The sequence below is a fragment of the Sphingobacterium hotanense genome, assembly GCF_008274825.1.
GTDB classification, from domain to species: domain Bacteria; phylum Bacteroidota; class Bacteroidia; order Sphingobacteriales; family Sphingobacteriaceae; genus Sphingobacterium; species Sphingobacterium hotanense.
The window spans coordinates 2,016,434-2,074,104 of sequence record NZ_CP030848.1 but is presented as its reverse complement, the minus strand read 5'-3'; the positions used below and the strand labels follow the sequence as shown (position 1 = coordinate 2,074,104).

45 protein-coding genes and 3 tRNA genes (2 of these 48 running past the window's edge) are annotated in these 57,671 nt (G+C 40.3%); 25 read left to right on the top strand and 23 right to left on the bottom strand.

The window, feature by feature from the left end; all coding sequences use genetic code 11:
* Positions 1 to 476: the 5' end (the start) of a RagB/SusD family nutrient uptake outer membrane protein gene (locus DSM08_RS08545; RefSeq protein ID WP_149525767.1), read on the bottom strand. Its footprint begins 1,288 nt before the window's first position; 476 of the gene's 1,764 nt are visible here — the first part of the coding sequence; its start codon is at positions 474 to 476; its stop codon lies beyond the left edge, outside the window.
* A 16-nt stretch (positions 477 to 492) separates the two neighbouring features.
* Positions 493 to 3,669 carry a SusC/RagA family TonB-linked outer membrane protein gene (locus DSM08_RS08540; protein WP_149525766.1) on the bottom strand — a complete coding sequence of 1,059 codons (3,177 nt, stop codon included), beginning with the start codon at positions 3,667 to 3,669 and terminating at the stop codon, positions 493 to 495.
* Positions 3,670 to 3,848: 179 nt separating this feature from the next.
* On the opposite strand from DSM08_RS08540, the gene DSM08_RS08535 reads away from it, so the two are divergent.
* From DSM08_RS08535 to DSM08_RS08485, 11 genes are all read left to right on the top strand, one after another.
* Positions 3,849 to 4,853, top strand: a complete 1,005-nt coding sequence (locus tag DSM08_RS08535; RefSeq protein ID WP_149525765.1) for an alpha/beta hydrolase family protein — start codon at positions 3,849 to 3,851, stop codon at positions 4,851 to 4,853.
* A gap of 81 nt (positions 4,854 to 4,934) precedes the next feature.
* Positions 4,935 to 6,233 (top strand): acetylxylan esterase, encoded by a 1,299-nt coding sequence (locus tag DSM08_RS08530; RefSeq protein WP_149525764.1) that lies wholly within the window; start codon positions 4,935 to 4,937, stop codon positions 6,231 to 6,233.
* Between the two features lie 361 nt (positions 6,234 to 6,594).
* Entirely contained in the window at positions 6,595 to 7,188 is a 594-nt protein-coding gene (locus DSM08_RS08525) for an RNA polymerase sigma factor (RefSeq protein ID WP_149525763.1), read from the top strand.
* An 80-nt stretch (positions 7,189 to 7,268) separates the two neighbouring features.
* Positions 7,269 to 8,507, top strand: a complete 1,239-nt coding sequence (locus DSM08_RS08520) for a FecR family protein (RefSeq protein WP_149525762.1) — start codon at positions 7,269 to 7,271, stop codon at positions 8,505 to 8,507.
* A gap of 141 nt (positions 8,508 to 8,648) precedes the next feature.
* Positions 8,649 to 12,320 carry a SusC/RagA family TonB-linked outer membrane protein gene (locus DSM08_RS08515; protein ID WP_149525761.1) on the top strand — a complete coding sequence of 1,224 codons (3,672 nt, stop codon included), beginning with the start codon at positions 8,649 to 8,651 and terminating at the stop codon, positions 12,318 to 12,320.
* A 14-nt stretch (positions 12,321 to 12,334) separates the two neighbouring features.
* Positions 12,335 to 13,780, top strand: a complete 1,446-nt coding sequence (locus tag DSM08_RS08510; RefSeq protein WP_149525760.1) for a RagB/SusD family nutrient uptake outer membrane protein — start codon at positions 12,335 to 12,337, stop codon at positions 13,778 to 13,780.
* A 31-nt stretch (positions 13,781 to 13,811) separates the two neighbouring features.
* Complete coding sequence (locus DSM08_RS08505; protein ID WP_187774017.1) at positions 13,812 to 14,699, top strand: substrate import-associated zinc metallohydrolase lipoprotein; 888 nt, start codon at positions 13,812 to 13,814, stop codon at positions 14,697 to 14,699.
* Between the two features lie 11 nt (positions 14,700 to 14,710).
* Complete coding sequence (locus tag DSM08_RS08500) at positions 14,711 to 16,168, top strand: DUF4302 domain-containing protein (protein WP_149525758.1); 1,458 nt, start codon at positions 14,711 to 14,713, stop codon at positions 16,166 to 16,168.
* An 18-nt stretch (positions 16,169 to 16,186) separates the two neighbouring features.
* Positions 16,187 to 17,743, top strand: a complete 1,557-nt coding sequence (locus DSM08_RS08495; RefSeq protein WP_149525757.1) for a hypothetical protein — start codon at positions 16,187 to 16,189, stop codon at positions 17,741 to 17,743.
* A gap of 149 nt (positions 17,744 to 17,892) precedes the next feature.
* The gene (locus DSM08_RS08490) at positions 17,893 to 18,555 is read left to right on the top strand and encodes a YceH family protein (protein WP_149525756.1); all 663 of its coding nucleotides are present in this window, start codon (positions 17,893 to 17,895) and stop codon (positions 18,553 to 18,555) included.
* A 4-nt stretch (positions 18,556 to 18,559) separates the two neighbouring features.
* On the top strand, positions 18,560 to 19,573 hold the full coding sequence (locus DSM08_RS08485) for a YCF48-related protein (RefSeq protein WP_246172535.1): 1,014 nt from the start codon (positions 18,560 to 18,562) through the stop codon (positions 19,571 to 19,573).
* Between the two features lie 509 nt (positions 19,574 to 20,082).
* Here the strand turns inward: DSM08_RS08485 and DSM08_RS08480 are convergent.
* Entirely contained in the window at positions 20,083 to 20,355 is a 273-nt protein-coding gene (locus DSM08_RS08480; RefSeq protein ID WP_149525755.1) for a hypothetical protein, read from the bottom strand.
* A 518-nt stretch (positions 20,356 to 20,873) separates the two neighbouring features.
* Positions 20,874 to 22,226 carry a Gfo/Idh/MocA family protein gene (locus DSM08_RS08475; RefSeq protein ID WP_149525754.1) on the bottom strand — a complete coding sequence of 451 codons (1,353 nt, stop codon included), beginning with the start codon at positions 22,224 to 22,226 and terminating at the stop codon, positions 20,874 to 20,876.
* A 72-nt stretch (positions 22,227 to 22,298) separates the two neighbouring features.
* On the opposite strand from DSM08_RS08475, the gene DSM08_RS08470 reads away from it, so the two are divergent.
* The 4 genes from DSM08_RS08470 to DSM08_RS08455 all read left to right on the top strand — a co-directional run bounded on the left by DSM08_RS08470 (position 22,299) and on the right by DSM08_RS08455 (position 28,820).
* Complete coding sequence (locus DSM08_RS08470; protein WP_149525753.1) at positions 22,299 to 22,838, top strand: sigma-70 family RNA polymerase sigma factor; 540 nt, start codon at positions 22,299 to 22,301, stop codon at positions 22,836 to 22,838.
* 72 nt (positions 22,839 to 22,910) lie between these two features.
* Positions 22,911 to 23,933: a FecR family protein gene (locus DSM08_RS08465; RefSeq protein WP_149525752.1), complete on the top strand. Its 1,023-nt coding sequence runs from the start codon at positions 22,911 to 22,913 to the stop codon at positions 23,931 to 23,933.
* A gap of 23 nt (positions 23,934 to 23,956) precedes the next feature.
* The gene (locus DSM08_RS08460; protein ID WP_149525751.1) at positions 23,957 to 27,307 is read left to right on the top strand and encodes a SusC/RagA family TonB-linked outer membrane protein; all 3,351 of its coding nucleotides are present in this window, start codon (positions 23,957 to 23,959) and stop codon (positions 27,305 to 27,307) included.
* Between the two features lie 13 nt (positions 27,308 to 27,320).
* Positions 27,321 to 28,820, top strand: coding sequence for a SusD/RagB family nutrient-binding outer membrane lipoprotein (locus DSM08_RS08455; protein WP_149525750.1), 1,500 nt, complete (start codon positions 27,321 to 27,323; stop codon positions 28,818 to 28,820).
* 64 nt (positions 28,821 to 28,884) lie between these two features.
* Here DSM08_RS08455 and DSM08_RS08450 read toward each other — a convergent pair whose 3' ends face one another.
* Positions 28,885 to 30,792, bottom strand: a complete 1,908-nt coding sequence (locus DSM08_RS08450; RefSeq protein WP_149525749.1) for an FG-GAP-like repeat-containing protein — start codon at positions 30,790 to 30,792, stop codon at positions 28,885 to 28,887.
* Between the two features lie 207 nt (positions 30,793 to 30,999).
* On the opposite strand from DSM08_RS08450, the gene DSM08_RS08445 reads away from it, so the two are divergent.
* Entirely contained in the window at positions 31,000 to 31,449 is a 450-nt protein-coding gene (locus DSM08_RS08445) for a hypothetical protein (protein ID WP_149525748.1), read from the top strand.
* Positions 31,450 to 32,027: 578 nt separating this feature from the next.
* On the opposite strand, the gene DSM08_RS08440 is transcribed toward DSM08_RS08445, so the two are convergent.
* From DSM08_RS08440 to DSM08_RS08410, 7 genes are all read right to left on the bottom strand, one after another.
* Positions 32,028 to 33,137: a TlpA disulfide reductase family protein gene (locus DSM08_RS08440; protein ID WP_149525747.1), complete on the bottom strand. Its 1,110-nt coding sequence runs from the start codon at positions 33,135 to 33,137 to the stop codon at positions 32,028 to 32,030.
* Positions 33,138 to 33,398: 261 nt separating this feature from the next.
* The gene (locus DSM08_RS08435; protein WP_149525746.1) at positions 33,399 to 33,749 is read right to left on the bottom strand and encodes a DUF4870 domain-containing protein; all 351 of its coding nucleotides are present in this window, start codon (positions 33,747 to 33,749) and stop codon (positions 33,399 to 33,401) included.
* A 122-nt stretch (positions 33,750 to 33,871) separates the two neighbouring features.
* Positions 33,872 to 35,155 carry a M16 family metallopeptidase gene (locus tag DSM08_RS08430; RefSeq protein ID WP_149525745.1) on the bottom strand — a complete coding sequence of 428 codons (1,284 nt, stop codon included), beginning with the start codon at positions 35,153 to 35,155 and terminating at the stop codon, positions 33,872 to 33,874.
* A gap of 1 nt (position 35,156) precedes the next feature.
* Positions 35,157 to 36,401, bottom strand: coding sequence for a M16 family metallopeptidase (locus DSM08_RS08425; protein ID WP_149525744.1), 1,245 nt, complete (start codon positions 36,399 to 36,401; stop codon positions 35,157 to 35,159).
* A gap of 17 nt (positions 36,402 to 36,418) precedes the next feature.
* Positions 36,419 to 37,318: an oxygen-dependent coproporphyrinogen oxidase gene (gene hemF, locus DSM08_RS08420; RefSeq protein WP_149525743.1), complete on the bottom strand. Its 900-nt coding sequence runs from the start codon at positions 37,316 to 37,318 to the stop codon at positions 36,419 to 36,421.
* Positions 37,319 to 38,326 (bottom strand): NAD(P)H-dependent glycerol-3-phosphate dehydrogenase, encoded by a 1,008-nt coding sequence (locus DSM08_RS08415; RefSeq protein ID WP_149525742.1) that lies wholly within the window; start codon positions 38,324 to 38,326, stop codon positions 37,319 to 37,321.
* Positions 38,327 to 38,406: 80 nt separating this feature from the next.
* Positions 38,407 to 38,943 (bottom strand): YfiT family bacillithiol transferase, encoded by a 537-nt coding sequence (locus DSM08_RS08410; protein WP_149525741.1) that lies wholly within the window; start codon positions 38,941 to 38,943, stop codon positions 38,407 to 38,409.
* A 216-nt stretch (positions 38,944 to 39,159) separates the two neighbouring features.
* On the opposite strand from DSM08_RS08410, the gene DSM08_RS08405 reads away from it, so the two are divergent.
* Positions 39,160 to 39,813 (top strand): hypothetical protein, encoded by a 654-nt coding sequence (locus DSM08_RS08405; protein WP_149525740.1) that lies wholly within the window; start codon positions 39,160 to 39,162, stop codon positions 39,811 to 39,813.
* Positions 39,814 to 39,901: 88 nt separating this feature from the next.
* Positions 39,902 to 41,266 carry a coiled-coil domain-containing protein gene (locus tag DSM08_RS08400; RefSeq protein ID WP_149525739.1) on the top strand — a complete coding sequence of 455 codons (1,365 nt, stop codon included), beginning with the start codon at positions 39,902 to 39,904 and terminating at the stop codon, positions 41,264 to 41,266.
* Positions 41,267 to 41,279: 13 nt separating this feature from the next.
* On the opposite strand, the gene DSM08_RS08395 is transcribed toward DSM08_RS08400, so the two are convergent.
* Together DSM08_RS08395 and DSM08_RS08390 are read right to left on the bottom strand one after the other, a co-directional pair.
* The gene (locus tag DSM08_RS08395) at positions 41,280 to 42,296 is read right to left on the bottom strand and encodes a hypothetical protein (RefSeq protein WP_149525738.1); all 1,017 of its coding nucleotides are present in this window, start codon (positions 42,294 to 42,296) and stop codon (positions 41,280 to 41,282) included.
* Positions 42,297 to 42,458: 162 nt separating this feature from the next.
* Entirely contained in the window at positions 42,459 to 42,872 is a 414-nt protein-coding gene (locus DSM08_RS08390; RefSeq protein WP_223110885.1) for a hypothetical protein, read from the bottom strand.
* A gap of 377 nt (positions 42,873 to 43,249) precedes the next feature.
* Here DSM08_RS08390 and DSM08_RS08385 point away from each other — a divergent pair, with 377 nt between their 5' ends.
* On the top strand, positions 43,250 to 43,711 hold the full coding sequence (locus DSM08_RS08385) for a hypothetical protein (protein ID WP_149525736.1): 462 nt from the start codon (positions 43,250 to 43,252) through the stop codon (positions 43,709 to 43,711).
* Positions 43,712 to 44,388: 677 nt separating this feature from the next.
* Entirely contained in the window at positions 44,389 to 45,180 is a 792-nt protein-coding gene (locus tag DSM08_RS08380; protein ID WP_149525735.1) for a hypothetical protein, read from the top strand.
* A gap of 113 nt (positions 45,181 to 45,293) precedes the next feature.
* On the opposite strand, the gene DSM08_RS08375 is transcribed toward DSM08_RS08380, so the two are convergent.
* Positions 45,294 to 45,367: transfer RNA gene (locus tag DSM08_RS08375), tRNA-Arg, on the bottom strand.
* Between the two features lie 334 nt (positions 45,368 to 45,701).
* Between DSM08_RS08375 and DSM08_RS08370 the strand changes: the two genes are divergently transcribed.
* Positions 45,702 to 45,786 (top strand) — tRNA-Ser (locus tag DSM08_RS08370).
* A 276-nt stretch (positions 45,787 to 46,062) separates the two neighbouring features.
* Here the strand turns inward: DSM08_RS08370 and DSM08_RS08365 are convergent.
* Together DSM08_RS08365 and DSM08_RS08360 are read right to left on the bottom strand one after the other, a co-directional pair.
* The gene (locus DSM08_RS08365; protein ID WP_187774015.1) at positions 46,063 to 46,308 is read right to left on the bottom strand and encodes a hypothetical protein; all 246 of its coding nucleotides are present in this window, start codon (positions 46,306 to 46,308) and stop codon (positions 46,063 to 46,065) included.
* Positions 46,309 to 46,481: 173 nt separating this feature from the next.
* Positions 46,482 to 46,922, bottom strand: coding sequence for a hypothetical protein (locus DSM08_RS08360; protein WP_149525733.1), 441 nt, complete (start codon positions 46,920 to 46,922; stop codon positions 46,482 to 46,484).
* A gap of 301 nt (positions 46,923 to 47,223) precedes the next feature.
* Between DSM08_RS08360 and DSM08_RS08355 the strand changes: the two genes are divergently transcribed.
* Together DSM08_RS08355 and DSM08_RS08350 are read left to right on the top strand one after the other, a co-directional pair.
* On the top strand, positions 47,224 to 47,589 hold the full coding sequence (locus DSM08_RS08355; protein ID WP_149525732.1) for a winged helix-turn-helix transcriptional regulator: 366 nt from the start codon (positions 47,224 to 47,226) through the stop codon (positions 47,587 to 47,589).
* Between the two features lie 238 nt (positions 47,590 to 47,827).
* Positions 47,828 to 48,274: a nuclear transport factor 2 family protein gene (locus DSM08_RS08350; protein ID WP_149525731.1), complete on the top strand. Its 447-nt coding sequence runs from the start codon at positions 47,828 to 47,830 to the stop codon at positions 48,272 to 48,274.
* Between the two features lie 64 nt (positions 48,275 to 48,338).
* On the opposite strand, the gene DSM08_RS08345 is transcribed toward DSM08_RS08350, so the two are convergent.
* The 4 genes from DSM08_RS08345 to rpe all read right to left on the bottom strand — a co-directional run bounded on the left by DSM08_RS08345 (position 48,339) and on the right by rpe (position 53,915).
* On the bottom strand, positions 48,339 to 48,812 hold the full coding sequence (locus tag DSM08_RS08345) for a DinB family protein (protein ID WP_149525730.1): 474 nt from the start codon (positions 48,810 to 48,812) through the stop codon (positions 48,339 to 48,341).
* Positions 48,813 to 48,885: 73 nt separating this feature from the next.
* On the bottom strand, positions 48,886 to 50,613 hold the full coding sequence (locus DSM08_RS08340) for a M14 family zinc carboxypeptidase (RefSeq protein ID WP_149525729.1): 1,728 nt from the start codon (positions 50,611 to 50,613) through the stop codon (positions 48,886 to 48,888).
* Positions 50,614 to 50,817: 204 nt separating this feature from the next.
* The gene (locus DSM08_RS08335) at positions 50,818 to 53,085 is read right to left on the bottom strand and encodes an aconitate hydratase (protein WP_149525728.1); all 2,268 of its coding nucleotides are present in this window, start codon (positions 53,083 to 53,085) and stop codon (positions 50,818 to 50,820) included.
* 149 nt (positions 53,086 to 53,234) lie between these two features.
* On the bottom strand, positions 53,235 to 53,915 hold the full coding sequence (gene rpe, locus DSM08_RS08330) for a ribulose-phosphate 3-epimerase (RefSeq protein WP_149525727.1): 681 nt from the start codon (positions 53,913 to 53,915) through the stop codon (positions 53,235 to 53,237).
* Positions 53,916 to 54,041: 126 nt separating this feature from the next.
* On the opposite strand from rpe, the gene DSM08_RS08325 reads away from it, so the two are divergent.
* A complete protein-coding gene (locus DSM08_RS08325; RefSeq protein ID WP_149527679.1) occupies positions 54,042 to 56,171 on the top strand; it encodes an HD family phosphohydrolase in 2,130 nt (709 codons plus the stop codon).
* 114 nt (positions 56,172 to 56,285) lie between these two features.
* Positions 56,286 to 56,372, top strand: a tRNA-Ser gene (locus tag DSM08_RS08320).
* 75 nt (positions 56,373 to 56,447) lie between these two features.
* Here the strand turns inward: DSM08_RS08320 and DSM08_RS08315 are convergent.
* Both DSM08_RS08315 and DSM08_RS08310 read right to left on the bottom strand, forming a co-directional pair.
* Positions 56,448 to 57,383 (bottom strand): ISAon1 family transposase, encoded by a 936-nt coding sequence (locus DSM08_RS08315; protein WP_223110920.1) that lies wholly within the window; start codon positions 57,381 to 57,383, stop codon positions 56,448 to 56,450.
* A gap of 28 nt (positions 57,384 to 57,411) precedes the next feature.
* A protein-coding gene (locus DSM08_RS08310; RefSeq protein WP_149525245.1) for an ISAon1 family transposase N-terminal region protein crosses the window boundary here: on the bottom strand, positions 57,412 to 57,671 show its 3' portion. Its footprint extends 106 nt past the window's final position; the window shows 260 of its 366 coding nt (coding positions 107-366); the start codon falls outside the window, past its right edge; the stop codon is at positions 57,412 to 57,414.

The following is a 57,671-nucleotide window of genomic DNA, read 5'->3' as shown; positions in this document are numbered from 1 at the left end:
GGGACATCGCCATAACTATGAACCAGACGATAGTACCAATAAGAACGATAGAAAAGTCCCTGTGCAAGCATCGCGTTCTTTTCATTATCGTCTTTAAATTGAACCGTCTCGCATTTTGAAATCAAAACATTACAATTCTTCACATTTTCAAACATTAAGACAAACATTTTCAGGAAGTTGTAATACACATCATTGTTCGGAGTCAATTTGTAAAAATCAAGTTGTGACCAAGGGGATCCCAAATCAGAAGCAGCGAACTCCATAATTAGATTATGTAATCCTTTGTTCATATTGTGCGTCTCTTGCTTCAAATCCCTCTTCAACGTGACAGCGAGAGAAGCTAAGCCTTGTGGATCCTGATAAACATTTTCGGGCGTGTAAAACGAAAGCGGCTCTGGATCTAGCCAGGATTTGCTACAAGAGAGCGTTATGATCGTCAGAAAGAATCCCGCTATGATTATATTTAGTTTTTTCATGATATTTCAGTTTAAATTATAGTGAGAAATTTACGCCGGCAGAAAATGTACGTGGCATAGGCATCGCATTCAACGCATTGGTATATGTGGTCGTCGGATCTGCCCCTGGATAGGCTGTTTCTGGATCCCAGCCCGGCCATTTGTCTATCGTAAAGACGTTTCGCGCCGCTAGGAAAATTCGTAAGTTCTTAACTTTAAGACGTTCCAACGTGTTTGAAGGAACGGTATAAGAGAAAGATAAATCTTGCAAGCGCAAGAAAGCTGCAGACTTATATGTACGTATACCGCCACCAAAAACCGTTGTTAGAGCATTCAGTCTTGGATAATCATTATTTCTGTTTTCTGCTGTCCAATATGGGAGATCATAGGTACTGCGTTTGTCATACGTATCGGTACCTCCTGCGCGCTGCGCTTCCTGCAGATTGCCCAGATGACCTAGTTCCGCTCTTAAAAAGAAAGTAACGTTAAAGTTTTTCAAGAAATCGATCGAGTTTCTTAAACCTAGTCGATGACGAGGACGTTCATATCCAATAAACTGCTTGTCAATTAACGCATCATATTTGAAGTTTCCATCGAGATCTTGCACTTTAAAATCTCCTGGTTTCAAGCCATATTTCGCTGCTTCTTCGGCTTCTTCGGCTTGCCATATTCCATTTATCTTATAGGTCCAGATTGCGTCGATTGATTGACCAGGAAACCATTCGTTGGTATAGTCTGGCAATTCTTGATAACCCGTTACTCCACTAATGGTCGTTTCGCCGAAGTCGCCAAACAGTTCTTCAATTTTGTTTCTATTTCCTGAATAAACGAAACTGCTATTCCATCTTAAATTTTCTCTATCGATGTTAACCGTATTGATTGAAAGTTCCCAACCCTTATTGCTCAGTTTACCGAGATTGGATACAATACTGGTATAACCAGTAATCTCAGGCAGTTTTCTGTTCATCAACAAATCGACTGTCGTCATGTCGTAAACATCAGCCGTAATACTCAATCTATTCTTGAACATGGCTAGGTCAATTCCCAAATTGTAAGATTCAGTTTGCTCCCATTTTAAGTCATAGTTCGAAAGCGTATTATTGAAAACCCCAATTTGTGTCGTCACTCCATTATAATAACGGTTTGAATTGACCGTTGCTAAAGCTGCATATTCTCCGATAGAGCGGTTACCGTTTCTACCCCACGAAGCACGTATTTTTAAATCATTGATTTGATCGACATTGAAGAAAGGTTCTTGAGATAGTCTCCATGCGAAGGCAAAAGCTGGAAATACCGCTCTTGGATTCTTTTTCCCAAATGCCGAATAACCGTCGCGACGGACAGATGCTGTGAATAAGTATTTATCGTTTAGCGTATAATTCAAACGTGCCATTGCTGCATCGCCAGTGGCTCTTTTATCTTCTGATGCTACTTTATGATCCGATCCAAATTGAATCCCGTGATAGCCTAACCACTGGTTTGGACTAAAGCTCTGATTCGTTAAGATCGAATGCCAACTATCGATCTTCTCCGCACTGTATAACAACGTCACGTCAAGCTGATGCATTCCAAACTTTTTGTTCCAATGCACCAAATGATCTAGCATCCATTCAAAGCTCGATTCCTCTTCGCGCTTTGCATACCCATCTTTATAGGTAGATCCTCCTGTAACAGTAGTTGAAGGATAGAAATCATAGAGTTTTGCAAACTCATATCGTGGCTGGAAGGAAACTTTATAATTGATATCAAACGGTAGTTTAATATTCATATAGACAGATGAAAATAAGCTGTTGATCTTATTTTTCTGGTCCTGACCACCGAGGTTATTGATCAATGGCGTAGCCACAGCAAAACTGTTAGGATACCAAACCAAATTTCCATCTTCATCATACATACTTCCGTAAGGACTCATGTTGAACATGGCATTGATACTCGGGATAATCTGGGTTTGATTTTTATCTGCAAACTGCGCGTTGATACCTGCAGATAACCAGTTTGTGATGGTAAAATCGGTATTGATACGGCTTCGAATCGTATTAAAATCATCACCTAGCATGATCCCTTCATTATCTTGATAACCGAGTGACCAATAGTATTTTACCTTCTCCGCACCCCCTGATATATTTAAGTTATAATTCTGTTTAAGACCTTGTCTGAAAACCTCATCCAGCCAATAAATCTCTTTTCCAGCCATATAATTATCCACTTCGATATCATAGAAATTCAATCGGCTTAACCATTCGCGGGTATTATCTGCTTGCGGATTATTACTAGCCGTTCTCCATTGCTCGAGCGTTACACCGTCAGGCAGGTTGTTTGGATTATTATAGTAGAAATTAGGCTTAGTTGGATTGTAGCCGCGCATAACGTCGGTTCTGAATTGAATGTATCCTGGTCCGTCATACGGCTTGAATGCGTGCATTAAATTCGCCACACCAAAATTAGCCTCCATCGTAATTCGCGGAGTTCCTGTAACGCCTTTTTTAGTCGTTACTTGAATAACACCAGCTGCAGCTCGCGCACCATAAACCGCCGTTGAACTCGCATCTTTCAAGATATCCATCGTTTCAATGTCTGAAGGATTGATATCCGCAATACTACCATTGAAGATAACACCATCCAATACGATCATTGGGCTAGTGGATGCATTCAATGATTTCGGCCCGCGCACTTCCATATCGCTTTCGCCGGAAGCGCGAGTACTCTGGTTGGAAATAAAACCCGCAACTGTACCATTTAGCATCTCTGTCAACTGTGTTGTCGGTTGATTTTTAAATTGGTTTGCATCCACGCGAGTTATTGAACCCGTCAGATCGCTCTTCTTCGCCGTACCGTATCCAATGACCACAACTTCATCTAGGTCAGCAGTAGTACTTTGAAGCTTAATTTGTAAATTGCTTTCAGCTCGTGTGACGGTATATTCATAAGTACTGAAGTTCAACATATTGAAGTATAGTTTATCCCCTTGTTTCACTTCGATTGTGAAATTACCTTGATCATCAGTTGCTGTCTTTTTTGTAGAGCCTGCCACAGATATGGTTACACCTGCCAGTGGTTCGTTGCTTTCCGAGGATACAACTTGCCCACGAACCTCGAAGGTTTGCGCCTGTTGAAGTTTAAACTCATGGTACGTTTTGATCGGAATCTTTGCGTGCAGAAGCGTTGGGCTGAGTGCCGCGGATACTGCCAAGAAAAACAAGTAGTCTTTTCTCATAATTCAGTTTTTTGTAAAGGTTATAGGATCGAATATAGCTATTGTGTCCGTACACAATGATAAAAAGAAACTTCTTTCAATAATTGAATTATCACAGAAATATTACCGACAGCGTTTCCGACGATTTTTAAAATAAATCATCGGAAAATGAAGTAACTTGTGTTAAAACAGCCTCTATTATGAAAAAAACTTATACCAATTTCTTAAAGGTCGGCATGCTGATGGTTTGCTTTGCAATAAAACTACCCGTAGTATGTTTAAATGCACAAAGCAAGGTCAATTGGGATGATAGGGCTAGCGGAACCTGGCCTATTGAAACACGACAAATTGGAATTAAATCAACAAAGGACGCTAGTATTCAGCAATCTTATCTATACCAAAGTAAGAGCAAGGAAAAACGACCATTGATTATCAGTTTGCATACCTGGGGCGGCAACTTCACTCAAAGAGATCCATTACTGAAATACTGTATGCAGGCCGACGTCAATTATTTACATCCGGATTTTCGTGGTCCTAATAAAAGACCGGAGGCTGCAGGTAGCGAGCTGGTAATACAGGACATTGACGATGCAATTCAATGGGCTTTAGATTCTCTTCAAGTTGATCGTCACAATATTCATGTAGTAGGCGTCAGCGGAGGCGGCTTCGCATGTGGATTAACGTATATGCGCAGCAAACATCCGATAAAGTCCTTCCATGCTTTCGTGGGGATATACAACTTGGAGGATTGGTATTATGAATCGCTGGGTCGCAAAAATGGATATGCAAAGGATATTGTTCGCATTACGGGAGGCCGGAACGATAAGCCAAATTTCGAAGAGGCCAGAAAGCGTTCGGTCCTCTTGATGCCAACTCCAGTAAAACAACGAAAAGACGCGACATTACACATTTATGCGGGGATCAACGATGGTTATACCGGTTCGGTTCCTATTTCGCATAGTCTGGAATTATATAACAAAGTCGTAAAGGATTTCGATAAAGACGCAGGCAAACGACTTATCCCTGTGGAGGATAGCTATACCTTATTGAAACGACGGACTAGTCCAAACTTCCAAGTGGAATCGAAAGCCTTTATGGGAAAAGACATTATCTATAGAAAACAATATGAGAATAAAGTCGAGGTCATCATATTCGACGGTGGCCATGAGATGCCGGATGAAAACCTTTTAGAACGCATATTCTAATCTTAGTTTATTTGAATTTTCATTAAATTGCAGCAACATTTATAAAACCTTAAACTCTAAACCATGTACATTAATTCAGGAATGAGATTTCTACTATCCTTGCTTGTGCTTGTGTCCCTTTGGAACTTCAGTTTTGCACAATCGAGAAGCAACCAGCTAATTCAGGTATTAGTAACGCCCAACAAGGCGGATTGGACCTATGCCAACAATGAAGAAATAAGCTTTAAAGTATCGATTGTCAAACATCAGGTGCCGATTCAAGATGCTGATGTAAGTTATACCATCGGCTGGGAAAAGATGGAACCTTTACAATCCGGGAATCTAAAAGTCAACGGATCGGAGGTTCAAGTCGGAAAACCATTAAAAGGCGAAAAGCCCGGCTTTATTCGCTGCGAGGTAAAATACAAATACGATGGTCAAGAATATAGAGGAATTGCAACTGCTGCAATCAGCCCCGATAAAATACAGCCAACGCAGACTCTTCCAAATGATTTTACGTCGTTCTGGAATAAAGAAATCGATGCATTAAAGAATATTGCTCTAGATCCGAAGATGACATTGCTTCCTGAGCTTTCAACAGCAACGGTTGATGTTTATCATGTTAATTTTTCGAACATCAATAACAGCCGCGTTTATGGCATCTTATCCAAGCCAAAGAAAGCTGGTAAATACCCAGCAGTACTACAAGTGCCTGGAGCCGGCATTCGTCCTTATGCGGGTATGGTATCTGTTGCGGAGAAAGGCTTAGTCACACTTCAGATCGGTATCCACGGTATTCCTGTAACGCATGAAACAGAACTATACAATTCCCTGTCTGCCGGAGCTTTAAGAAGCTATCCTTTCTTCAATTTAGACGATAAAGATCAGTATTATTATAAGCGAGTTTACTTAGGTTGTATTCGCGCTGTCGATTTCTTAACGCAATTAGAAGAGGTGGATAAAAACAACCTAACTGTATGGGGCGGTAGTCAAGGTGGTGCCTTATCGATTACTACGGCAGGTTTGGACAAGCGTGTCAAACATCTGGTAGCCCTATATCCGGCACTAAGTGATGTAACGGGCTATTTGCACAATCGCGCCGGTGGATGGCCACATATGTTCAATAAACAAAATGCGCCATTTATGGCTACAGATGTAAAAATTAAAAACTCTGCTTATTATGATGTGGTAAACTTCGCTAGGCAAGTCAAAGTCCCTGGATTCTACACCTGGGGATATAATGATGAAACCTGCCCTCCAACCTCCTACTACGCAGCGTATAACTTAATCAACGCACCGAGAGACCTTTATCTGGTACAAGAAACCGGACACTGGACATTCCAAGAACAGCAGGATAAAATATTGAATTGGGTTCTGGAAAAAGCGAAAGTGAAGAAATAAGAAAATCCAAAAGTAATTCTGCTTTAGGCAGATATTCCTATCAAAAAGCTTGTCCCTAAGAAAATAAATAACATACTTTCCTAGAGACAAGTTTTTCTTTTTTGTCTCCTAATTAAAATCCGCATATCTTCCGACAATCCTCAACAATCTCAGGCAGATTTTTATTTTCATGAACTACATGTTGTTCTAGGCATACGATACAATTTAAAATAACAGTATAAATTTTTACGCTCCTTTGTGGTTCAAAAAGAAGGATTTATCAAAAGTTTGCTTGACAATTTGAATATTTTCAACTTTCTTGTATGTTCTCATAGAAAATTTATATAATTTCAACTTCATTTCAAAAGCACTAAATACAAAAATGCCATCCGATTTAAGGCCGTTGGATCTAACGATAAAAGGGATAGTCGAAGGAGATGTAAAAGCGTTTGAAGCCGTTTATTTAAAATATTCAAAACCACTTTACCGCTACATCCAATCGATCACTAAAAATGAGGAACAATCATTTGATATTCTTCAGATGACCTTTATTAAGGTTTGGAATGGTCGTGAGCAAATCAATTTGGAAAAATCCTTTCAATCCTACCTATACCAGATCGCTAATAATTTATCAATCGATTATCTGCGTCAAGTCGCAAAAAATCTAAAGAAGCAAGAAGAAATCTGGAACAACAGCATGGTTTATGGCCTTTCTGTAGAAGAGGAATATCTAATAAAAGAGAAAAATAAGATTATAGATCAAGTTATCGAGCAACTCCCCTTGCAACAGCAACGTGTATTCAGACTTTGCAAATTAGAAGGCTATTCCTATGCCGAAGCGGCCCCTATATTGCAGGTATCCGCATCAACGGTGTCCAATCACCTAACGGCTGCTGTTAAATCAGTTCGCGAATTATTAATGAACAACAAGAATCATTTGTATTTTATATTATTCATTATCAATGAATTGATTTAATTTCTGTTTTTTTTTCATTTTCCACTAGTGTCTTTTTGATTTGGTTAACGTAATAACATTAAATAACCGATCACTAGATTATGTCAAGTTCTCCAGTTTTTGCAGAATTACTTAAAAAATATGTCAACAATAGCCTCAGTAAGGACGAGTTTCAGCAGTTCTTTTTGTTGGTCAACGAATTGTCTACTTCTGAATTAGAAGCTGTATTCGCTGAACTCGACCTTCGCCCTTTTGATTTATATGTAGATGCCAAGTTGGGCCATTCAAACGGTCGAGATTTAGATTCGGAGATCACAAGAATTTGGGGAGATATAGCTAAGGAATGTGCGAATGAGAATGATGCGAACGTAATTCCGCTTCTAACTGAAAAACGTTCAATCAATCCGTGGAAATGGATTGCTGCGGCGGTAGTTCTATTCCTTGGACTCGGTATAATATGGAAGCTCCAAACGGATAAGCAAGTTGCTCAGCACACTTTAGCCGTTCAACAATCTATTGTTCCTGCAGAAAACGAGTCTATCATCACTTTGCCGAATGGGAAAGAGATCATCATACGGGAGGATGCTTCAGGTGTATTATTTGAAGACGATGCATACAAGGTCGTTAAGAATGATCGTAATGAGCTATTATTCGAAACCAATTCAGATGCTGAATTACCGAAAACAAAAGTTGCATTTAACACGGTCCAAACTTCAACCGGCGGATTCACTTCTTTCCTCCTCCCCGATGGTTCTAAAGTTTATCTCAGCAGCCGGTCTTCCTTAAAGTTCCCAGTAAATTTCGCGGAAGATAGCCGCCAAGTTACCTTAAGCGGTGAAGCGTATTTTGAAGTCCAAAAAAGACCGAATGCACCTTTTCAAGTAATAACCGATAAGCAAGTTGTCGAAGTACTCGGCACACATTTTAATATCCGCGTTTACCCTGATGAAAGTCAACAACTGACAACCTTAATTGAGGGTAAGGTAAAAGTCACAGATGCTAAAGCATCCGGTAATGAGCAGGGTCTGATACTAAATCCAGGAGAACAGGCTTATCTATCAAACAATGAGCTCATTAAGCGTAAGGTAGAAACTGATGTGATAACCGGTTGGAAATCCAATCGCTTCATCTATAAAAACACCAATATTTACACGGTTTTAAAAGATATAGAACGTTGGTATGGAGTCGAATTTGTTTTCGGTATGACAAGCATGCAAAATCAGTTTATCTATGGAAATGTCTCAAGAAATGTTCCTTTAAACGAATTATTAGAAGTGTTATCGAAGAATACGACTTTAAAATTTACAAGTAAAGAAAGGAGAGTTTATGTGAATCCTTAATCTTTACAAGAACCAGCTCGATAATTAACCAATAGAGCCCTACAAATTACCGAAATAACGCTAACTGATAACCAATATAGCTACTAGAACGTCGTATCTCTACTGCGTTGTGCTAAGAGCTATCTAGCCAAATTTAAAACTATGATGCCAACAAGAATTGATTCTGATCAATTTGCATGTCAGGCTTCTCATCATTCCAAAAAGAAAGGAATAGTGAGATTTCTACGCCTGAAGTTCATTTTGCTGTCGCTGATATTAAGCAACTTGCAAGCATTTGCATTGACCTATGCGCAAGAAATTACCCTGTCGGTTCGAAACGCCAGCTTAAAGTCGGTATTGGACGAGATCCAAAAACAATCCGACTGCAATATCTTGGCCAACGAATCCTTTTTTAGAATTGCTAAAACCGTTACGGTGGACCTTCGTAATGTAAGTCTTTCAAAAGCATTGAACGAAGTTTTCAAAAACCAACCGCTAGCTTATTCTATCGAAAACAACATCATTACGCTAAGTCATCTAAAAACGAATAGTAACGACCGTAGTGCAGCACAGGCCACTGCGACCGGAACAGTTCGTGGTAGCGGTAATGCCGGATTAGAGGGCGTAACTGTTCGCGAAAAAGGAACGAACAACGTGACTTCGACAAATGCTAATGGGCAATTTAGCTTACGTTTGCAATCTTCTACTGCGGTATTGCAATTCAGAATCATCGGCTATGAATCACGTGAGGTTGCTTATCGTGGTACGCCATTAAATGTTAGTTTAACGAGTACCGATCAAAATATTGATGCTGTCGTCGTTACAGGATATCAGACGATCCGGAAGCGAAGCTTCACCGGGGCATCTACAACATTGAAAGCCGAAGATATCCGTCGCGATGGAGTGGCCGATGTAAGTAGAATGTTGGAAGGACAAGTAGCGGGGGTTACTGTTCAAAACGTGTCGGGCACATTCGGCGCGGCGCCAAAGATTCGCGTTCGCGGAGCGACTTCTATTACCGGCGAGAATAAACCATTATGGGTTGTTGATGGAATTGTTTTAGAAGATGTTGTCAATGTATCGAACGAACAGTTATCTACGGGCGACCCTAGTACACTATTAGGCTCTGCCGTTGCTGGTATCAATCCTGACGATATAGAAACCTTCGAAATTTTGAAAGATGCTGCCGCAACGTCCTTATACGGTGCGCGCGCAATGAACGGTGTAGTCGTGATTACAACTAAAAAAGGTAAAGCTGGAAAATTAATCACCTCCTACACGGGTAATTTTACGACATCGTTAAAACCTAGCTACTCTTCCTTTGATATTTTGGACTCATACAACCAGATGAAAATCTTTAACGAGATGGAAATGAAGGGATGGTTGACTTATACGAATGTTCTACAGCAATCAAGATATGGCGTATATGGTACGATGGCTAAAGAGCTTGGTTATAATCCTGCTACAGGCGGCTTCAACGTAGTCAATGATCCTGAAGCAAAAGCCCAATACCTAGATCGTTTTGCTCGAATCAACACCAACTGGTTTGATGCCTTATTCAACAACTCCTTACGTCAGGAGCATGCGCTGTCGCTAAGTGGTGGTAGTGAAAAGATACAGACCTACGCTTCGGCAAGTATGTTGCAGGATCAGGGATGGGCAAAAGGAAATGAAGCACGTCGATTAACGGCAAATCTTCGCACCACTTTTACTCCCAATGATAAATTAAGTTACGGCTTTTTGGCAAACGCCTATATCCGCGATCAGAATGCCCCGGGCACCCTGCAGAGATCCACAAGCAACCAAGGTGGTTTCAACAGAGAATTCGATATCAACCCATTCAACTACGCGTTGAATACCAGCCGTTCTACGCCTATCTACAACGAGGATGGCAGTTACTTCTATGTAAGAAATAACTTTGCTCCTTTCAATATTTTAGAAGAGCTCGATAACAACTATCTCGATATCAAGTCTACAGATTTTAAGTTGCAGGGAGAACTGAAATATAAAATTCTTCCAGAACTGACTTATTCCTTAGATGCCGCTTATCGCTATGTAAAAACATCACAGGATCATATGATCCAGGAGAATTCGAATATGCCGAAAGCATTTCGCGCGGGAACTATCTACGATGTAGACGGCGAAAACTCTACTATTGCTGCCATCAACCCTTATTTGCTTAGAATCTATAACAATGCCGAGGCGCAGCCAGTCTCTGTCTTACCTTATGGCGGTTTCAGAAATCGAGGCACAGTAGATATGGATAATTACACGTTCCGTAATTCCCTAAACTACAACAAGAAATTTGGTGAAGACCATCGCCTCGACTTATTCACCTTCCAAGAACTACGTTATATCGAACGGAATAACACGGAGTACAAGGGCGTCGGCTATCAATATGATCGCGGAGGTGTGCCTAACATCGATCCAAATATATTCTTGTACTATGCCATGCGTGGTGAGGCGTATTATGACGTTCAACCTACGCGCGAGCGCTATTTAGCCTTTGCCGGAACCGGAACATACTCTTTCAGAGATAAAATCAACATCGGTGGAACAATTCGCTACGATGGTACGAACGCAATGGGTAAAAGTAAGATTGGCCGTTGGTTACCGACTTGGAACGTCTCTGCATCTTGGAACGTCGATGGTGAGCCTTGGTTTGATAACCAAGAAGTACTTTCCAGCATGAAACTGCGCTCAAGTTATGGTCTAGTAGCGAGTATAGGTATTGCAAAGAACTCAGGATTGGTACTTCGCAACTCCCTATCCCCTCGTCCGGATATTGTTGAGAACGAACCTATCATGAATATCGAGCGCCTAGCAAATACTGAGCTGACCTGGGAGAAAATGTATAAGTGGAACCTGGGAACTGATATGGCATTCCTTAATGGTCGCTACACCTTGACGGTGGATTATTACGACCACAAGAGTTTTGACCTTATTGGCGACCTTCGCACTTCTTCAATCGGTGGAGAAACCATTAAAACAGCAAACTACGCTAACTTAACGGCAAAGGGCCTAGAAGTAACCGTAGGTGCAACCATCGTGAAAAATGACGATTGGAGATACCATACTTCCTTAAACTTTGGATATAACCAATCGGATATCAAGGATCTACGTGGTAATCCAACGATCAACACCTTGTCATCGCCGAACGGTGGGCCATTGCAAGGCTTCCCACAGCGCGGATTATTCTCAGTGAAATACGTTGGTCTTAACCCTGTGAATGGTGCACCATTGTTCGTCAACCAAGACGGTATTGTGGGCAACAATGTATATATGAATTCGCCATTCGTCAACAATCTCATATATGACGGCCCAATCGACCCGACTCTTTCAGGTGGTTTCAACCATATCCTATCGTATAAGAATCTACAGCTTAACCTGTTGATTACCGGATCTATGGGCAACAAAATACGGATGAACCCCGCATTCTTTGATACTTACACAGATTTGAATGCACTATCCTGGGATTTCGTGAACCGTTGGGTACTCAATTCGGATAATGAAGTTCCTTCTATTCTAGGTAAGCGAGAAGCGCAATTATTGTCAGGACAATATCCAAACAGTGCCTATAACTTCTCGGATCCTCGCGTTGCAGATGGTGGCTTTATTCGCTTGAAGCAAGTTAGATTAAGCTATAATCTTCCGAAGAAATGGGTCAGTGGAATCAAGTTCCAATCGGCGTCGGTGAGCTTAGTGGGAAATAATATTTGGCTTATCTATGCGGATGATCGCTTGAACGGACAAGACCCTGAGTTTTTCGCGTCGGGTGGTGTTGCCCTTCCGCTCTCTAGAGATTATACATTTTCATTAAAATTAGGATTCTAAAATCAATCGACAACATGAAATTTAAGAACATATATAAACTTGGCTTTATTTCGCTATTCTTCCTGGCAAGCTGTGATAAATATCTTGAGGTAGATCCGGATAATCGCGCTCAACTGAATTCGGCAAATGCCGCTCGTGAATTGCTTGCGACGGCCTATCCTCAAGCTTCCTATGTTATCATGTCGGAGAGCTTAAGTGATAACTTTTCAGACAAGGGACCTTTCGGTGGCTCCTTAGTCATACCTGCTAACCGCGATGTATATTTATTTATCGAAAATGTCTTGAGCAATGGTCCCGATACACCGGAATTCTATTGGGCAGCCTGCTACAAAGCAATTGCAGCCGCAAATCAGACCTTGGCGTATATCGAAAGTGAAGGAAATAAAGCACAACTGCTTACCTACAAAGGCGAAGCACTATTATGTAGAGCCTATGCGCACTTTATGTTGAGTGTATTCTTTGCTCGCTCCTATCAAGATCCGAGTCCTGAAACAAATCCTGGAATTCCTTATGTTAAGGAAGTGGAAGATGTCGTGGTTAAGAAATATAGTCGTGGTACGGTAAAATCAATGTACGACAATATTCAGGCGGATATTGAAGAAGGTATTAAACTGATTGGCGATCAGAACAGCGCGAATTCGGAAGCAAATGCTTATCACTTCAATAAACGTTCGGCCTATGCTTTTGCGACACGTTTTTACTTATTCAAAAAAGATTTCGAAAGCGTCATCAAATATGCAAAGCTTGCTTTTCCCAATGATGTATTGATTAGTTCAAGTATCCGCGACGTGATCTCTTACAAGCCTTTACCTTACTTTGTCTTAGCCGAAACCTGGTCTTCAAGAACACAACCTACCAACTTGCTAATGGCTACAGCACCTTCGCAGGTACATAACTATGCTATGATGCGCTACAGTGCCAATGGCGTGTTCGCAACGGCCTTCATGTGGAAAACCCCTCCTATCGCGGGTAGTTATGCATGGAATTTATACGGTCAAGAGAACGTATATAACATCCCTAAGTTTCGACCTTACGACTACCAATTGCAAACATATAACATCGCGATATTACTGACAGCAGATGAGGTTTTATTCAATTGGGCCGAAGCGAGTATCGAAATAGGCGATTATGATCGCGCATTACAACTTTTTCAGATTTACCTGGATAAAAAAGTAATTGGCGGCGGTAAGATATCGGATCTATTAATGCAGCGTAATTTCTCTACGCTTACTAACCCGAACAAGCGGGATTATTATATCACTGGACTGTTAGATTTCAAACGCCGTGAGTTTGCATTTGAAGGCATGCGCTGGCTAGACATGATTCGACACCGCATTCCGGTTCATCACAATGTAGTGGAAAATCCTGAAGGAATTACGGTTGGAGCAAATGATCCACGAAGGATTCTTCAGATTCCTTTAGAAGTTCAGATGAGTGGAATTGAAAGAAATCCGAGATAAATAGAAAAGTGAAGACATTATGAAAAAGACTATGATAAACAAGATAGACATTCGTAGAACCGGTTGGAGTTTATTTATCCTTTGCCTCTTATTCGTAGGAATACAATCGTGCAAGGAAAATGATTCGGTATCATCAGATTCCATACCAAACCTAGGAGGCTACAAGCCCGCAGGAAACCCAACAATAGACGCTTGGATCAAGAAGAATCTGACCGAGCCATTTAACGTGGCTGTCAAATATCAATACGATCCATTAGAAGTTGACTTCATGAAAAACACGACTCCCGCGAAAGAAGAATATGTTATTCCTACGATGGAATTAGTGAAGCAATGTATGGTTCACCCCTACTTAAAAAATAGCGACAGTGCATTTGTGAAGAGAATCATCCCTAAGCTTTGGGTGTTGATCGGCAGCGGGCAATATAATGACAATGGAACCGTGGTATTGGGGCAGGCTGAAGGCGCGAACAAGATCACCTTAATGGATGTCAATAAATACGATAAATCCAGACAGTTTGTACAGTCGTCTAACTACACCGTTCAGCACGAAACCGCTCATATCCTTCATCAGACCCGGATATTCTCACCACAGTTTAAATACGTGAATCCTGAATACTACACCACCACTTGGCACAACTATCCGGATAAAGAAGCCTTTGACTTAGGATTTGTAAGAAACTATGCAATGGCATCGGCGGAAGAAGATTTTGTAGAAACTATTGCCTATTTGCTGGTTTTTGGTCAGAAAGCATACGATGATCTCGCGAACAAGTCTACCCCTGCCGGTAAAAATAGACTGAAGATCAAAGAACAACTTGTCGTGGAATATTTCAAAGACAAATGGAATATGGATTTCCGCCAATTACAAGTCGATGTTCAACAAGGAATTAACGGCTATATCGCAGGTAACCAAAGCTAATCCATACAGTTATGAAAAAGAAACCAATATTTACAAGATATATTATTGCATTGCTTTCCGCCGCGCTATTTACCTGGGGCTGCGAAAAAGAAAGCACCCTTAGAAACTACGCGACGGAGAAGATCGACGCTAATTTTTCTAATTACGACTCATTGCTGACCAGTAGCCCGAACGGGTGGAAATTCTTAGCTTATCCGAATATTAAGGATTACCCATCCAACAAAGGCGGATTTTCATTTTTCATGAAATTCAATGAAAAAGATCAGCGCGTGACGATGGTCAGCGACTTTAATTCAGAAATGGGAACAAAAACTAGCGAGAGCAAATATAGTATCAAGTTTACTTCGCTTTCGACACTTTCGTTCGCGACCTATTCTTATATACACTTTCTTGCCGACCCGAATACGATGATGAACGGTGGTGAAAAAATCGGTTGGGGACATCGCTTAGACTTTGAGTATTCCATCCTCAAATCAAGCCCTAATCAAGATACCATCTATTTAAAAGGGAATCTGCAAAAAACCGACGCCATCATGGTGCGCGCAACGGCAGATGAAAGTAAAGCTTTTATGACCGATTTTAAATATGAGGATACTAAAGCTCGCTTCGCACAGGCAATTGCCGGAAAAGTAGGCTTGCACGTAAAGACTGGCAATAACCTCAACGTCATGACCCTTTCTTTGGAACAACGCCAAGTAGTATTCGCGAAGGATATATCGGCAGACTCCGTCTTCATCCATCGTACAGGAATCGCATACAACGGGGTAAATAGCATCCGCTTGAATCAGCCATTTGAGAGTGATGGAATTAAGGTTAATGAACTAATCTTAAACAATGGGAAGCTGGAAGCAAAAGATATTCAGGGAAAAACGGTTGAAGTAGTCGAACAAGAGTTTCCATCGATCGCTGCATTCAAGATGTTCCGAACAGGCGCATATACAACTATCCGAATTCCTTACGACAATACACGTTGGATCACCGGTTATCAGGCTGAAACGCTGGATTGGCCGCATCGCCGAGAAGTGCAATTATTCTTAGGCAATACAGCGGGCGCGGATTTGGGAATCTCTTTAGGCGTAATCACGGCATCGGTACGATTCTACGATGTAACGGTACAGTTTAAGCCAGCGCAAAAAAGATTCTTGTTGAACGTTAATTTTGGCTTTTACGATCAGGACCGTCCGAACGCGCCAGGAGCCGGAAAATCAACGCCAGATGAATTCTATAATAAGTTTACATTTCCTTATCAATATCGCTATACCTACGACGAGGATGAGGTATTCACGATGTATTATGAGGGCCCTCAGTTTGTGTATGCTGCGCAGTTTCCGAATCTCAAGAACGCTTTCAAGGAATCACTGATCGACGGTCGTTATTCTTTAAAATACACCAAAACAAGCAAACAATTACTTATCGCTTTTTACGACAAACGAACTGATAAGGTGCTTTTTGAGGGCATTCCATATTAACCATTCAACAGATATAAAATGAAACAGCTTACATATATAGCACTACTCGTTTTCTTGGCGATTACGGGTTGCCAAAAGAATGAATTTGAGAATTACGAAATCGAGAAGAGTCATGTGGTTACCGACAGTACATTGAAGGCTAAATATCTGGACCCATTTCAGAAAGGTCAGGTAATTGAACTCATTGTCAAGCCGAAACAGCACGAGTCATTTCAGACCTACTATCTGACGTACAAAGATGGGCAGTATGCGATGCTAGGCAAGTCGAGACAATATGCCAACCCCGCAGAATTAGAAATTAAGTTTGGCACCAATAAGGTTTCAGCGACGATCGATTTTACCGAGGCGTCTCTATTTCCTGCCTTTATTAGTGACATGGGCGAAGAGTTGACACGAGGCGCCGATCACTCCTATGCTTTCGTAGGTTTTGAAAATGGAAAATTCCAGTTGGAAGGCATTCAATACGGCGACCACTTGACAGCTCGGATTATTGACATGGGCTCTGCTGAAGCACAGCATATATTGAACAATGGAATCCTCAAAGATTATCAAGATCAAGAGAACTTTTATTATAAGCAACCTTTTATGGCTTTTACCTATGCAGGGACGCCGGTGCAGATGGTTGTAGATCCATTTAACTCATCGGTATGGATATTTCATTCGCAATACAGAGACATCTTTGATTACGTAACGAATTCACCGATATATCAACCTATGGGTTCTGAAGGCGTACTATACAGTACCTCTGCCTTGGGCGACACCTTGATTTTCAATCGCGAAATCACCTTAGTCGAGAAACTGAAAGTTAAAGGACTTATTTGGAACAAAGAAAGAACGCAATACACCGCATGGGTTTCGGAAGGAAATGCGACGAGAAACGAAAACCTGCAATTATCAAAATATCCATTCTATAGTTATACCGAAATTGGCGCATTTATAACCTCGGAGTTCATGACGCGCAAGTTTTACCTAGAAGAAGCAGATGCTAAAATGAAATTGATATACGAGGTTGTTTCCAAGCTTAAGATCCCTCAAAACATGAAGATAGACCTTACTCGATTGGCCAATGATCCATCATACAGCAAAGATTGGACGCCGAGGATGAAAACTAAGTTGCTGGCATTAGTCGACAAGATCAATCAACAAAATGCGCCAATGAAAGTGAGTTCCTTCGATATTAAAGCAATACATAGTTTTGCTGATTTGGGTGGTTTTGTATTGGATACGCATATTGGAATTGCTAATCAATACAAGTTTGAGTTGCGCAATGGTGAGCAAGTAGACTCAATCAGCTATGCAAGTAACCTACTGGCGCTCAACTTCCTCAACAGCACGAATGTTATCGGATTTATCAATCCGAAGTCTGAGAAAATTACCATGCCTGCAGCAAACAAACTATCGCCTAGGCTTAAGAATATCTGGCCTGATTTTGTGGATTTCTTAGCACCATTTGACGAGGCCGTTATCCACATGAATTTCTTGCCTCCAGCGGCAGGTGAGGAATACCCACGTATAAAAATGCATAGTGCAAAAACTGGCGATATATTGATTGGATCTGGCTATCCAAAACCCTAAAATGCTCATAGACTTCATAATGTAATAATCGCTTAAGATTGCCCAGGTTCTCAAAGCCTGGGCATCTTCCTTTTTAACAACCATATCCCTCGAAATTTCGTGAATTCGCAGAAAACTGTATATTTAGAATCCTAAGAAAATTTTCGAAAATGGAAGAGATTAAACAAATCCCAGAATTAACAGCAGAAGAAATTAGAGTTTTAGGTTCTTTAATGGAAAAATCTAAGACAACTCCAGAATATTATCCGATGACGCTTAATGCATTGCAGACAGCCTGCAATCAAAAGACATCTAGAAAGCCGGTAGTACAATACGATGAAAGCACCGTTATTTCAGCTCTTGATAGCTTGAAAAGAAAAGGCTTGATATCTACCGTCGTTGGTGGTGGCAGCCGTGTTACCAAATACAAACATAACTTAGCCATTCAATTTCCATTACTGCCACAGGAAGTTGCTGTTTTATGTTTACTCTTTTTACGCGGTCCATTGACGGGTGGAGAGATTAACAGCAATTCAGGCAGGCTTTATGATTTTGAATCATTGGAAGATGTTCAAGAGCTATTGAATAAACTTGCTGAAGAAGAGCCTAAATATATCCAGCAATTATCAAAACGTCCGGGACAAAAGGAAGCACGCTATGTACATTTATTCAGTCCATTTGACGAAGCAACTTTTGAAGATACATCCAGCACAAGCGACTCGCCCGCCACGACCAGTAAGATTGCAGCCTTGGAAGAACGCGTTGAATCTTTAGAGGACCAACTCAGCAAATTGCAAGCAGCATTCGATAAATTAATGGAAGAACTAACTTAAGCTGATGATGAAAAAGCTTCTTTTTACTGCACTTTTTGCAACTAGCCTCCTAAGCGCTCAGGCACAACATTTCCATAATCTCGTCAAAGACATTCCTTCGAGTTTTAGAGGCCTGGAAACCTATAAGGAAAATGTAGTATGGGTAAGTGGCAGCAAAGGCACCGTTGGCAAATCCACCGACGCCGGTAAGACATGGTCTTGGTTGAATCCGAAAGGTTATGAAAATATGGACTTTCGAGATATTGAAGTTTTTTCAGCTAAGGAAGCCATCATTGTCAGTGCAGGCAGTCCGGCAGTCGTATTACGAACTACGGATGGCGGAAAGACTTGGAAAGAAGTGTATAGAGACGACCGCGCTGAGATTTTCTTAGATGGCATGGATTTTAACGGCAAGACCGGATTTATATATGGCGACCCTATCGATGGATCTTTTCAGCTATTAAAGTCCACAAACAAAGGGAAAACATGGAAAGACGTTAGCAATCATATTTTTTTGTTAGCGGAAGAAGGCGAAGCTGGCTTTGCCGCAAGTGGTTCAGGAATTCAAGTCTTTCCCAACTTAGTGTATCTCGCCTCTGGCGGAAGATACAGTTCATTTTACAAACGCAATGAAAAAGAAAACAGCCTGGATGTGGTCGACGTTCCGATATGGTCTGGCGACGCGACAACCGGCGTTTTCTCGCTAGACTTCTGGGATCAGAATACAGGAGTGCTGGTAGGTGGCAACTACAGTATGGATAAGGACAATAGAAACAATATCTTGTTGACTACGAATGCTGGACGCTCATGGACGAAGCCTTCCAGTCCAGTTGCTGGTTATCGCTCTAGTGTAAAATATATAAACGAAAATGTCCTAGTAGCAACCGGCACATCCGGAACAGATCTATCTACCGACTGCGGACAAAGCTGGCGAAATATATCGGAAGCAAGTTTCAATGTAGTTGCAAAGTCTAAATCAGGAAAACATATTTATCTGGCAGGGAGCAATGGAAACATCGAGCAACTGCGCATCGATTGAAAATAACACTTAGCCACATCTATTGAAAAAAGAACAGGCATCCGTTGCTTGATGACTTTTGAAAATAGACACGTTCATAAAAAACACCCGCTGAGGCTTTATCAATGCCTTTGCGGGTGTTTTATTTTAATGGCTTTCCTATCGGTCAATTGATGATAGGTTTTTACCTGCATTTTATCTTTCGAAATACTGGCTCCTATACCAGCCTGACCTACTTCTGTCCACTTCCCTTTCAAAGCCCTTTCAAAACCAATGTATAACCCAATCAAACCCGTTCTGGAAGGGCTTTGATTAGGGTATATATGGGGTATGATTCGGGAAGCTGTCGACGGAGGTCAGAACCGACCACGAAGAGATGGTCAAAACAGCAAAATGGTGAAAATTCTTGATAGTGCTTGAAAAAAAATGGCCACAACAAACTAGGGCAAGTTTGATCGTGGCCATTAAAATCCTATGTCGTTAATCGTTGTTTTAGGAAGAGAGAATAACAGGATTTTTATGCTCAGATATTACCACAAAATTGTTTTGTCAATGTTTTCTACTTCCCACTCTTGCATCACTTGTCCGTTCGAGTCGTTCGGAACAGCAACCGCAGAACCTGCAGCTATACCTTCCTCCATCGCCAATACCACTAGCGATATTTTTGGAGCGACATACTGTTGCGTTCTTTTTTCAAGTACTGTGCCTTCAAAAAATTGGCTTAATAAGCCTTCATTGTAGTTGAAACCGGCTTTTGCTTCCGCTTCTGTGCCGAGATCCAACAGTTCTTTTTTATTTTTCATACCTTATAAATAGACCTTTCAAGATATGTACTAATACACATCAATTGCTTTACACAAATGTTACATTATTTTAATATTAAGAGAATGATATTAGTCACAAATGCGAAATAAAAACAAATAATTACCTGTTTTCGATAGTTTATCTTAAATATTAGGGTATATTTTAAATTATTAAACTATATTTATCATTATGATTGAACTTCCATTAGTACCTAAGTTTTATAGCAATCTACCAGAATTAGTACAGCATCCAACAAAAACCTTATAAATAGCTTCATAAGGTGCATTTTAGACAAATAACACCGAATTCAAATCAAAAATTCGTTGCATAGGAAACTATGATATCTACTATGGAAAATATTTATTCCTATTAGGATTATTTATTACAGCAAGTTGTACATTTATATTTTAAAAAGGCGCAAACTTTTACAGAGAAAATTATAACATCGTGTTGTTCATTAGCAAGAAATTTTCCCACTCCTGTATAAAAACAGCATTAGCGATTAGTTTACAATCGCTTAGCGATATGGATGTGCCCAATTGGGTCTATACGCTCTTTTTAACAGATTTGTTGCCTCCGCATCATCTATGCATACTCTTTGTACTGGATCATATTGAACTGCTCTTCCTAGTTTCATCGAGATGTTAGCGAGGATGCAAGAGGCTGTGGAAATATGCCCCTGCTCTATATCGGCAACCGGTAAGTGATCTTTCTCTATAGCCGACAAGAGATTTTTCATATGTTGTCTGGTCGCTGGCGCCGAGTTCAACTCGATTCGCGGCTCTTTCAAATCTTCTGGAAATGCCTCTTTTTCCAAAACAACATCTTTTGCAATCTTCTCCCCTTTCATCGGAGTAAACTCATATTTCAGGGTGCTCCCCTTCAAAGTCCCCTTATCGCCGTAGAGGATAAATGCCCAAGGAAATTCAGGGTCAGTGGGCCGTCCCCAGGTCCTATGCTGCCAGACACAATTCAGATTATCATATTCGAAAATTGCGGTTTGAGTATCCGCTATATTAGCTTTCCCTTCTTTCTGCACATAAATACCGCCATTTGCATGTATTCGCTTTGGCCAACCTAAACCAAGCATCCATCGAACAGTGTCAAACATATGCACACACATGTCGCCGGTTATGCCATTTCCATATTCCATAAACGATCGCCACCAACCGCCATGCGGGAGGTTATCATAAGGCCGTAAGGGTGCAGGTCCCGTCCATAACTCGTAATCGAGAAATTCAGGAACGGGTTTCACTTCGGGATTCGAATTATTCCGCATATGATAATAGCAACACATCTCGACATGCGAGATATTCCCCAATAGCCCCTTATCAACAATTTGCTCCTTTGCCTCTATCATATGTTCTGTACTTCGCCGCTGCGTCCCGATTTGGACTTTTCGATTTAAGCGGCGCGCTGTCGCTAAGATGGCTTCACCTTCTAACACATCAACAGAGATGGGTTTTTGTAAATAAACGTGAGCACCGGCTTCCATTGCCGCGATAGCCTGCAGTGCATGCCAATGGTCAGGAGTTCCGATCAGAATCAAGTCGAACTGATGTGCAGAAAGCATCTCTCGATAATCAGAATAAGTTTTAGGTACTTGTTTTGATTTCTGTCGTTCGCTGATTAGCCGCGCTGCCTCTTCCAAATGTTTGTTATCTACATCACATACCGCTAATACTTCGATGTCTCGAACTTGTAAAAGACGGAACAAATCACTCTTTCCATACCATCCCGCACCGATTAGACCGACTTTACTAACCCCTTTGAATGTATTTGCCTTCAACAAGCCGGGTAATGCAGAAAGACTAAACAGGGCAGAACCAGCAACAATGAAATCGCGACGATTGAGAATTAAATTGTTCATAGGAAAAGGTTTACGATTATTCTAATATAATTAAAAATAACTACATTAGGGTACAGTTTACCATGCCTAATTATGTCCAGTACCCAACATTTTGACTCTCGTGAGTTTGAAACTCTATTTCAGCAATGGAATAGAAAGGTATATAATTACGCTTTATCGAAAACCAAATCGACCTATATTGCCGAGGAAACGGTGCAACGGGTATTCATCAAATTATGGCGAAACATAACGCAAAAAAACATCGCTAGCTCTATAGACGCTCAGATATTCACCATTACCCGTAGCATCTTGCTGGACATCGTTAAAGAAGAGTATCGACGAAAACATGCTATGGAGAGCCTTCCACAGGCAAGCTATGCCCCGAATAGTTTAACCCAACTCGAATGGAAAGAAACTGAAGGAAAGGTTGAGCGGCTGATCGATCAACTACCGCCCATGCGGAAGCTTGTATTTAAATTAAGTCGATTTGAGCATCTTAATTACAAGGAGATAGCCGCACGACTTAATATTTCACCTCGCACCGTAGAAAACCATATTGCACTCGCCTTAAAAACCATCCGTAAATCTTTTTCTAACTTTCTCGCGCTACTGATCTTTTTGAAGTTGCTATAGCGACTAATAAAGACGAATAAAATTTATTTAACATTAGGGGTACCGAAAGTTTCCGTCGTATTCATTATAGTTATGACACGAGACCAATTTGAAAAATACCTCCAAGGCAAATCTAACAAGGAAGAATCGGCTGCGATTGAACGCTTCTTGCAAGAGAACGATGTCGATCTTGATGAATTCCTTTCCTCCAACGACTGGGATCTGACAAGCGATTTAAGATATGCAGAAGAGGATAAATTGAAAGTCCAAGTTATTTCAAGAATCGATTCTCAGCGCAAATCAAATAAACGCTCACTAGTAATGACTAATGCGGCTATCGCCGCTACTGTGTTGTTAGCTATTGGCATAGTCGTTCATCTCCAAAAAGAAAAGGAGCCTACTCTCCCACTTGCGCAGGAAAAATCTCCGAAATCTGAATCAACGACAATGCCCGTTGGAAACCTCTTCTATATCAACTCGAGCAATGATGACATGGAGATTTATTGCAGTGACAGCTCCAGAATTTTGCTAGCAAAGGGATCTGAAATACGGTTTGCGGAAGACTTTGCCAGTTTAAAGGAGCGTAAAATAGAACTGAAAGGTAAAGCGACTTTCGAAGTACGAAAAGATAAAAACCGTCCATTTCGAGTTTTCTCCGACAAACTGATCACTACGGCTCTCGGCACCACCTTTATCGTCGATGAAATTTATGGAAAATCGACGCGCGTTCAACTGATCGAAGGTAAAATTGATATAATAGATAGGGATTTAAAAAGTGAAAAGCCTATCCAAAAGCTTTTTGAAAAATCCGGAGAAATCGTCGTTGATCATCTGCAACAGAAAATTGTCTCCGAGGTAAAAACCGTGAACAATGAATATGATCGAGAAGGTTTTTACAAGCAAGAACGCAGGAGAATTATCATTAAAAATATTCCAATAAAAGATTTATTAAACATTTTACAGCATAACTTTAACATTAAGTTAAAAACAACATCCTACCTTGCGCCCAATTTCTATTTCAGTGGGACGTTCAAGGATACCCCCGATGCCTATGTAGATATCATCAAAGAAATCAACTATTTGCACAAAACGGACATCGTCGCATTGAAAAACTAAGTACAAACAAATATTAATTGATTATGAGTAATTATTTACACAAGAAAAAAGGAGTGCTGACAGCATTCCTGCTCCACTTTTCTCGGCCTAAGAGCACATGGGCCTTGCACATGGCACTTTGCGGCGCAATGAGCATGAGCGTTCAGGTCGGAATGGCACAAAGCACTGCTAGCGTAAATGGCGTCGTGAGAGATGGCAATGGAAACACGGTAGAAGGCGTGACAGTTATAATTGAAAACAAAACACAATCGTTTAGACAGACTACCGTGACTAATGCTGCAGGAACGTTTAGCTTCAGTCAGATTCCAGATGGACAGGGCTATAGCTTTACCTTCAATTCCCTAGGCTATAGCTCGAAGACATTAAGCGACTATAACATCAAGGGCAACGACAAAGTATCGCTATCGGTGACATTAGAGTCGAGTGCTGAGAACCTGGAAGAGGTTGTAGTAACGGCTTTGGGTATCAAGCGTGACAAAAAAGCTCTAGGTTATACCGTTGCGGAGCTTAAAGGCGACGAGCTGACTAACGGCAAAGAAGCGAACGTTGCGAATGCCCTATCCGGTAAAGTTGCTGGTGTACAAGTAAGCCGTGCCGCATCGGGTGCTGGTGGCTCTGCCAAGGTTGTCATCCGCGGGAATAACTCGCTGATCGGGAATAGCCAGCCGCTATATGTGGTGGATGGTGTTCCGATTGATAATCAGAACCTATCTGCCCCTTCTCAATGGGGAGGAACCGATTATGGCGATGGTATTGGAAATATAAACCCGGATGACATCGAAAGCATGTCGGTATTAAAAGGACCTAACGCTGCGGCACTTTATGGTCAACGCGGTAGTAATGGTGTTATCCTGATTACCACGAAATCAGGAAAAGCCGGTAAAACAAACTTTAACTTCAATTCTGATTACTCGATCGGTACAGGACTGGTATTACCGGATTTTCAAAATGAATATGGGCAGGGTTTGAACGGAACATTTACCCACTTCCGTAAGGACGATGGCACTATCGTGTCGATGGCGGAAGCATTGGCGAACAACTACGCTGGTATTCCTAAAATGTCCGGCGGCCGCGACAGAACAACGCGTGCAAGCTGGGGAGCGCGTATGGAAGGGCAGCAATATGAAGATATGTATGGAAATGTCTTAGCTCTTAATCCCGCAGCAGATACATATAAAAGTTTCTTCCAAACCGAAAAACAATGGGTCAATAACTTAAGTGTGGATGGTGGAAATGAAAAAGTTAACTACCGTTTCTCTTATGCAAATACGAATGTCGACGGATATATCCCTACAAATACGTTAAACCGTAATAACTTCGGTCTTCGCTCGCAAGCAAAGATTACCGATAAGCTACATATTGACGTTAAAGCAAATTACATAATCCAACAAGCAGAGAATCGACCGACGGTTTCAGATGCAGCGGATAACCCAGCATACTTATTCATCAGTCAGCCTAGAAGTTTAAGCAATAGTATCGCTTCCAGCTACAAGTGGACAGCCGATGAGGTAAAAAAACAACTGGGCTTTTCCGGCGTTTTTGAAGGATTGGAAAAAACCTATGCAACGAATAGTTCGACGGCTAACCCCTTCTGGACAATCAATGAAAACCACAATGAAGATCGTCGCGATAGATTGATCGGGATGTTGAGACTATCCTACGATGTTATGCCATGGTTAAAATTATCGGCTACAGGCGGCACGGACTTCTATACAGATCAGCGTTTTAGATATCGTCCGATTAACACCTATCAAAGTTTAAATAGAAAAGGCGACATCCGTGAAGAGGTTATTCGCAGCAGAGAGGATAATTACGACTTCTTAGCAAGCTCTAATTTTGCAGCAAACGATGATATCAATCTAAGTTTCAACTTAGGAGCGAGTCATCTAAGCCGCTATCTCCGTTTAACAGGTAATACGGGAAATCAGTTTATTGTTCCGAACCTTTACGTTATCAACAACACAACGACTAACACGTATCTTTTTGATCTGATTGAATCACAGATCAACTCCGCTTATATGTCGGGACAGTTTGCGTTCCGCGATTATTGGTTTGTAGATTTCTCCGCACGTAATGACTGGTCTTCTACCCTGTCCAAAAAGAACAATTCTTTCTTCTACCCTTCTGTAAGTAGTAGCTTGGTATTAAGTGATGCTTTCAACTGGAAATCTTCGACAATGCCTTATGCTAAAATCAGAGCGTCTTGGGCACAAGCCGGTAGTTCAGGGAATCCGTATCAGTTGACTGGTGCCTATAGTCTGAATCAGTACACGCATGGCGGTATTCCGATGGCGTCTTATACAGAGATCATTCCTGATCCGGACCTAAAGAATGAGTTGACGACCTCTATTGAGGCCGGTGCGGACTTTAGGTTCCTATCAAGCAGATTGTCGCTATCCTTTACTTACTATGAAGCACGTACGAAGAATCAAATCTTAGATGTTCCTATTTCGCCGTCAAGCTTGTATGTCAAGAATAGGATCAATGCAGGTGAAATCTCCAATAAAGGCTTTGAATTTGTCGTATCGGGTACTCCTGTAAAAACGGAAAACTTCGAATGGACCAGTCAATTTAACTTTAACAGAAACCGCAATAAAGTAGAATCGCTTTATCCGGGCGTAGAAACTTTCTTATTGGCAACGGACAGAGGTATCAACGTTGTAGCCGAAGTTGGAAAACCTTTCGGGCAATTGATCGGTACGCAATTCGCATGGATTAAAGATGACGCTGGCAATAGATTGATCGATCCAAATACAGGTTTACCACTTCGTACATCCGGCCGCGTGGAAACGGATTTAGGCAATGCTCAACCGGATTGGATTGGCGGATTTTCCAATAACTTACGTTATAAAGGATTTGCATTACATGTATTGGTGGATATTCGCCAGGGTGGCATTATCTTCTCACAATCTAATCGCGAGCAGATTATCTATGGTACTTCAAAGAAAACTTTGGAGGGTCGTGATGGAACTTATGTGGCTTCAGGGATGGTAGCTTCTCAGAACGGAAACGGCCAGTGGGTAAGCACGGGAGTAGAAAACAGCAAACAGGTAAATGCACAGGATTACTGGAACATGGTCGCCAGCGATAAAGAAGTCATGGTATCTGAAGAGATGATCAACGATATGAGCTATATCGCGATGCGTGAAATCAGCCTATCCTACAACCTTCCGAAGAGCTTCCTTCCTCATAAAGCAGTGAAGAACTTAAAGCTTGGAGTTTACGGAAGAAACCTATTCTATTTCCAACGAAAAACAGATGGATTCTCACCTGAATCGGCATCGTTTAACGTGCATAACTCATCGATTGGTATTGAGTCCACATCTCTTCCAATGATGCGAAACTTTGGAATTAATTTATCAATGGGCCTGTAAATCAATAAAAACAATGAAAACTCTAAAATATATCACCTATATAAGCATCGGCGCCCTATTGATGACATCGGCGTCATGTACAAAGGATTTCGAAAGAATAAACACTCCCCCGACTTCGGTGACCGAAGTCGACCCCGCACTTTTAATGGCCCGCGTATTACGTGATGGTACTTTTCAAGAATCTGGTGAGCTCCCGAACACTAAATTTGGTTCATGGATCCAACATTGGGCAGGCGGTCCGGTTGTCCCTGTTTCAAGATATTTTGAAGGTCCTGAAAACCTAATCTGGTCGCAGCATTATCAGTTATTTAGAAATATTGCACAAATTCGCGAAGAGCTCAAAGGTCTAGAAAATGATCCCGCAGGGAGAAGTAAACTGGCTATCGCAGAAATTTATGAGGTATTCCTTTTCCAACGTCTAACGGATCTTTTTGGAGATATCCCTTTCTCGGAAATTACAAAGTCGAGCACCGAAATTAACAGAACTCCAAAGTTCGACAAACAAGAGGACATCTATCCGGCTTTAATTCTGAAGTTAAATGCAGCATTGGGCAAATTAACGACAGGCGACGCCAGCTACGGCACTTCTGATTTCTTCTATGCTGGAAACATCGACAAATGGAAGAAATTTGGAAACTCCCTAAAGCTTCGCTTGGGAATGCGCATCCGTTATGCTAACGCGAGCTTAGCACAGCAAACAGTAACGGAAGCGATAGGTTCTAGCTACGGCTTATTAAGCAGCAACGCAGATAACGCTGCTGTTGCAACTTTCAACAATGCACAAGCTGAGAATCAAAATCCTATTTTAAGACAGTTGACAACAGGTAGTGCCGATTTAAGGTACCTCGCTAATACCTTAGTCGATAAATTAAAAGAGTATAACGACCCTCGCCTTCCTTTACTGGCAGAGCCCGTTACGATCAATGGAAACACAACCTATCAAGGGATCGGCGTTGCATTGACAGACAATCAGCTATCACAGTTGATTCGGGCGAATTACTCCACACCGAATAGAGCTACCTATTTCAGTCAAAGCTTCACACCAATTCCTGTATATGCTTTAACTTATTCGGACGTTTGTTTCTATAAAGCAGAAGCCGCTATCCTTGGATGGGGATTGAGCGCGGGGGATGTAGAGAGCAATTTCTTGAATGGAGTAAAGGCGGCGGCAGCATTGCCACCTTATAACCTTTCCACTCTTCCTGCGACTTACGAGCAGAACGTCCTAGCATTGACAGGACTATCAAACGATCAAAAGATGGAGAAAATAGCCACTCAAAAATGGATTCATCTGTTTGGTCGTAATATGGAGGCATTCTCCGAGTGGCGACGAACAGGATACCCTCGCCTAACGGCTGGTCCAAATCCAGGTTCGACAAACGGACAAATTCCGCGTCGTGCCATCTATTCCAGCGATGAGTCAGAATTGAACAAAGCAAACTATGACGAAGCGGTCGGACGAATGAGCAATGGTGATTCCTTCCTTTCGAAAGTTTGGTGGGATAAACGATAAAACAATAAAGCCACTAGTTTTTGCTAGTGGCTTTTTGTTTATACTATGGAAGGATCTTCCGGAGTTATCGAACAGAATAAGTCTTAATAGCTCCGTTATTCTCAGTTGGATTCCAACGAATCTGATCAGCTTTGCCATCTCCATTAATATCCTCGAAATAATAATTCGTAGTCTCTTTCTGCGAGGTTCCGCGCAAAGAATAAACCGGACTTTCAAATGTTGTACTCGTGCCTAAGTAAATCTTCGGCTCTCCTAAGTTGTTTGAAGCATTCCAATAGATCTTATCGGCTTTACCATCGCCGTTCACATCAGCAAAGTAGAATTTAGTACTTTCCAAACCGCTCGTTGCTCCTGCGTTAGAGTGATCAACAGATTTGGTGAACGTTCCGTCGCCATTGGAAAGGAATACCATAGCCTTTCCGCTATCTAAACTTGCTTGCCAACGAACTAAATCATTCTTACCATCCCCATTAATATCAGCAAAATAATAGTTAGTTCTAGCTGTAGTGCTGCCCACATTGGAAGAGCTTTTCACAGAACCTGAGAAATTACCATCTCCGGTAGCTAAATAAACACGAATATTTCCACCATCATGCGTAGAATTCCAATAGATCTTATCAGCCATTCCATCACCATTGACATCGGAAAAGTAAAACTTAGTCGTTGTTCCAGCAGATGTACCTTCTGGATTGTCGATGGCCGTTGCAGAAAAACTGCCATTGCTAGATGCTAAGTAAACCTGCGTTTTACCTGAAACCAATCCCTTATTCCAACGAATTAAATCAGCTTTCTTGTCGCCATTCACGTCAGCGAAATAATAGTATGAATCAGCCGATGTACTTGCAGATGCGTCATGAACAATCGCTGTGCTCTGGAATCCGCCGCTACCATTTGCTAAATAAACCGAAACCTTGCCCCCATTAGCACCTGCATCCCAACTGATTTTATCTTTTTTTCCATCGCCATTGACGTCAGCAAAATAGTATTGATTTTTAGCATCGGTCGACGCTGCTGAAGCATCTTGCTTGGCAGCTCCAAAAATTGCTGGAATATATCGAGCGAACACTGGAAAATGGTCTGATGGCCACATTGTTTTGCCGTCCACAGTATATTTGTCTTTAACGACCTTGTAACTGCGGAAAGCTAAATCGCGCGTGCTCATGACGTAGTCAATCTTCTTTGTTCCTATTCCCGTCCAGTTATGGAAGGTTGGATCTCCTTGCGATTCCATTAGCGCATCGACCATATTGAAGCCATCCGCGTTTTTGATCGTATTTATCTCGGTTGTGCCTGGGATAGCGTTAAAATCACCCAAACAGATAACAGGACGGCCACCGTGGTTTGCTTTAATACAATCTAATAAAATCTGAGCAAACTCTTTACGATATTCACCAGCATCAGCAGTGTGATACCAATGCGAGTTGATAACAAAGTATTCATTATTATTTTTCACATCCTTTAGAATGACCCACTTCGCGCTAGAGATAACAGTTCCTGCTACGAATTCCTTAATCAAATGGCCGGCATTAACTAAGGTAAATCTCGATTTCTTATAGAATATGGATTTTGGCGATCCGTTTGCAGCTCCCGTTTTATAAACCGCGTAACCCGCTTGATCCATTGCAGAGTTTACATACTCCTCCACATCGTTGTTCGCCAATTCCTGTACCCCTAGGATGTCCACCTCGTTATCATTCATTAGAGTTGTCAGTTTGCTCATCCGCTGTAGCTGCGTAAAAGGATCTGAGTTTGTTGGATTCCTTAGGTTAAAAGACATTACAGTAAATGACTCTTCTAACACTAAAGGATTTGGATTAATCACATTAGGCTCTTCAGGAGTCGTTGGTGTCTCTACCTCTTTCTTAGGTTGGACTGTGTTTTTTTCACATCCAATGGTACACAACAACAACGCTGTCGCCATAACTTTCCATAATCCGTTAGTTCCAAAGGTTTTAAATGGTGATTTTAGCATAATATAGTTTTATTTTCTTATTGGCTTGAAAAACATTATTTAAGCTTATTAAAGTTTATAAAACTAAATTATGAATATAATTGAATAGAAAAAACACTTTTGTAATATATTTCAACTCTTTATAAAAAATCTACTGCTGATACGATAAAACATTTTCCAAAAACTCACGTTTAAAAACTATCAACTTGATTTAAAAAATTGGCGAACATGACCTTAGAAGAACGTATAGATAATTTAGACAGACAATTTGGATTTATTGCTAATCCGGAAGACTTTGATTTCAACCTCTCTCCAGGAAGAATAGCATATAGAAATGAAGCGTTAAGAACGAAAAATAGAGATTTATACACTGCTTACTTAGCCGACCACTTTCCAAACGAAATGGCAGCGGAACTTAAGCGTTTTGATGAGATCCTTCCTAAACTTCGTCGGGTAACTAAAGAAGAGGCGGAAGATATCTTTCGCGAGAGAGGCATCAATCTGTTACAAGCGGATTTTAGTGCCAAAGATGAGGATTCAATCTTTAAGATGTTAAAAGTTGCTGACGAGGACTTAAATTGGCATTTAGAGGGCAGTGACACCGACCTATTGAATAACAAAGCTAGACCGAGCACCGTATTGAACAATCTTGAGCATTTATGGCTATTAATCGACTAATTTTAACGATAAAACAAATAGTCTTTCTATATTAATTCAATATTATCTACGAATTATAATAATAACAATAAATTATTGCTTAATTAAACATTTTGTACTACTTTTACTTTGTATTCAATCGATTGCTGCAAGATTTGAAGACTTCCCCTACAACTAATGAGTAACGCGCTGTTACGGGTATCTAAGAAAGAGCTTATAAAGCATCTTTGAAGATGCCTGTACATATTTTAATTAATGCAGATGATCACGATATCTATTATTTCCGTTGTAATTTTAGTTCTATACGTACTATTCAAAACAAAAATTATATGCTTTCATGTATGGACAAGCCGCATCGATAGCAAAGGCAAAACCGTTCGCTACTGTTCTAAATGTGGTCGAAAGGGTAAAAACGCACCACTCATACCATAAACTTCATTCTTCAATTTAATTATTATTCGCCTTTGATGAAGGCGAATGAATCATTGTATTGAATGTGTTCCATTTCAAAAATGGATATAGGAAACCCTGCAGAAGCTAATGCCCTCCGCAAATATGGTGAGGATGGTATTCAGATTTCTATTTTTCCGAATGATAATCTAGTTCAATAATTTTGAAAGTGTGATTTGTAAAGAATCTCCACGGAGGTTTTTCTCTACAATTGTTCCTTTATCATCAATCAACACATTTTGTGGAATTGCAATGATGCCATAATCAACTGCAGCGGCGCACTGTAATCCTTTCAAGTCCGAAACATGTATCCACGGTAGATCATCATCTTTAATAGCCTTCAACCAATCTGCTTTCCTACTATCCAATGAAACTGCGTAGATCTCGAAACCCTTATCCTTAAATTCAGCATATGCTTTCTTAAGGTTTGGATGCTCTGCTCGACAAGGCCCACACCAAGACGACCAAAACTCCAGTAACACATACTTCCCTTTAACTTCAGAAAGCTTCATCAAATTGCCAGTACTATCTGCAAGATTGACTTCGATCATAGGCTTTCCAACCCTCGTTTTTTTCGCAATCTCCAATCTATTGGACATTTCGCGACCTTCTTCTGAATCCTTTGCCTTTTGACCAAGGGCCGCTAAAAATGGAGAAAATTGTTTTACGTCAATAATGTAAGATCGCGCTTTTACCACGTCAAACGCCACCATGGACTCAGGATTGCGCTTCACAAAATCCAATTCGGCTAAATTAATCGCCGAACTCAGCTTTGCAACTGTAGCTAAATAGTCTTTCATTAATACACTATCTTTCTTCGCCAGAACAGACCGATAGGTAGAAAAGACTGAATCCAATTCTTTGCGAAGACCGCCGATTTGTCCTTTTAATTGGACTGCCAAAGCTTGTTCAGTACCGGCAGTCACCTGCGCTTCCCGAATATCCTCATCGATTTCAATCATGACATTTCCCGGCTCCAAGTAAAACTCTAAGTAGACATAGCGCTGAGCCTTATCATCGGAGATGAATTGTAGCGTGGCTTTCTGTACACTGGACACTTGGCCTTTGATCGTAAAATTACCATCAACAATATTGGTCGTGTCACTCAAATAATTTCCATCATCCCCAAGATAGCCCAAACAAATTTTGGAGCGCCCCTCCGAGTGTTTTACTTTTCCTTTGACTATAAATTCTGCGGCGAACGCCGGTAGACACATAGCACCTGCGATGGCTAAGGATAAAAACTTTAGATAATTCATATTCGTCGATTGCTTTAGGCTATAAAAACTCAACCCCTTAATAGTTATTCTAATATAAAGACAATACAACTACCATAAAACCAAAAATATGTTAAATATCATTTAAATTTTTATAACCCAAACACACTGTTTTGCCCTAACTCGATTTCTTCAAACTTCATTTGCCGGCAAAGCATCGTTTCGAACGATAGGAAAAGAAAAAGCTCTCTAATCAATTAGAGAGCTAATAACAACAATATAAAGAGTATAAAATTAGTCGTATTAAATTCCTTTGAACCAATCCTGAAACATCGAGCCAACGAAAGGTATTGGACTAGTTTTTCCACTAAAAGCCCCTAGAAGTCCGATGATCCACAGCACGAAAAGTATGGCAAAAACTACATAGCTGATCATCGCACCTACCGATGGAATAAAGTTCAATAATCCGCTAAGAATCCCGATGACAAAAAGTCCCAGATTTTGACGAATATGAAATTTTACGAAAGGGTCTTGCTTGTCTTTATTCATGATAAAGGCTACTAAAAGCCCAATCCAAGTAATGTAAGCAATAATAGCAATAGTTTTGTTGTCTTGTAAGCCTGCTGTGTTAACTTTTAAATCATTCTTCTCCATGATTAGCGATATTTTAATTTTGTAAATTTTGCACCTTATCGATACGATCAAGTATCTTACGGTATAACAAACCTACAGTTAATCATAGGGATATTTTATCCCTGAAATCAGGGTTTTTTAACTTATTCAGACTCCTTCCCTACCACAATCTTTAACATATCCTCATATCGCAGGTATTGTGCCGCTATGTCTCGCACTTCTTCTGCGCTTATTTGCTGAATGACGTCTGTGTAATAATGATAGTAATCCAAAGTCAAGCCCGAGAAATAAACAGATTTAAACTTATCTACATGGGAGAATACCGACTCCAGGCTGCCCAACATACTCCCGAGCATGTAGTTTCTGACAAGCTCCATCTCCTGCTCAGGAACCAGCTCTTGCTGCAAACGATCCATTTCTTTCTCTATCTCTGTCAGAGTATTCGCGGTGTATTCTACGCCTACTTCAGTGGCAATCGTGAAAAAACCCGCATGATTTAAATTCGCCACCGCGGATCCGATACTATAAGTATAACCTTTCTCTTCTCGGATATTGCTCATCAAGCGAGAACCGAAGTAGCCGCCCAATAAGGTATTCGTAAATTGCAATGCCGGATAATCCGGATGAGAACGTTGAATGCTGCGCTTTCCAAGGCGTATAGCAGACTGTAAAGCGGATGGCTTATCAATGAAACTATAAACCGGCAAAATAGGCTCTAATACAGGAAATCCATGTTCCTGAACCACTTCGCGATTTGTCCATTGTTGCTCGAAATACAATTTAAAATGAGCCAACACATCAGCCGTAATGTTACCTGACAAGAACAAAGTAGCATTGCTAGGCTGAATCTGCTTTTTATAAAGTGCGATAACCTGTTCGCGATCGAGGGCACCGAGCGACTCTTTCGTTAGGGATATCCCATAACGAGTGTTCGGAAATAACTCATGGTAGAAACGTCTTCGAGCTAAGAAATCCGACTTTTCCATCGATATCTGCAGATTCTGCTTATTATTTCGGATATAGGTATTCAGTTCCTTTTCCGGAAAAATAGCGTCCGTCAAGACCTCGTGCACAATAGGCAAGATTGCATCAACATGCTTCCGAAGGGTATACAGAGTTAGAGCATTGTGATCAAAACTGTATTCAGGAACCAGATAGGCGCCGTAATAATCAATTTCTTCAGCGATGCGGGCGCTAGACAATTTTGAAGTCCCCTCTTTCAACAGATTACCCAACGCCACATTGGCAACAGGATTCTCATTGCCTTCAAATACATTTCGGAATACAAATTCCGCTTTGATCAGCTCTTGTTCAGGAGCAGGAAATACGAATACCCTCAGTCCGTTCGCAAAGTCGTATTGCTCTGGCTGCTGAAGCGTAATCTCATCGATGGCATGCAATGCCGGTGCAAGTTCTCTATTGATCATATTATGCCGACTTTTGTGCATGGTAAAATAATACAGATGAATTCTCTGCCCTAAATATCTCCTTTGCTACGCGCTGTATATCCGCTGCATCAACAGCAATATACTTCGCTATTTCTTTATTATAATTGTTGGCATCACCCAATAGCTCGTAAAATGCCAAGTTCATAGCCTTATCTAAAATGGATAATTCAGCAAACACCAAAGTTGACTCAATCTTGTTCTTCACTTTGTTTAGCTCATAATCCGTAACCAACTCATTTTTAAGCCTATTCAACTCTTCCCATACCGCACGCTCTGCTTCCTCCAGGCTTACCCCTTCGGATGGCTTTCCTTCCAACATCAACAGGTTCGAATCGATACTGCCAAGAATATAGCAATTGATTTCTGAGAACAAATGTCTCTCTTTAACCAAACTTCGATACAAACGCGACGAGCTACCTCTCGACAGAATATCGGTGATTAAATCAGCCGTTTGGTAATCCTTATGCAGTCTGTCGACCGTGTGAAACGCCATATAAAGACTGTCCACAGGCACTTCGGCAAAGACCTCTTCCTTGCGCGCGGCGAGCTGTAATGGCTCAGTAGGCAAACTGCGCACAGGTTTCTGACCTCCCGGTATATCCCCAAACCATTTTTCAGCAAGTAACTTCACCTCCTCAGTCTTCACATCTCCAGTAACTACCATAATTGCATTACTTGGCAAGTAATATTTACTAAAGAAACTCTTTACGTCGGCAAGTGTAGCCTCTTCAATATGTTTGATTTCCTTCCCAATGGTCGCCCAACGATATGGATGTTCCTTATAAGCCATCGGACGCAGCTTCAACCAAACATCCCCATAAGGCTGATTTAGATAGCGTTGCTTGAATTCTTCAATCACCACCGATCGTTGCACTTCCAGACCTTGCTCGTTGAATGCCAGGCTCAGCATACGATCGCTTTCCAACCAAAAAGCAGTTTCTAGGTTAGAAGCCGGCAGCGTGATATAGTAGTTGGTGATATCATTTGAAGTAAAGGCATTGTTCTCGCCTCCCACTCGCTGTAAAGCCTGATCGAAACTAGGAATATGTACCGATCCGCTAAACATCAAATGCTCAAATAAATGTGCAAAGCCCGTTTTATCGGGCTGTTCGTCTCTAGCGCCCACGTCATATAAAATATTAACGCACGCCATTGGACTATGTGGGTCTTCATGTACGAGTACACGCAACCCATTTTTTAAAATGAATCTTTCAAAAGATACCATGAAATCTGCTTTAAGTATTATTTTACCCAGGAAATGTCTTTCTTCAATAGAGAAAGTGTTTTTTCCTCCAAGGAACCAGCCTCAGTCTTGAAATTATAAAACCAGTTGGCTTGCTCCGGCAAACTCATTAAGATGGACTCGATCCGTCCATTCGTTTCTAAACCAAACTTCGTACCCGCATCATAAACCAGATTGAATTCTACGTAACGACCGCGACGCAGTAACTGCCAGTTCTTTTCACGATCTGTATATTCCTGATGGCGATGTCTATTGACGATTTCAGTGTAGACCTTCGGAAATAAGCGCCCCAAATCACATGAAAAAGCAAATATATCTTCCTCAGAAATTCCTGCTTTCTCCGAAGTCAGCTTATCATAAAAGATACCGCCCACTCCCCTCGTTTCTTCACGATGCTTGATATAGAAATAATTGTCAGCCCAAGTTTTAAACTCCGGATAAAAATTTGGACTGTATTTATCGCATACGGATTTTAATTGCTCATGAAAATATTGCGCATCTTCTTCGACAACATAGTGTGGTGTCAAATCGATACCTCCGCCGAACCAACGAATTTGATCATTGAGCTCAAAGTAGCGGATATTCATATGGATGATAGGAACCCATGGATTATTCGGATGGATAACAATAGAAACGCCTGTCGCAAAAAACTGATCTTCTTCGACCCCAAAGGCCTTCTTGATCTGTGCAGGCAATTCGCCATGTACTGCGGAGAAATTGACTCCTCCTTTTTCCAAAATATCACCATGTTGGATCACACGCGTGCGACCGCCGCCGCCGCCATCACGTTCCCAATTCTCTTCTACAAAAACCGAAACCCCGTCCAACTTTTCTAAAGCCTGCGTAATCTCGTGCTGTATTTCTTTATATTTTTCAGCAATCTGCTCTTTTGTAATCATCTATGATAATTTATCTGCTAACTCTCTAACGGCTAAAATTGCCGACTTATTCTTATATAAGATATCGTACACCGTATTACAAATAGGCATTTGCAAATGGTGTCTGTTGATAATATCCTGAATGCAATCTGAAGCAAAATACCCTTCGGCAACCATATTCATTTCCAGTTGCGCAGACTTGACACTATAGCCCTTGCCGATCATCGTCCCGAAGGTCCGGTTACGGCTAAATTGTGAATAGGCTGTCACCAAAAGGTCGCCTAGATAGCCCGAATTATTGATCTCACGATCTTGCGGCTCTATCGCATCTACAAAATACTCCATCTCGCGGATAGCGTTGGAAATCAATACCGCCTGGAAATTATCGCCATATCCCAACCCATGGCAAATACCACCCGCTAAGGCGTAAATATTCTTTAAGACTGCACCATATTCTACACCAGTAGCGTCATTAGAAATAACGGTCTTGATATAATGCGTTTGAAAATACTGCGCAACAAATGCCGCATTTGCTGTATTCTTCGATGCAAAGGTTAAATAAGAAAGTTTCTCTAATGAAACCTCCTCCGCATGGCAAGGCCCACCGACGACAATAATATCGTCTGCCGAAACCGAATAACGATCTACAAGATATTCGCCTACAATCTCTTTTAAAGAAGGAATGATTCCTTTAATTGCCGATACAATGATCTTACCCTGCATATCTTCTACCGTAACATCGGCCAAAGCATCTTCCAGATATGCTGCAGGTGTGTTAAGGATGATGATATCAGATTCTTGAATCACTTTTTTGGCGTCGATATATAATCTACTTTCAGGTAGCTTAATTTCAACTGCGCTTAAATAGGAAGGATTATGTTGATAGGATTTTATATAATCGATGTCTTCTTGCTTGCGGACCCACCAGTTTACTTGCTTATCTTTAGGGTTGTCCGTTAGCATCTTGATCATGGCGGTCGCCCAACTTCCACTACCAATTAAACCAATATTCGTCTTTTGTTCACTCATTTCCTATAAATAAACAACAAAGATAGGCAATATATGCCTTTAGCACTAATGAAAAGCAAAAAGCTCAGCGTCGGAAGCATCTAGTATTTGCCCGACTTCGCGTTAATGATGTGTGCAAGATGATGATTACAGTGCCATGCATAAATCCCAATATTCGTACGTAGATCGATCAATTCATCAGTCTCCGGATGCTTGAAGCATCGATTAAGATCTTCATCGCTCAAGCTCGCCAAAAGATGAGACCAGCGCTCGTGAATACCATCCATGATCTTCAATGAGCTTTCGACAGGAAAATCCTTAGAATCTGCCAAAGCTGCCCATCGATCTTCCTGATAGGTTTTAATTGTGGGGGTGTCTTCAGTTAAAGCCAGTTTAAATCGAACAAAACTATTGATATGGCTATCTGCACAATGATTGATCAATTGAGTAATCGTCCAGCCATTTGGTCTATAGGTTTTATTAAAATCCTTTTTCGAGAGTGTAGCGATTTCATTACGTAATCGTTCCGGAAACTTTCGAATGCTTTCGATCCAAAGTGTTAGGGTTTGTTGATCAATTTGTGTCGGCCGAATAAATTTCCCTATGGGGTAACGAAGTTTGTCGATTTCTAAACTCATGAGAACGAAAAAAAATGCGCAATAGATTAATTCCTAATGAGCATTTCAATTTATTAATTATTCGTGGAAAATAAGAATAGAATTAAAGTCAAAAGAAGCACAGGAAAGTTAAAACCTTTATTGGTGCCGCTGAACCCATAAATACCTACTGTTAGGTATTGTATCAAAATACCCATTAGGTGAAATTTACCGGGGAAACTTAATTATGGAAGCATCATGAAAACATCAATCCGCTGTGTCATCCCTATCGCTTTATTTTTCTTCTGCGTAATGATTTGCCAAGCGCAAAACGCTACATTGACAAAAGAAGAAACAATCAATTATTTGAATAAAAAGGCAAACGAAGTTGTTGGTCACTATCGAACAATTCGTGATGTAAGTGTCGCACAGAATTTTACTTATTATTATACAGAAAACCGCGTTAGTCTCTCGGGCGAGAATCTTCGTTTTGATCAAAGAAGAAGAAATTATAAGAACGATGGCTATGGAGATACCACTTATCCTTGCGACTTTGTAATCCAGGAACACGAAACGATACTGAACCCTGCTCATATCGTCGCAATAGACCATGAAGTTAATGTTATTAGCGGTGAACCGATTGGTACGCTGAAAATAACCTTAGTCAACAATGTGGCACAACGCAATATCAATTTTTTCGCACCGACTAAGAAAGTAACGAATGAAAATCATAGCCACTATGGAGAATGTCATGAGATTAGAGAATATCCACAACATCGCGTTAGTGAATCTGTAAAAGTGGTTTACCTATCCTATTTACAGTCTGACCCCAGCAACTTCAACAAACTAAAAAAAGCGTTGGAATATCTTCGTGATCTGATGAAAGCTGAAGACGATCCCTTTGGTGAATAGTAAGGCAGGATGTCCTTATAAATTGCTTCGCAAGAATCCCAATAAGCAGTGGCGAACTATAGAATATATAGCAATTAATTGATAGAATATGAGACCCCTTCTTTTAATCATAGCACTTTTAACGTTTATTAATTGTCATGCACAGACGCAAACCTCTGGGCTTTCTTACGTGAATTCAATTGAATCCAAGGTACTCCAGTACGAAAAAAATAAAGATCGAATTGCGCAACTCAAGCGCGATTTACCTGCTTTAGAAGAAAAATGGAGGATGAAAAAACAAGAAATCACCGATAAAATTAATGCGCTCGTACGGGAAAGAGACGCCCTAGTGGGCGACATGAAAGTGGGTGCCCGTTGCAGCGAGTGTAATCGCTGGAAAACTGATTTGGAAAAAATTGGAATAGACTTCGAAGAACACCTAGGGGAAGTAAAAGGTTATGCGATCCCTGCAACAACAGCGGAATTAGAAAATGTTAGAAAACAGTATAATGAAAAAATAGCGATACAAAAAGTACAACTTCAACGCATCCAAAATACCGATGAATTTATTCAAGCAAATCTTTTGGAAACGGATAAGCTTACAAAAAACAATGTATCACTCTGTGAGGAAGTTACCAAGCTGAGCAAAAATTATGAAACTACAGTACTGCAGGAAGCGCAAAATAAGCAAGAAGTATTGATACGCAAGCTATGTGATGTAGCAAGTGATATTCTTATTGCAAACGATCAAATTGAAATCAACAAAGCACGCATTTTCCGTTATAATGATGCCTTCAGAGCTGAAAGCGAAAAAGTAAAAAACAGAATAGAAACTGAGACTAAGGAACTGCAAGAGTTTAAAAATCAGGAAATTGTTGCGAACGAAAAAAGAATAGAGAGCAAACAATATCAGATGGATACAGCTGCGGCTTCAAAAATTGAACAAAGTTTGGCGCTAGCTAAATCTTTAGCAGCAGAAATAGAAGACTTAAAATCTAAAAATAGAGGTTTAAACCTGGAAATTTCTTACCTGTCCGAAGGACTTGAGAAAAAAATCCAAGATAAAACGATCGAAATTAAACCACAATTTGACAGTAATATAGCGGCAACCAATAGTTCCACACAAAAAGCCAATGAGAGGATATACCTACTAAAGCAACAGTTTGAAAGTGAAATTAATGCCGCGACAAAAACAAATACCGCATTTATGAATGTCATAATCAGTGAAACCAACAGAATGGTCATGGCAAGTCGGAAAATAGAGTGCTCGGTATGGAATAATACTGCCGGCGAGGCAACTTCCAATTGGAACCAAGTCACGCCCTGTATCCGGAATCTAACGAGCACAACACAGATTAATCCATATTGTTCAAAGTGGAACTTAATTAGTTATCTCGGAAAATACAAAAGCTTCCTGGCCTCTTTGCCGGCAGAAGACTTAGCACACTCTAAAAATGCATTGTTAAATAATTAGCATTTAAGGGACTTTAAAGCTTCATTCTATAGATCAATCCAAAAGAATATAAATTCTCAAACTTAGACTCCATCGTACTCTTATCTCTATAAAAAGTCGGTCTATACTGAAACGAGGCACTAATTCCCTTTGTCAATTCGTAGGATATAGGAAACCACATACCAAAAGACTGCGTATTCCTCCAATGCTGTTCAAATATCCCCGGCTCGACACTCTTTGCGATCTTCGTCACATCTCCTCCTGGCAGAACTCTGGTAGAGGCTAGCAGATTAAGCGTTTGCGGCTCCATTGTGTCTGGAAGCCGAACAGTGTAGCCTGTACGATTGAAAACATAAGCTAAGCCATAGCCTAGATTAAACTTTTGAATTCTATGGTTATTGGACAGCGTGAGTTGATAGCTGAATTCCTTATTTGTTTTTTGTTCGAAAACAATAAACGGAGGCGGCAGCGGATAATTAGATAGTAAAAAAGAATGGGCCGAGAAATTAAGGTAAGTATTATTTCGGTAGAAGTGATTGATGCCTAGGCCGACACCGAAAAATCCTTCTTGCAATTCTCGGTATCCGTAGGGATCCTCGCGATGAAATAGATTCACGAACGGCATGTCCACTTGAAATTCCCATCTACCCTTCGGCAGTTTTTTTTCAAAGGTATCATATCCTTTGTTCGTATTGCTGGAATCTAAATAAATATGCGATGGATAGGTGAAGCGCTTAGGATTCGTAAAATCCACCAACATGCCAACCCCAAACTTCAAGGGGATATTGCTCCAAAAAGCAAACGAATGCTTTTTATTGACAGCGTATGTGCGCATGCTCGTGTCCTGCAAGACCGAAAACTGCATCGTATCTTTTTTACGCTTAACCTCAAATGAAGCAATATTATCGACCGTTTTTACTGAACCTTCATTATAATAAACGGTAGCAGCCTGGGTGGTATGAACCTGGACTTTTTTGTAAGGACCGTTGAAAATACTTGCACAGGAAGTAGATAAGAGCGCTATTAGTGCTGAAAGGAAAAACATCCGCATATAAAAAAGCAAAGATGTTAAATGAAACAAACTATAACCATCGACCCTTGTTAAAAATAATTTCCTGAAAATAGAAAAATATTATTAACAATCGATTATTGAAATATTATTTCTTCAATAAACATGTTCGGTATTCCTTTTCACATTAACCGAAAGGGACGACTATTTCGCTAATCGGGCACCCAGAAAAGCCATGGGAAGGTAAGCAAGTGTTAAATCAACAATGCTAAACCACAGAGGCGATGGAACCATAAAGATCATCGAAATACCGCCAAAAAGGAAGAAAAAACCAATAATCATCGCATAAAGCAATTTTGGTCCTGCACAGATCTTAGCAGCGACAAAAGCTCCAAACAATGTTCCTAGGGCATGCGCCAAAAATGGCATTAAAAAATGTTTAGGCTCGAACAAATGTAAACCAGCCTTTAATCCTTCCGCCGTCATCACATCCACCCCTTCTGGAGGAGCGATAATGGAAGAACTTATCTGAATAATTCCCCCATTAACCAAGCTACCCGCGACCAAACCAAGCACAATGGCTAGAATATTCTTCAAAACTGGATGCATAAATTTCATGTATTAGGTGTGTCAGGTAAAAATAAGGAAATCCTAGTAAACAAAGACAAAAACATCCAAAAAGACAGCTGCGATAACTGATATCCTAACCAAACCCAATGTGCATCCCTATCAAACCCGCTCCAAAAGGGCTTTGATAGGGTTATGCATTGGGTCTGAAAGGGCTTTGAAAGGGAAGTATGCCGAGCAAGTTTGGATAAAGAGCTCACGGATCCCCAATTGAAACTTAAAAAAATGGAACATTGTGCCGCGAGATTGATTAAGACAGTTTCGATAAAGAATGTTAAACATAACAGTTAGATTTTTTTTAATCCTGCTAATTTTTCTTTTAAGAAAAGAAATAGAGTATATTTAGTAATAATGTAATTCCAATTACTATGAAACGGTCTTCTGCAAAATATTTAATGGGTTTAAGTCTATTTATTGTTGCCTCCTGCCAATCAAATTCTGGCGAGACAGTAAAGAATGTACAAGCCGAAACGACTTCAGGCAGTGGTTATGCCGATATCCTCGATGTCGATATCAAGTATTTAGAAGACACAGATTATGTAACAGGAAAGTCTAAAATCCCAGACTCAACACTGCAACAGGTCAAAGAAATTGTACGCCGCGTGTACTCTCATATAGAAGTAAAAGATAATCAATACATACTGACGGCTCAAAATGGCAAAGAAATTGGCATTTCAGAGGCAATTTTTAAGCTCTATAAAAAGAACTTAGATGAAACCAATGCAGTCCTTTTAAATTGGGATAAGGAAGCTAAAGAATCCGGCGTCCAGCAGGAATTTATACTTCCCTCTATTAAAGATGAAGACCTAAAATATTTGGACAGCTTATAACGTGCCGAAACTATTCTGGAAAGCGTTGAGATTCGGGGATTCCAGAGTAGAAGTAATACCATGCATAATATAAAGCAATGATAAGTAGGATTACGATTACTAACCATATAATCGTAGACCTTAATCTTGTGTTTGTTTTCATGGCATTTTGGTTTATCCAATTAAACTAATACCCTCCTCTACCTCCTCTACAGTCGCCCAAAAGAGATTATAAACGATATATATAAGTACAATCCCTAAAACGATGATGATGATCCATATCAGCGTGCCGATAAAATTTTTGTCCTCCATCATAAAAGTTGAACAGTTAGTTTATTAATTAGTTGTATAAAATATAAAATGTTTTTTTTGAAAAAATGTTTTTACTCAGGAGAATCCATGAGCAAAAATATTAGCATGATTATTCGCCCCAAGATATAAATAAGGAATGGATAGAGGAAAAACCACCTGAAATACCAGTATTGCCGCTTGCTGAATTTTGGAATCTTCATAAGTAAAGAACAACTACCATATAGAATCGTTGATTATGTTTCGCCTAACAAATTTATCTTTACCTAATATTTATAGGAGCCAACCATCGCGTTTCCTCGCGAAATATAACCACTCCTTAAAACTAAATTATTTTTCTATTAATATTAAACTATTAATTTAGACAAAAACTTAAACCTCTCAATATCATGAATGTCAACCTTATACCCTATTATTCCAAATCCCTGTTGATTTGTGTGATCCTTGTTTCCATAATACTGACGCTAACGTCCTTATTCTATTCGTTCAACCCGAATGGTTTTCAACTATCGGGAATCTTCTTGCACATCCTCATGTTAGGCATGGCCCTATTAACCGCATTTAAACGGGTTGGCTTCACCATTGTCCACAAACGCAAGGATAGAGATTGGAAATATCAGTTGGAACTTGAACGAACCATGGATATAGTTAATAATATTCGCGCCTTAGATTTAGTCGAGACGAAAGTTGATCTCAATGACTACAGTCGCTATCTTGTGTTTGCAAAAACTAAGGAAGACTTTCTCACCAATTTATCCGATCTCAACAAACTAATTTCCTGCTACTCGGATAGACTTTGGATTTTTATCGAGTTTCTAGATCAAAGACCGATCGATCAATCACAAAAAGCCCATCTATTTCAATATGTCAATAAAACGTTGTATCCAGGTGTTCGTGAAGTTGTCCAAATATTAGTTGAATTCCGAAAATCGAATGACAGCAAAGAGTTACTGCATTTATACGAAAAGTATCTGTTAGAAATCTATAATACTCACCTTCTACAGAATTCAACAAGCTTTTCGAATTGGAATGAAAAGATAAAACAGGCATTCCTAGAAGGCGTAAGTAGCGAGGACATGAAGAACTTTGAAATTTCATTAAGTGTGCTGGATGTTCAGTTAGAGTGGATTCAACAAGCCGATAGAGGCGCGTTTTTTTATAATGTGAATACAGTTGCTTGAGGTTTAACTCGGATTATTAATGGACATCAAAAACTCCGAAGGATTAAAGAACTATTAATATGCGCTTTAATAAAAAAAGCCTTTCAATGATTTGAAAGGCTTTAAATAAGAAGTACGCCAATTAGGGTTCGAACCTAAGACCTACGGTTTAGAAAACCGTTGCTCTATCCAGCTGAGCTATTGGCGCTTTTATTTTGTGAAGCAAAAGTAGCTATTTGAGGGTAAAAAGCAAAATTTTTCACATAAATTTTATACAATAGGTAATAAGTGATTGCTTTCCAACAACATAATTTACGTTCCATGTCCCAAATGTTCAAAAAAGGCCTTTTAGGCCCCTTCAGTGCAATTATTATTAAAAATGATCTTTCAAAGTATATTATAGAATTGATGAGATTAAGGTTAAAATATTTTTTAACAATAACCGCTTAAATATCAGTGTTATTAGCACTATAAGGGCATTTTTGAGGATATTATTTTCACTTTTTATTTGGAGAACAAATCAGAATTTGTACTTTTGTCGCGGAGAGTTGGCAGAGTGGTCGAATGCGGCGGTCTTGAAAACCGTTAACTGTCACAGGTTCGGGGGTTCGAATCCCTCACTCTCCGCACAAAAAGCTTCAATCGAAAGATTGGAGCTTTTTTGCTATGCTAGGATTTGCCCACAACCATTAACTTTATTAAGTACCGTAAAACATCCATGTTTCCATCGTAACACCCACAGGGTTGAAAGTTCTTGATGGCCATTGACAAAAGACCCCTTCAGAAAAAAAGCTTTATGAAAACAAAAAGCGGGAATCCATCCCGCTTATATTTAATGATGATCATCCCACAATTCAACTATCCTGATCTGTTCTTGATTTGTTGATGTTGTGGAATTATCGCCTATTCAACATCGATCACACGTTGCACATCGTCGCGAATATCATTAGGCAACATCATGTATATTTCCTTTTTCACCATTAAAGTCGATAAATCTGGGTCAGCATGGTTAGCATCAATGGTTACCAAAGTTTCGAAGCCACCATCTAACCATTTCCCTTCATCCTCCAGGTATGCTTTGTGTTTTTCATTCAACAAACGTAATCCCTGTAAAATACGCTCATTGCTTAAGGTTTGATTGTTTATCATATCTAAATGCTTTTCCATTAATTATAAACGTTAGATATCGAATAAATGTATAAAGCGCGTGTAAAAAATGTCGCAAAGGACTTTAAAAAGAATAAGTTTAATTGGGAAGTGAAAAAGCAGACAAATTATGTCTGCTTTTTATATTTAGAAACTTAATAAATAAAAATTCAGTTTTATTTAGAGTAAAATGCTTTCTGATGAAAATTCGAATTTTTATCAGCTTTCACCTGCAGTTCAAGGCTTGAATAATTCTTGTCTATAAAAATGTAAAAGAAAGGATATGAAGATTTAACGTTCAGCGTTATGATATCTGGAATTTCATCTACTTTATTGGCATTCGAAACATCATACCCCAAGCGGTTCGTAACGCCATCCTTACCCGTGCATTCTAAAACATCGTCGATAAAACGAACGGACTTTATTTCAGCCAGCCCTTTATCAACAACAGTACCTTCGACATCGTCACCCTCTATAATTTCAACGCGATGGGGCGTCCAAACAGTATTTTGCAAATCTGCAGCAATTTGATCTTTTAGTTTAGGTGGTTTAACGTCGTTTTCACTGCATGCGATAAAAAATACACTTATCAGCAAAAGGAGTCCAAGTTTTTTCATAGTATTATATTTTATACTTTAAATGTATGTTTTATTGCCACTATTCAAAAGTGGTAATTCAGTAATTGTCATTTTAATACGACAATAAACCGCTAATCCACTATGATATTGGATATTACAAGCACTATCTACCTGTCTTAACAAGGGAACACAGAAAACCACAAATATTAATCTATGCTAAATTGTGTGAAAACTGACGAAATTTTTTTGAATTTATTTTCGTTAATAAATAAATTACTTAGTTTTGATGTGCTTTAACATTACACTATTAATACATTAATTAGCCCCCGAACACATTAGTATGAAAACATTAAAAAACGACCCACCAGAATGTAGTCTCAATTTGCTCGCTATGCGCGACACGTTGGAAGTGCTAGGTGGAAAATGGAAGTTGCTTATCCTCCATTATTTAATTACTCGTGATGATCAGATTAACACTTTCAAAAAGATGCAAAGAGAAATTACTGGGATTTCTGCAAAAATGCTCACTAAAGAATTAAAAGATCTAGAAGAAAACCATCTGGTTCATCGTGAACAACAAAACACAAAGCCTATTACCGTTCGTTATACCATAACTGAATACGGACGTTCTGCAGGCGACCTAATCCAGCAATTGGTAGACTGGGGAAAAACGCATCGAATCAAGTTGCTAACCTCTGGTCAATAACACGAATCAGTAGAATTTACATTTAAAAGCCTTCCTATCTGTAGTGAAGGCTTTTTCTTTTGAATTTAACACTCGGTAAATATTCTCCGCATATTTTTACCGAACCCTCCCCGACTTTCACCGAATTTTCTTGCACATCAGCCTAATCTACCTAGGGCTGCATCCATCCTTACCCTACCTTTGGAGTATCAAATAAGAAATAATAAACAGAACAATTAAACATTAAAAAATAAAAGACATGAAAACTCTAACTAAAACTTTCGCAATTGCAGCATTATTATTCGTTTCATCAGTAAACGTATTTGCAAACCCTATTAAGGAGGAAAAGAAGACCTTAAACAAAGCCGTAGTTGAGAATGTAGTTGATGAATATATCAACGCAACAGTAAATGGAAACACACTTTACATCAACGATCTATTCGACAACAATTTCAAACAAAAGTTCAATGCTGGAAAATCGCAAAAAGTATCTGGAAAAGAAGATTATATCAGCTTCTTAAAGAAAAATAAAGGGGTTCAATATGATTGCGAAGTGAGTTATGAGCTGGTTGAGAAAAATAGAAACTATAGTTTAGCCCGTGTTACCTTAGACTTCGGAAACTTTAAAAGAATCGACTACGTTTCGATCAACATGGACCAAGATGGATGGAAAATCAACGAAGTAAACTCTGTTTATCAGAAATAATAATCTCCAATAGCAACACAAAGAGGGCCAAGCAAAAATGCTTGGCCCTCTTTTATGTTATTGATTATCTATCCCAGAAAAATGGCGGTTCGATGCCTAATGCACGCAAGTACACAAAGCCCTGCGCGCGATGATGTATTTCATTGTCTACGAAATACAATAGATTCTGATAAACCGGAAATTCATATTCGCCGAATAGGTTAAAGGATTCGTGAAACTGCTCATCGGGAATCTGCTTAAAAAGCTCGTTAATCTGCGAGGTCTGTTGATCCCATTCGTTGAGAAGATCGCTCTTCGTTTTTAGTTCCGGCAACTCGTGAGAATAGCCCTCGATTTTCTTATGGACAATTCCATCCAATCCTGGCGCAGCGATGCTCAGTAATTCTTTGATTAAATCACCGAATACGCGCATGCCGCCAATTGAGAACTTAAATATCTCCGCTTCGGGAAATGCTTCGATTGTCTTCCTTGTCAATGTACGATGTCCTTGCCAATGATTCAAAAACTCGTCTCTGCTAATAATTTCTTTCGTGCTCATCTCTTTAAATGTTGATTAATGATATAGCCAAAATTAGTAGCAGATTTGACAAGGGTATGTCAGCAGAAAAATATTAGTTCACAAGTCTTGCTATGGGATACAGTTTAAAGGTTTTTTCGTAAAATGGACTACGCTGATAAAGCCATTGCAATTGGGCTGTCCCACTTGTCCGTAGCTTCTCGTCGTTAATCTTCGCCTCCTCAAAGGATTTCTTCAAATCCTTATCTTTTTCAAGCATCTCCGCAGCATAATCCTCGAAGATATACGCCGAGAAATACTCCTTCTGAGAAAGAACAGCATCAAAAAAGTTCCAGTTGAAGAAAGAGTCTGTAGCCTGCGGCTCTAAAGTTTCGATGATATAACGAATGGCTTGCTGATTGGTCGGAATGACCCAATCTCCTTCAAAATACGCTTGTTTTCTTTTTACAACTTCCAACTCAACATCAGTATGGGGGTAATGTCCCTCATAGGGCCTATTAGATGTTCTATAATCGGATATATAATACATTTCGGCATCTATGATCGTATCCCGCTTCAATTGCTGCATATCGACTCTATTAGCTTTCAATAATTGAATTACCTTTTCATAGGCCTGCGGAACGATATACGCTTTGGGCTTATCAATCCTCAATGTCTCCTGATATCTATAATAATGTGGAATATTCTGACTATACGGCTTCTTACGATCGTAATACAAGCGCTGCTGCCCGCTAACCCTGCTAGTCTGGTGTCCGCTTTGAAATCCCAAGAAGGGAATCTGCTCTACCTTTGTAGTATCCAGTTCCCAACGATTTACAAATTGCTTTTGATGTACTAGTTCCTCCTTTATTTCCTGTCGAAGTTTTACGATATGCTTTGCCTCTCTCTTTAGGTTTTCATGCAAGATCTCCATCAATGCGTAAGTTGATTCTACACGATCCTTATAGGGTTTCCACATATGTGTTTCGGGCATATAGCCAATAGTATGATGTAATGCTGCATAGCCGGTTGAATAACGCGGACCGTCAAGAAATGATACCAGTCCGGATTGGGGAGTCTCGCCTTTCGAGTCAACATAGGGAACCATGGGATATCCTTTCTTGTCCATCTCACGATATAGCGGCTTTGTAAAGCGCTCTTTCATGTAGCTGCTTAGCTTGGGATGTAACTTATCTGGATGTGTCGCAATCAGGGTCATAATGTGCTGATAGTCGGCGCCGTTGCTAGTATGCGTATCGAAGAATACATCAGGATCCCAAGTACTGAATACCTCATTAAACAGCATCGCATTCCTGGTATCAGCCTTAATGAAATCTCTATTTAAATCGTAATTCTGACTACTACCGCGAAAACCGTAGGCGTTCGGACCGTTCTGATTCGCTCTCGTTGTTCCCCTATTGAGCATCCCAGCAATATTATAAACCGGTATCAGACAGATAACGACATCCGAGGAGAGCTTGTTTTGCGTTAGCAAATCCCTTACGAACATCATACTCGCGTCAATGCCTTCCGGTTCGCCGGGATGTATTCCATTATTCATAAAAAGTACGGCCTTACCTTTCGCCTTAATGCTTTGCGGATCGAAATCGCCATCCTTCGATAGGACGATCAGCTGAAGCGGCTTCCCTACATCGGTCTTTCCTAAATCCATAATCTTCGCTTGCTTCTCATCCTTGAGAAGATCTTGATAATAACTCCGAAGTTCCTCATACGTGACGGTCGTATTACGTTCAGGATCTTTTTCAAAGGGAATTTGTTGACCGGATACATCATTTAGAGTAAGTATAGAAATAATGCTCAGTATCGTAGTAATTGCTTTCATGGTTTTGCGAAATGTAATAGGGATTAGAATCCTCCGACAAAGCTACCGAAATATGAATAGAAAAGAACAATGATATGCTTCATCACTGCTAAGCTATTGGATTAGCTAAGCTCACTTCGGAAAACTACTAAATAGAAAAAGCCGCTCGGAAATGAGCGGCTTTAATATTTTCATCTTATTGCTAAGATTTAAACTGTTGGGCTATTATTTAGCTTGGTTTGCACGAATAATATTCAATGCACCACCAGCTTTAAACCAACCGATTTGTTGTTCGTTGTAAGTATGGTTTGCTAAGATTTCTTCCGATGTACCATCAGCATGGTGCAATACCAACGTTAATGGTTTATTCGGAGCAAACTCAGTTAATCCATTGATATCAATGATATCATCTTCTTGGATTTTATCGTAATCTTCTTTGTTTGCGAATGTTAATCCTAACATACCTTGTTTCTTCAAGTTCGTTTCGTGGATACGAGCAAATGATTTCACTAATACCGCGCGAACGCCTAAGTGACGAGGCTCCATTGCCGCGTGCTCACGAGAAGAACCTTCACCATAGTTTTCATCACCAACAACAATAGATCCGATATTAGCAGCCTTATAAGCACGTTGGGTTGCAGGAACTGCACCATACTCGCCTGTTAACTGGTTCTTAACGTTATCTGTTTTATCGTTGAAGTAGTTTACTGCACCGATTAACATGTTGTTAGAGATATTATCTAGGTGACCACGGTATTTCAACCAAGGACCTGCCATAGAAATGTGGTCAGTTGTACATTTACCTTTAGCTTTGATCAATAATTTCAAGCCTTTAAGATCCGTACCTTCCCATGCTGCGAATGGCTCTAACAACTGCAAACGATCTGAAGTTGGAGAAACATCAACAGTAACCGATGAACCATCTTCAGCTGGAGCTTGATATCCTGGATCATCGACTGCGAATCCTTTTTCTGGTAATTCATCACCAGTAGGAGGATCTAATTTTACTTGCTCTCCGTTTTTGTTTGTTAATGTATCTGTAACCGGGTTAAATCCTAAGTCACCTGAGATAGCGATAGCTGCTACCATTTCAGGAGAAGTTACAAATGCAAATGTATTCGGGTTACCGTCAGCGCGTTTTGCGAAGTTACGGTTGAACGAGTGTACAATCGTGTTTTTCTCTTGCTTGTCTGCACCAGCACGATCCCACATACCGATACATGGACCACATGCATTAGTAAAGATCGTTGCGTTTAGATCTTCGAAAGTTTTCAATAAACCATCGCGATCTGCAGTGAAGCGTACTTGCTCAGAACCTGGGTTGATACCAAATTCTGCTTTCGTTACTAATCCTTTTTCGATCGCTTGTTTCGCAATAGAAGCAGCACGCGAAAGGTCTTCGTAAGAAGAGTTAGTACAAGACCCGATTAATCCCCACTCTACTTTTGTAGGCCAGCCGTTTTTACCAGCTTCCTCACGCATACGAGAGATTGGAGTATATAAATCTGGAGTGAAAGGACCATTCAACGATGGCTCTAACTCAGAAAGGTTAATTTCAATTAATTGATCGAAGTATTGCTCAGGGTTAGCATATACTTCCGCATCAGCTGTTAAATGGTGTTTGATAGCATTTGCTGCATCAGCAACTTCTTCACGGTCTGTCGCACGTAAGTAACGCTCCATAGAAGCATCATATCCGAAAGTTGATGTCGTTGCACCAATTTCAGCACCCATGTTACAGATTGTACCTTTACCAGTACATGATAATGATTCAGCACCTTCGCCGAAGTATTCAACGATAGCACCAGTACCACCTTTTACAGTTAAGATACCAGCAACTTTCAAGATTACATCTTTAGGAGCTGCCCATCCTGATAATTTACCTGTTAATTTAACACCGATTAATTTAGGGAATTTAAGCTCCCATGGTAAACCTGCCATTACATCACAAGCATCAGCACCACCAACACCGATAGCAACCATTCCTAAGCCACCTGCGTTTACTGTGTGTGAGTCCGTACCGATCATCATACCACCTGGGAAAGCATAGTTCTCCAACACTACTTGGTGAATAATACCTGCTCCTGGTTTCCAGAAACCAATACCATATTTATTAGATACAGAACTTAAGAAGTTGAACACTTCTGAACTTTCTTGCTTCGCACGTGTTAAATCCTGGTCTGCACCATCACGAGCTTGAATCAAGTGGTCACAGTGAACTGTTGATGGAACTGCAGCCTTCGGACGACCTGCTTGCATAAATTGCAATAAAGCCATCTGTGCCGTAGCATCCTGCATCGCAACGCGATCCGGTGCGAAATCAACATAAGACTTACCTCTCTCGTAAGCTTCCGTAGCGGTACCATCCCAAAGGTGCGCATACAAAATTTTCTCTGCTAATGTCAAAGGCTTATTCACGACCTGACGAGCTGCATTAATACGCTCATCATACTGTGAATAAACTTTTTTGATCATGTCTATATCAAAAGCCATGTATTATTTGTTTAAATATGATTTACTTTTAACTAATTCTATTGGAATAAATATTTACTTACGCCAACAAGAACAAAAATACAAAAAAAACCAAGTTAAAGTTGCATTTGTGCCACCTTGCTGCAATTTGGAAATATTCTAAACAAGTGTTAAACCAGCTGAATTGTAGGGTCTACTTCCTTTAATTCCTTCACCGTTTGAAGAGGATTCTCAGAATTAAAAACGAAACTTCCGGCTACCAAAACATCAGCACCTGCTGCTAATAATTTACCTGCATTTCCTGTTCCTACTCCCCCGTCGATCTCGATAATCAAGTCTGTACCTTCTTGCAAAGCTAAAGCGCGAAGTTCTTTAATCTTGGAGTAAGTGCGCTCAATAAATTTCTGACCACCAAAACCTGGGTTAACCGACATCAGACAAACTAAATCGATATCCTGAATAACATCCTTTAATAAGGAAACCGGTGTATGCGGATTTAAAGCAACGCCCGCTTTACATCCCAATTCTTTTATAGCTGCTAGCGTACGGTGTAAATGCGTACAAGCTTCATAATGTACCGTAATTATCGCTGCACCATTATCTTTACATGCTTTCAAATAGCGATCCGGGTCAACAATCATCAAGTGAACATCCATAGGTTTCTTTGCATGCTTAGCAATTGCTTGCATTACCGGAAAGCCAAAAGAGATGTTAGGAACAAATACACCATCCATAATATCAATGTGGAACCAATCAGCTTCGCTGTTGTTTACCATTTGGATATCATCATAAAGTTTAGCAAAGTCAGCCGCTAGAATTGATGGGGCGATTAAATGTTGTTTTGCAGACATGTCATAATTTTTTTGCAAAGATAGCAAGTAATAATCGCTAATGACGAACATCCCCATACTTTTCAGAAATAAGGGGCATTTGCACGAAAATAATTACATTTGTTTGATAAGGAAGACTATAAGAACGTGGCGAAACTAAAGATTAACTACCCGAAAGACAAATTGCAGCAAAACTCAACCCTATGGAAATATGGGATGGTAGTAATTACGATTATATTAATCTGTATATTCCTACCGAAACAACCCCGTTTCCAATATGAATACGAGAAGGGAAAACCATGGAATCACGAAAATCTCACTTCCCCTTATAACTTTGCCATCCTTAAGACACCGGAAGAACTTGCCCGCGATAAACAGTATATTCTCCGTACGGTACAGCCTATCTACAATCTTAACGACGTTGCTAGCAAGGAACAGATCGATCAGTTCAATACCGATCTAAATGAGAAATGGCAGTCTAGCCAGCTCGACTCCTCCGGAACCGATATTTCAAAGTATAGAGAGGTCGGCACTGCTCTCCTCAACTATATATACAATCGCGGAATCATTTCCTTAAATAACCGATTCCAAGTCAAAGGAAATGACTCGGTTAAGAATGATGCGACAGCCATGCAGTACAACTTCGTCTTGGTTCATGATAATGTCGCTCAGCAAAAGAATACCGTCGATTGTTTTACTATAGAATCTGCAAATAAGTACCTGCGCGAAGCTTTAGAGAAGAACAACCTAATTGAACATAAATCCTGGTTTGCCGAAGTTTTAAAGAGTTATGTCACTATTAACTTCGTGTTTAATGAAAGCCAAACCAACAAAATCGAACAGAATGCCCTAGCGAATATATCGACGACGCGGGGTATGGTTCAAAAAGATGAGTTGATTGCCGAACAAGGAAAGATCATCAATAACGAAGCATACCAAAAACTGGAGTCATTGCGCAAAGTATTTGAGGATGAGTCACGAATATCCGGCGAGCAGAATCTCGTAATGTTTGGCCATTTTATCCTGATATCCTTAGCGATGACCCTATTGATGGTATTCCTATTCTACTTCCGTAGAGATATCTTCAACAACAATCGTCTGCTATTCATTATCTTCATTGTTATCCTTGTTATGCTAGGCGTACTGAGCTGGGCTATCAAGATGAAGATCCCGAGCCTATACTACATTCCTTATTGTAGTGTGCCGATCATCTTTAGATTGTTGTTCGATACTCGTATCGCCCTCAATATCCATATCCTGATGGTTTTGGTAGCCGGCCTATTTGTACCAAACAGTTTCGACTTCGTGTTCCTGCAGTTCACCTCCGGAATGGTGGCCATCTATAGCATTAAAACGCTTGTAAAAAGAGAGCAATTCCTCGTGTCCAGTGTGATTATCTTGGCGACCTATATACTTGCTTATATCGGATTAGTGCTGACGCGTAACGGCTCCTTCTCGACCATTTACTGGCAAGATATATTACCGTTTGCTGTCAGTGTCGGATTAACGCTTCTAGCCTATCCCCTGATCTATGCATTTGAGAAGTTATTCGGCATCGTGTCTGATTTGACTTTGATGGAATTAACCAATAGTAATTCCCGCTTATTGCGCGAGCTATCCCTGAAAGCTCCAGGCACCTTTCAACACTCATTGCAGGTGGCAAACCTTGCTGAAGCAGCAATCTATAAGATCGGTGGCAACCCTCTTTTAGTTCGTGCCGGTGCTTTATATCATGATATCGGGAAGATGATCAACCCGCTTTATTTTATCGAAAATCAGAAAACGAATGATAACCCACATGAAGAGCTGACGCCGGAACAAAGTGCACAGATTATTATCTCGCACGTCCTGAAAGGGATCGAGATGGCGAGAAAGCATCAGATGCCGGAGGTAGTGATTGATTTTATCCGTACGCACCACGGAACGACTAAAGTTGACTACTTCTACAACCTAGCCGTAAAAGACAATCCAGATAAGGTTATCGATGAGTCCATATTCAAATACCCTGGTCCAGTACCATTCTCCAAAGAGACTGCAGTATTGATGATGGCCGACTCGGTTGAAGCCTCTTCCCGCGCGTTAAAAGAGCCTACAGAAGAGTCTATCAATAACCTTGTCGACAAGATTATCGATCATAAGCTAATGCAGCGCCAGTTTGCAAATGCGGATATTACTATGCGTGATATTACCGAAGTATCTAAGATTTTCAAGTCTATGCTGAAGAGTATTTATCATGTACGTATAGATTACGATCTAAGCAAGAAAAAAGACAGCTAAAAAAAGGAATTGACATTCAGCAGGTTGTCATTTCGTATGAAAAAATTGTTAAAAATTAGCGATAACAGCTTTGTAGAGTGAAAATTTTGCTTTATGTTTGCACTGTCAAAACCCGGAGAGGTGCCTGAGTGGCCGAAAGGAACAGTTTGCTAAACTGTCGTACTGGAAACGGTACCGCGGGTTCGAATCCCGCCCTCTCCGCAAAGACATAAGAGCAACTGTAAAAAGTTGCTCTTTTTTTTATGCACTTTTCGGATCAGTTTCAAAACCTGTGGATTACGCAAATAATTTGGTCAATCTGAACAGGAAGAAATTGATGTCACCTACACCTCTAAACTGACTTCTGAAAGCTTTGAGTTTTGCATTGAAAGATTCTGCTGAAGCATTTGTACTCTTGTTGTCGAAGTAGTTCAATATTTTTTTGTGATGGATATTTATGGTTCTGGAGACGGTGTTGAATGACTTGAAGCCGGCCTGTTCCACTTTATCCGCCCATTTTGCCAACCTTGTAAAGGCGTAGATCTTATCTATGGTGGTGTTGAATATCCAAGAGAGTTCTTGGGATAGCCTGTACGCCTTTTCAATATCAGGATATCGCTCAAAGAGTACAGCAGCCCTTTCTCTTTGCTCCAAAGTCCATTTATGTTCACTTTTATAAAGCAGGTATCGGCTTCTTGCAAGTAACTGTTTGATGGTTTCACTGTTGGATAGGACTTCCGGAAAATAGGTTTCCTTATTCTTTCGTGCTTGGTCAATTGCCTGATTTTCATCGTCAATGGCCTGCCAGCGGTGCTTTATCCTTATTTCCTGAAGCGCTTCGGCAGCAAGTTGCTGAACATGGAAACGGTCTATTACCTGAACAGCATTGGGAAAGCATCTTTTGGCTATCAATCCCATATTACCGGCTAAATCAAGCGTTATCTCTTGAACTTTATTTCGTAATCTCTGTGGAATCTTTTGAAGGATCGGGATAATGTTCTCTGATTTTGTCCCGTTCAGTATGGCTACAATGGTCCCTTTTTTGCCCCGTGCTTCTTTATTGGTGACAACGGTATAGAGCTCGCCATGGGATAGGCAGGTCTCGTCAATAGAAAGATGGCCGCTGACATTCTGTGGGAAGATCAATCCATCTCGCGCATTTTCGCGATGCTCCCAATCCTGGAAACCGCTCAGTTTATTGCGGTAGTATCTCCTTAGTTTACTGGCTGATATCCCATAGAATGAACTGATGGTCTGAATGCTATGAGCCTGGTTGTCCGCTGATACCTTTTAAAAAAGCTGCGAAATCCTGTGTGATGCGCGTCCCTTTGGCTACTAGTTCCCAATTTCTGTAGACTACTTTATCGGTATCCTGGTTGAGCCACCTGCGGCGCTTGACATGAAGATAGACCTGCATGCCACGGATAGGAAAATCTTGAAGGGTAACGGGTTCGAAAAACCCCTTGGAAATCAACTTCTGGCCTTGATATTCTTCAGGTGTAGTATTGACTTCCTCCAGAA

Bases quoted from the DNA above. Each gene is read 5' to 3' on its own strand.
- DSM08_RS08540 (WP_149525766.1), bottom strand. From the start codon at position 3,669: ATGAGAAAAGACTACTTGTTTTTCTTGGCAGTATCCGCGGCACTCAGC.
- DSM08_RS08535 (WP_149525765.1), top strand. From the start codon at position 3,849: ATGAAAAAAACTTATACCAATTTCTTAAAGGTCGGCATGCTGATGGTT.
- DSM08_RS08530 (WP_149525764.1), top strand. From the start codon at position 4,935: ATGAGATTTCTACTATCCTTGCTTGTGCTTGTGTCCCTTTGGAACTTC.
- DSM08_RS08525 (WP_149525763.1), top strand. From the start codon at position 6,595: ATGCCATCCGATTTAAGGCCGTTGGATCTAACGATAAAAGGGATAGTC.
- DSM08_RS08520 (WP_149525762.1), top strand. From the start codon at position 7,269: ATGTCAAGTTCTCCAGTTTTTGCAGAATTACTTAAAAAATATGTCAAC.
- DSM08_RS08515 (WP_149525761.1), top strand. From the start codon at position 8,649: ATGATGCCAACAAGAATTGATTCTGATCAATTTGCATGTCAGGCTTCT.
- DSM08_RS08510 (WP_149525760.1), top strand. From the start codon at position 12,335: ATGAAATTTAAGAACATATATAAACTTGGCTTTATTTCGCTATTCTTC.
- DSM08_RS08505 (WP_187774017.1), top strand. From the start codon at position 13,812: ATGATAAACAAGATAGACATTCGTAGAACCGGTTGGAGTTTATTTATC.
- DSM08_RS08500 (WP_149525758.1), top strand. From the start codon at position 14,711: ATGAAAAAGAAACCAATATTTACAAGATATATTATTGCATTGCTTTCC.
- DSM08_RS08495 (WP_149525757.1), top strand. From the start codon at position 16,187: ATGAAACAGCTTACATATATAGCACTACTCGTTTTCTTGGCGATTACG.
- DSM08_RS08490 (WP_149525756.1), top strand. From the start codon at position 17,893: ATGGAAGAGATTAAACAAATCCCAGAATTAACAGCAGAAGAAATTAGA.
- DSM08_RS08485 (WP_246172535.1), top strand. From the start codon at position 18,560: ATGATGAAAAAGCTTCTTTTTACTGCACTTTTTGCAACTAGCCTCCTA.
- DSM08_RS08480 (WP_149525755.1), bottom strand. From the start codon at position 20,355: ATGAAAAATAAAAAAGAACTGTTGGATCTCGGCACAGAAGCGGAAGCA.
- DSM08_RS08475 (WP_149525754.1), bottom strand. From the start codon at position 22,226: ATGAACAATTTAATTCTCAATCGTCGCGATTTCATTGTTGCTGGTTCT.
- DSM08_RS08470 (WP_149525753.1), top strand. From the start codon at position 22,299: ATGTCCAGTACCCAACATTTTGACTCTCGTGAGTTTGAAACTCTATTT.
- DSM08_RS08465 (WP_149525752.1), top strand. From the start codon at position 22,911: ATGACACGAGACCAATTTGAAAAATACCTCCAAGGCAAATCTAACAAG.
- DSM08_RS08460 (WP_149525751.1), top strand. From the start codon at position 23,957: ATGAGTAATTATTTACACAAGAAAAAAGGAGTGCTGACAGCATTCCTG.
- DSM08_RS08455 (WP_149525750.1), top strand. From the start codon at position 27,321: ATGAAAACTCTAAAATATATCACCTATATAAGCATCGGCGCCCTATTG.
- DSM08_RS08450 (WP_149525749.1), bottom strand. From the start codon at position 30,792: ATGCTAAAATCACCATTTAAAACCTTTGGAACTAACGGATTATGGAAA.
- DSM08_RS08445 (WP_149525748.1), top strand. From the start codon at position 31,000: ATGACCTTAGAAGAACGTATAGATAATTTAGACAGACAATTTGGATTT.
- DSM08_RS08440 (WP_149525747.1), bottom strand. From the start codon at position 33,137: ATGAATTATCTAAAGTTTTTATCCTTAGCCATCGCAGGTGCTATGTGT.
- DSM08_RS08435 (WP_149525746.1), bottom strand. From the start codon at position 33,749: ATGGAGAAGAATGATTTAAAAGTTAACACAGCAGGCTTACAAGACAAC.
- DSM08_RS08430 (WP_149525745.1), bottom strand. From the start codon at position 35,155: ATGATCAATAGAGAACTTGCACCGGCATTGCATGCCATCGATGAGATT.
- DSM08_RS08425 (WP_149525744.1), bottom strand. From the start codon at position 36,401: ATGGTATCTTTTGAAAGATTCATTTTAAAAAATGGGTTGCGTGTACTC.
- hemF (WP_149525743.1), bottom strand. From the start codon at position 37,318: ATGATTACAAAAGAGCAGATTGCTGAAAAATATAAAGAAATACAGCAC.
- DSM08_RS08415 (WP_149525742.1), bottom strand. From the start codon at position 38,326: ATGAGTGAACAAAAGACGAATATTGGTTTAATTGGTAGTGGAAGTTGG.
- DSM08_RS08410 (WP_149525741.1), bottom strand. From the start codon at position 38,943: ATGAGTTTAGAAATCGACAAACTTCGTTACCCCATAGGGAAATTTATT.
- DSM08_RS08405 (WP_149525740.1), top strand. From the start codon at position 39,160: ATGAAAACATCAATCCGCTGTGTCATCCCTATCGCTTTATTTTTCTTC.
- DSM08_RS08400 (WP_149525739.1), top strand. From the start codon at position 39,902: ATGAGACCCCTTCTTTTAATCATAGCACTTTTAACGTTTATTAATTGT.
- DSM08_RS08395 (WP_149525738.1), bottom strand. From the start codon at position 42,296: ATGCGGATGTTTTTCCTTTCAGCACTAATAGCGCTCTTATCTACTTCC.
- DSM08_RS08390 (WP_223110885.1), bottom strand. From the start codon at position 42,872: ATGAAATTTATGCATCCAGTTTTGAAGAATATTCTAGCCATTGTGCTT.
- DSM08_RS08385 (WP_149525736.1), top strand. From the start codon at position 43,250: ATGAAACGGTCTTCTGCAAAATATTTAATGGGTTTAAGTCTATTTATT.
- DSM08_RS08380 (WP_149525735.1), top strand. From the start codon at position 44,389: ATGAATGTCAACCTTATACCCTATTATTCCAAATCCCTGTTGATTTGT.
- DSM08_RS08365 (WP_187774015.1), bottom strand. From the start codon at position 46,308: ATGATAAACAATCAAACCTTAAGCAATGAGCGTATTTTACAGGGATTA.
- DSM08_RS08360 (WP_149525733.1), bottom strand. From the start codon at position 46,922: ATGAAAAAACTTGGACTCCTTTTGCTGATAAGTGTATTTTTTATCGCA.
- DSM08_RS08355 (WP_149525732.1), top strand. From the start codon at position 47,224: ATGAAAACATTAAAAAACGACCCACCAGAATGTAGTCTCAATTTGCTC.
- DSM08_RS08350 (WP_149525731.1), top strand. From the start codon at position 47,828: ATGAAAACTCTAACTAAAACTTTCGCAATTGCAGCATTATTATTCGTT.
- DSM08_RS08345 (WP_149525730.1), bottom strand. From the start codon at position 48,812: ATGAGCACGAAAGAAATTATTAGCAGAGACGAGTTTTTGAATCATTGG.
- DSM08_RS08340 (WP_149525729.1), bottom strand. From the start codon at position 50,613: ATGAAAGCAATTACTACGATACTGAGCATTATTTCTATACTTACTCTA.
- DSM08_RS08335 (WP_149525728.1), bottom strand. From the start codon at position 53,085: ATGGCTTTTGATATAGACATGATCAAAAAAGTTTATTCACAGTATGAT.
- rpe (WP_149525727.1), bottom strand. From the start codon at position 53,915: ATGTCTGCAAAACAACATTTAATCGCCCCATCAATTCTAGCGGCTGAC.